Source organism: Streptomyces sp. NPDC001480, from assembly GCF_042894725.1.
Lineage (GTDB): Bacteria > Actinomycetota > Actinomycetes > Streptomycetales > Streptomycetaceae > Streptomyces.
Genome location: NZ_JBIAVX010000028.1, coordinates 1 through 57,671, shown reverse-complemented (window position 1 = coordinate 57,671; position 57,671 = coordinate 1). Strand labels below are relative to the sequence as shown.

The following is a 57,671-nucleotide window of genomic DNA, read 5'->3' as shown; positions in this document are numbered from 1 at the left end:
TCCAGCAAGCAACTGGTCCCGGTCGCCAACAAACCGATCCTCTTCTACGGTCTCGAGGCCATCGCCGCGGCCGGCATCACCGACGTGGGCGTCATCGTCGGAGACACCGCCGACGAGATCAGGGCCGCCGTCGGCGACGGCTCGGCCTTCGGCCTGGACATCACCTACATCCCGCAGAGCGAACCCCTCGGGCTCGCCCACGCCGTCCTCATCGCCCGGTCCTTCCTCGGCGACGACGACTTCGTCATGTACCTCGGCGACAACTTCGTCCTCGACGGCATCACCGACGTCGTCGAGGAGTTCCGCAAGGACCGCTGCGACGCCCAGATCCTGCTCACCCGCGTCTCCGACCCCACCGCCTTCGGCGTCGCCGTCATCGACGACAGCGGCAACGTCGTCGACCTGGAGGAGAAACCCCGCCACCCGAGGAGCGACCTCGCCGTCGCCGGGGTCTACCTCTTCACCCCCAGCGTGCACGACGCCGTACGCGCCATCGAACCCTCCCCGCGCGGCGAACTGGAGATCACCGACGCCCTGAAGTGGCTGATCGACCAGCGGCTCGACGTGCGCTCCACCGTGATCACCGGGTACTGGAAGGACACCGGCAACGTCAACGACATGCTGGAGGTCAACCGCACCCTCCTGGAACGCCTGGAGACCCGCATCGACGGCTACGTCGACGAAGCCAGCGAGATCATCGGACGCGTCCGCATCGAGGCCGGCACCGAGGTGCGCAACTCGCGCATCGTCGGCCCCGCCGTCATCGGCGCCGGCAGCGTCATCACCGACTCCTACATCGGCCCCTCCACGTCCGTCGCCGAGAACTGCCGCATCACGGCCAGCGAGATCGAGTTCTCCATCATGCTGCGGGACTCCTCCTTCGACCGCATCCGCCGCGTCGAGGCCTCCCTCATCGGGCGCAACGTCCAGGTGACCCTCGCCCCGCGGCTGCCCGCCGCCCACCGGTTCGTGATCGGCGACCACGGCCGCGTGCAGATACCGTCATGACACCCGTACGGCTCCTCGTGGTGACCGCGGTCGCCGCGGAACGCGAGGCCGCGGCCCGAGGCCTGGAACCGGCCGCACCGCCCACCGAGCACACCCTGCCCGGGCGCGTCCTCAGACGGGTCGGCGACGGCACCGCACCCGGCCCGCTCCGCGCCGACCTGCTCGCGGCGGGCGTCGGCCCGGCCGCCGCCGCGGCCGCCACCGCCGCCGCCCTCACCGCCGCGGCGCTGCGCGACGAGCCGTACCACCTCGTCGTCAGCGCCGGCATCGGCGGCGGCTTCGCACCGCACGCACCCGTCGGCGCCGTCGTCGTCGCCGACCGTGTCGTCGCCGCCGACCTGGGCGCCGACTCACCCGAGGGCTTCCTGCCCGTCGACGCCCTCGGCTTCGGCAGGACCGTCCACCACTGCCCGCCCCGGCTCGCCACGGCCGTGGCCCGCGCCGCCGGCGCCACCCACGCGCCCGTCCTCACCGTCTCCACCGCCACCGGTACCGCCGAACGCGCCCGCGCCCTCGCGTCCGCACACCCCGGCGCCGGGGCGGAGGCCATGGAGGGCTTCGGCGTCGCCGAGGCCGCCGCCGCCCACCACACCCCCGTACTGGAGATCCGCACCGTCTCCAACGCCGTCGGTCCCCGCGACCGTTCGGCCTGGCGCATCGGTGAGGCGCTCGCCGCTCTCCAGGAGACCTTCACCGCCCTGCGCACCGTCCTGGAGAAGGGCGATCCGCCGCCGTACGACTGAGCGCCCGACCGACGAAGCGGCGGCGCCCGGCGACCCCTCTCGCCGGGCACCGTCGCTTCGCCATGTCCGGCCCCGGGCCTGCGGTGATGATTTCCAAGGGTTTCCCCAGACAACCCGGCCAGGGCCCCGGAAACGGCTGCCACCCGGGACATGCTGTCCAAGCCGCAGGAGGTGCGGCCGTTCCGTCACCACAACAGCATGGGGGCAGTCCATGTCGAATGAAGCGAAGCTTCGGGACTACCTCAAACGGCTCACCGTCGAACTGCACGAGACCCGGCGCAAGCTGGGCCGGCTGGAGTCGAAGGACAACGAGCCCGTCGCCGTCGTCGGCATGAGCTGCCGCCTCCCCGGCGGCGTCCGCTCACCCGAGGACTTCTGGGACCTGCTGGTCTCCGGCACCGACGCCGTGACCGAATGGCCCGCCGACCGCGGCTGGGACCTCGGCCCCGACCAGGCCACCGGCGGTGAGAGCCGCCGCGGCGGCTTCGTCCTCGACGCCGACCGCTTCGACCCCGCCTTCTTCGGCATCTCGCCCCGCGAGGCCCTCGCCATGGACCCGCAGCAGCGCCTGCTGCTGGAGGCGACCTGGGAGGCCTTCGAACGCGCCGGCATCGACCCCGCCACCCTGCGCGGCAGCCGTTCCGGAGTCTTCGTCGGCTGCAGCGACCAGGGCTACAGCAGCGGCCTCAGCGAGGTACCCGACGACGTCCGCGGCCATCTGCTGACCGGCACCTCCATGTCCGTCGTCTCCGGCCGCGTCGCCTACACGCTCGGCCTGGAGGGCCCTGCGGTCACCGTCGACACCGCCTGCTCCTCCTCCCTCGTCGCCCTCCACCTGGCCGCCCAGTCACTGCGCTCCGGCGAGTGCTCGCTCGCCGTCGTCGGCGGCGTGACCGTCATGTCGAGCCCCGGCGCCTTCATCGAGTTCGGGCAGCAGGGCGGCCTCGCCTCCGACGGCCGCTGCAAGGCGTTCGCCGAGGACGCGGACGGCACCGGCTGGGCCGAGGGCGTCGGCGTCATCGTCGTCGAACGGCTGTCGGACGCCCGGCGCAACGGCCACCAGATCCTCGCCGTCGTACGCGGCTCCGCCGTCAACCAGGACGGCGCATCCAACGGTCTCACCGCCCCCAACGGCCCCTCCCAGCAGCGCGTCATCCTCGCCGCCCTCGCAGGCGCGGGCGTGGCGGCCACCGACGTCGACGCCGTCGAGGCCCACGGCACGGGCACCGCGCTCGGCGACCCCATCGAGGCCCAGGCCCTCCTCGCCACCTACGGCCAGGGCCGCGAGATCGACCGGCCCCTGTGGCTCGGCTCCGTGAAGTCCAACATCGGCCACACCCAGGCCGCTGCGGGCGTCGTGGGCGTCATCAAGACCGTCCTGGCGCTCCGGCACGGCGTCCTGCCGCGCACCCTCCACGTCGAACAGCCGTCCTCGCACGTCGACTGGGCCGCGGGGAACGTCAAGCTCCTGACCGAGCCCACCGACTGGCCGGACACCGGGGACCGGCCGCGCCGTGCCGCCGTGTCCGCCTTCGGCGTCTCCGGCACCAACGCCCACGCCGTCATCGAACAGGCCCCCACGGCCGAACCGGACACCGAGCCCGCCCCCACCCGCGCCGGCCTCCCCCTGCTGCCCTGGGTGCTCTCCGGCCGCGACGAGGACGCCCTGCGCCAACAGGCCGCACACCTGGGCGCCCACCTCACCGACCACCCCGACACCGACCTCTACGACCTCGCCTGGTCCCTCGCCGCCACCCGCTCCGCCCTCCCACAACGCGCCGCCCTCCTCGGCACGGACCGCACCGACCTGCTGACCGGCCTCACCGCACTCGCCGAGGGCCGACCCGCCGACCGCGTCATCACCGGTTCCGCCGGCGCTGAGGGCAAGGTCGCGTTCCTGTTCTCGGGGCAGGGGGCTCAACGGCTGGGGATGGGACGGGAGTTGTATGACGCCTTCCCGGTGTTCGCGGAGGCCTTCGACGCGGTGTGCGCGCATCTGGAGGGTGACCTGCGTGGGGTGGTGTTCGGCGCGGATGCGGAGTTGCTGAACCGGACGGGGTGGACGCAGCCGGCGTTGTTCGCCGTTGAGGTGGCGTTGTTCCGGCTGGTGGAGTCCTGGGGCCTGTCCCCGGACTTCGTAGTGGGCCACTCCATTGGTGAGGTGGCGGCTGCGCATGTGGCTGGTGTGCTGTCGTTGGAGGATGCGTGCCGTCTGGTGGTGGCGCGGGGTCGGCTGATGCAGGAACTGCCTCCGGGTGGGGCGATGTTCGCGGTGGAGGCTTCCGAGGAGGAGGTCGTCCCGCTGCTGACGGGTGAGGTGTCGGTCGCGGCGGTGAACGGGCCGCGGTCCGTGGTGATCTCGGGTGCCGAGGCGGAGGTCTCGGCGGTCGCGGAAGAAGTCGCGGCCTTGGGCCGTCGCACGTCCCGCCTCCGCGTCTCCCATGCTTTCCACTCGCCGCTGATGGAGCCGATGCTGGCCGACTTCCGTGCGGTCGCCGACAGCGTCACCTACGCGGCACCGCGCATCCCGGTCGTGTCGAACGTGACCGGACAGGTCGCGGACGCCGGTGAGTTGGAGTCGGCGGAGTACTGGGTGCGGCACGTCCGGGAGGCGGTCCGGTTCGCCGACGGTGTGCACGCGCTCGAAGAGCAGGGTGTCACGCGGTTCGTGGAGATCGGCCCGGACGGGACGCTCACCGCGCTGGCCCAGTCCTGCGTCGCCGCCGGTGACGAGGCGCTCTTCGTGTCCACCCTCCGCAAGGACCGCCCCGAGGCCGAGGCTCTGACGACCGCCGTAAGCCGCCTGCACGTCCACGGCCGTACGTCCGACTGGTCGGCCCTCCTCCCCGGCGCACGACGCGTCGACCTGCCCACGTACGCCTTCCGGCGCGACCGCTACTGGCTCGAACGCTCCTACCGGGCCGACGGCCCGGCCGCCGCCACCGCCGAGGGCGACCACCGCTACCTGGTGACCTGGCGCCCCGTGGCCGGCCTGCCCGGCGAGGCCTGGCTGACCGGCCGCCGGCTGCTCGTCACCCCGGCCGCCCTCGACGACGACGGCTGGAACGGCGCCCTGACCGAGGCCCTGACCGCACGAGGCGCCGACGTGGTCACCGTGCCCTGCCCCGCCGACGCCGACCGCACGGCACTCGCCGAGCTGCTGGCCGCCGCCGCGGGGGACACCCCCGTCGCCGGAGTGGTGTCGGCCCTGGCCCTCTCCCCGGGCGAGCGCGCCGGAACACCGGAAGGTGTCCTGGCCGCCGCCCTCCTCGTGCAGGCACTCGGGGACACGGGCATCACCGCCCCACTGTGGACCCTCACCCGGGAAGCGGTCACGACCGGCGATGGCGACGCTCCGCCCCGCCTCGACCAGGCCGCCGTCTGGGGCCTGGGCCGGGTGGCGGCGCTCGAACACCCCGACCGCTGGGGCGGTCTCATCGACCTCCCGGGCGACCTCGACCGCCGCACCGCGTCCCGGCTGGCCGCCCTGCTGTCCGGCACCGGTGTCGAAGAGGACCAGGTGGCCGTCCGCGCCGGGAGCGTACTCGCGCGCCGCCTGGCTCGCGTCACGGAGGAACCCGGCACGCCCTGGACGCCCGGCGGTACGGTCCTGATCACCGGCGGCACGGGCGCGCTCGGCGCCCGTGTGGCCCGCTGGGCCGCCGCACAGGGAGCCGATCACCTCGTCCTCACCAGCAGGCGCGGCCCCGAGGCACCGGGCGCCACCGAACTGGAAGCCGAACTGTCGGCCACTGGCGTCCAAGTGACCCTTGTGCCCTGTGACATGACGGACCGTGAGGCGGTACGACAGCTGCTGGCGGACCACCCCGTGGACGCCGTCGTCCACACCGCCGGAGTACTCGCCGACGGAGTCCTCGACGGGCTCACCCCCGAGCAGTTCGACACGGTCATCCGCTCCAAGGTCGACGCCGCCCTCCATCTGGACGAGCTGACCCGCGACCGTGACCTCTCGGCGTTCGTCCTCTTCTCCTCCTTCGCCGGCACCGTCGGTTCCGCGGGCCAGGCCAACTACGCCGCCGCCAACGCGATGCTGGACGCGCTCGCCGAGCGCCGCCGTGCCGAGGGGCTGCCCGCCACCTCCGTGGCCTGGGGCCCCTGGGCCGGTGGCGGCATGGCCGCCGACGCCTCGGCCGAGGACCGGCAGCGCCGCGGAGGCGTCAACCTCCTCGACCCGGTGACCGGCCTCGACGCCCTCGCCGTCTGCGCGGCCTCGCCGTCCCCCGTGGCCTTCGTCGCCGACATCGACTGGACCCGGTTCGGGCCCGCCTTCACCGCGGTACGCACCAGCCCGCTCCTCGGCGAGCTGTACGCCGCCCCCAAGACCCCGTCCGAGCGGAGCACCCCCGCGACCGCCCTGCGGGAACGGCTCACCGGCCTCACCGCACAGGCACAGCGCGCCGAACTCCTCGACACCGTCCGGGCGCGGGCGGCGGCTGTGCTGGGTCATGGGGGTCCGGAGGCGGTTCCGGCGGATCGGGCGTTCCGTGATCTGGGTGTGGATTCGCTGATCGCGGTGGAGTTGCGGAACGTGCTGGGGGCGGAGTGCGGGGTGAGGCTGCCGGCGACGGTGGTGTTCGACTATCCGACTCCGGTGGCTCTGGCGGAGTTCTTGTACGGCGAGTTGGGCGGCGTGGTCGCGGAGGCGTCCGGGGTGTCGTCCTCGGGTTCCGTGGTGGGGGTGTCGGACGATCCGGTGGTGATCGTGGGGATGGCGTGCCGTTTCCCGGGCGGGGTGGATTCCCCGGAGGCGTTGTGGGAGCTGCTGTCGCAGGGGCGTGACGGGATCGTCGACTTCCCCACCGACCGAGGCTGGGACCTGGACGCCCTCCACACACCGAACGGGCCCTACACGAGCCACACCCGCAGGGGTGGATTCCTGCGTGATGTGGGTGCGTTCGATGCGGGGTTCTTCGGTGTTTCGCCGCGTGAGGCGTTGGCGATGGATCCGCAGCAGCGGGTGCTGCTGGAGACCTCGTGGGAGGCGGTGGAGCGGGCCGGGATCGATCCCCGGTCGTTGCGGGGTTCGCGGACGGGGGTGTTCGCGGGGACCAACGGCCAGGACTATCCGGCGTTGCTTTCGGTGTCGGAGGGTGACTTCGGCGGTTACGTGGGCACGGGGAACGCGGCGAGTGTGTTCTCGGGGCGGGTGTCGTATGTGCTGGGCCTGGAGGGTCCGGCGGTCACTGTCGACACCGCGTGCTCGTCGTCATTGGTCGCTCTTCATCTGGCCGCGCAGTCGCTGCGTTCTGGCGAGTGTGATCTTGCCTTGGCCGGTGGTGTGACGGTGATGTCGACGCCGGGGGCGTTTGTGGAGTTCAGCCGTCAGGGCGGGCTGGCGGGGGACGGCCGGTGCAAGGCGTTCGCGGAGGGTGCGGACGGGACGGGGTGGGGTGAGGGTGTCGGGGTGCTGCTGGTGGAGCGGCTCTCGGACGCCCGGGCCAACGGTCACCCGGTGCTGGCGGTGGTGCGGGGTTCGGCGGTCAATCAGGACGGTGCCTCCAACGGTCTGACGGCTCCGAACGGTCCTTCGCAGCAGCGGGTGATCCGGGCGGCGCTGGCCAGTGCCGGCCTGTCGCCCCAGGACGTGGACGCGGTGGAGGCGCACGGCACGGGCACCGCGCTGGGTGATCCGATCGAGGCGCAGGCGCTGATCGCCACGTATGGGCAGGACCGGCCCGCCGGCCGCCCGCTGTGGCTCGGCTCGGTGAAGTCGAATCTGGGTCACACGCAGGCCGCCGCGGGTGTCGCGGGTGTGATCAAGATGGTGGAGGCGCTGCGGCACGGCGTACTGCCCGCCACCCTGCATGTGGATGAGCCGTCGTCGCACGTGGAGTGGTCGGCGGGTGAGGTACGTCTCCTGGCGGAGCCGGCGGAGTGGCCGGAGGTGTCGCGTCCTCGCCGGGCGGGTGTGTCCTCGTTCGGGTTGAGCGGCACGAACGCGCACGTGGTGCTGGAGCAGGCGCCCGAGCCGGTGGAGGAGGAAGCCACCGAGGTCTCCCGGCCGCTGCCGGTGATCCCCTGGGTCGTTTCCGGGCAGGGCAGCGACGCACTCCGCGCTCAGGCGGAACGGTTGTGGGCCCATGTGCAGGCCCACCCGGAGCTGGACCCCGCCGACGTGGCGTTGTCACTCGCCAGGACACGGTCGGCCTTCGAGAACCGTGCGGTGGTCCGTGGTACCTCCCGGGAAGAATTGCTCGCGGGGCTGTTGGCCGTCCCGGTGCAGGGTGCTGTGACCGAGGGCAAGGTCGCGTTCCTGTTCTCCGGTCAGGGGGCTCAACGGCTCGGCATGGGGCGGGAGTTGTACGACTCCTTCCCGGTGTTCGCCGACGCCTTCGACGCGGTGTGCGCGCATCTGGAGGGTGACCTGCGTGGGGTGGTGTTCGGCGCGGATGCGGAGTTGCTGAACCGGACGGGGTGGACGCAGCCGGCGTTGTTCGCGGTGGAGGTGGCGTTGTTCCGGCTGGTGGAGTCCTGGGGCCTGTCCCCGGACTACGTCGTCGGGCATTCCATAGGTGAGTTGGCGGCTGCGCATGTGGCCGGGGTGCTGTCGCTGGAGGATGCGTGCCGTCTGGTGGTGGCGCGGGGCCGGCTGATGCAGGAACTGCCTGCGGGTGGTGCGATGTTCGCGGTGGAGGCCTCCGAGGAGGAGGTCGTGCCGCTGCTGACGCCGGACGTGTCGGTCGCGGCGGTGAACGGGCCGCAGTCCGTGGTGATCTCGGGTGCCGAGGCGGAGGTCTCGGCGGTCGCGGAAGAAGTCGCGGCCTTGGGCCGTCGCACGTCCCGCCTCCGCGTCTCCCACGCCTTCCACTCCCCGCTGATGGAGCCGATGCTGGCCGACTTCCGTGCGGTGGCGGACAGCGTCACCTACGCGGCACCGCGCATCCCGGTCGTGTCGAACGTGACCGGACAGGTCGCGGACGCCCGTGAGTTGGAGTCGGCCGAGTACTGGGTGCGCCATGTCCGCGAAGCGGTCCGGTTCGCCGACGGCGTGCACACGCTCCGGGAACGCGGAGTGCGCCGCTTCCTGGAGATCGGCCCGGACGGCACCCTCACCGCGCTCGCCCAGTCCTGCGTCACGGGCCACAGCGCCGAGACACTCTTCGTACCCACCCTCCGCAAGGACCGCCCCGAGCCGGACACCGCGATGGCCGCGCTGTCGAAGGCGTTCGTGCACGGGGTGAGTGTCGACTGGCCGGCCCTGCTGGCGGGTTCGGGTGCGCGGCCGGTCGAGCTGCCGACGTACGCCTTCCAGCGCGAGCGGTTCTGGCCCGAGCCCGCGCAGTCGGCCACTGTCGCCGCCTCGGCCGATCCGCTGGACGCGGACTTCTGGCAGGCGGTGGAGCGCGGTGACGCGCAGGGCCTCGCCGAGGTCCTGGGCGTCGGCGAGCAGGAACTCGACGCCGTCGTGCCGGCGTTGTCCGCCTGGCGTCGGGGCGCGGCAGAGCGCTCTCGTGTCGACGGTTGGCGCTACCGCATCGACTGGCAGCCCGCCACCGTACCGCCCCCCGTGACGGACACCGGCCGCTGGCTGCTCCTCCAGCCCTCCGATGCCCGCCCGCTCGACGGCATCGGTGAGTTCCTGCCCGGCATCGAGCAGCTGACCTACGATCCCCAGGCCGGCCGCGCCGAGCTGGCACAGCTCCTCACCGCCGCCGCAGCGGAAGGGGAGCCCGTCACCGGTGTCCTGGCCCGCCCGCAGGGCACGGCGGACGCCCTGACCCTCGTACAGGCACTGGGCGACGCCGACCTGACCGCACCCCTGTGGCTGCTCACCACCGCAGCCGTCACCGCGGGCGCCTCCTCCGAAGGTGTCGTCGATCCGGCGCAGGCGGCCCTGTGGGGCTTCGGCCGGGTCGCGGCCCTGGAACACCCCGACCGCTGGGGCGGTCTCGTCGACCTGCCCAGCCGTCCGGACCGTCGTGTCCTGGCCGCACTGGCCGCAGTCGTGGTCGACGGCGCCGAGGACCAGGTGGCCGTACGGGGAGCGGACGTGTTCGCCCGCCGCCTCTCCCACGCCCCCGTGCCCGGCGGCGCGCCGGCGCTGTCGGCCGATGCCTGGCACGCGTCGGGCCGGGTGCTGGTGACGGGCGGTACCGGGGCGCTCGGTGCGCACCTGGCGCGCTGGCTGGTCGGGCGGGGCGCTCGGGAACTGGTCCTCACCAGCCGCCGTGGCCCGGACGCCCCCGGCGTGGGCGAGCTGATCCGCGAACTCGAGGAACTCGGCGCCCAGGTCACGGTGGAGGCCTGTGACATGGCCGACGGCGACGCGGTCGCCGAGCTGCTGCGGCGGCACCCGGTCGACGCGGTCTTCCACGCGGCGGGTGTCCTGGACGACGACGTGATCGACGCGACGACCCCCGAGCGCACGGCCGCCGTGCTGCGCGCCAAGGCCGTGGCGGCCGATCACCTCGACACGCTGACCCGGGACGGCGACCTGTCGGCGTTCGTGGTGTTCTCCTCGATCGCGGGGGTGTGGGGCAGCGGCGGCCAGGCGGCCTACGCGGCGGCCAACGCCCACCTCGACGCCCTCGTCGAACGCCGCCGCGCCCAGGGGCTCACCGGAACCGCCGTCGCCTGGGGCCCCTGGGGCGAGAGCGGCATGGCGGCCGGTGCCGAGGCGCAGGAACTGCTGCGCCGCCGGGGACTGTGCCCGCTCGAGCCCGAGTCGGCGCTGCGCGCTCTCTCCCGGGCGCTCGAACTCGGCGACACCGCCGTGGTCGTGGCCGACGTGGACTGGGACCGCTTCGCTCCCGCGTTCACGACCGGCCGCCCCAGCCCGCTGCTGTCCACCCTGCCGGAGGCCGCCGACGCACTGCGCGGCGCGGACCGGACGACGGCCGGCACGGACACCGCGGCCGCCCTGCGCGCACGGCTCGCCGGGCTTCCGGCCGAGGACCGCGACGCGGAACTCCTCGCGCTGGTCCGCGAACACGCCGCCGTCGTGCTCGCCCACACCGACACCGCCGCCGTCGCCCCCGGGCGGACCTTCCGTGAACTGGGCTTCGACTCGCTGACCGCCGTCGAACTGCGCAACGCGCTCACCGGCGCCACCGGTGTGCCGCTGCCGTCCACGCTCGTCTTCGACCACCCCACACCGCTGGCCGTCACCACCCGACTGAGCCAGGAACTCTTCGGCACCGACACCGGCATCCGAACCGGCGCCGAAACCGGTGCCGGACCCGACAGCGGGCCCGACACCGACCCCGTCGTCATCGTCGGCATGGGCTGCCGGCTGCCGGGCGGTGTGACAGGTCCCGAGGACCTGTGGCGGGTCGTCTCCGGAGGCCTCGAGACGGTCTCCGCCTTCCCCGAGGACCGCGGCTGGGACCTGGAGACCCTGCTCGCGGCCAGCGACACCCGCTCGGGCGGCTTCCTGACGGAGGCGGCCGGCTTCGACGCGGCGTTCTTCGGCATCAGCCCCCGCGAGGCGCTCGCGATCGACCCGCAGCAGCGGCTGATCCTGGAAACGTCCTGGGAGGCGCTGGAGCGCGGCGGTATCGACCCGGCCGGCCTCAAGGGCAGCCGCACCGGCGTCTTCGTCGGCGCCGGGAGCTCCGGCTACGGCACGGGCCTGACCGAGGTACCCGAGGGCCTCGGCGGACACCTGCTGACGGGCGGTGCCGGAAGCGTCGTCTCCGGCCGGGTCGCGTACGCGCTCGGCCTGGAGGGCCCCGCGGTCACCGTCGACACGGCCTGCTCCTCCTCGCTCGTCGCCCTGCACCTCGCCGCGCAGTCCCTGCGGTCGGGTGAGTGCGACCTCGCCCTGGCCGGGGGCGTCACCGTCATGGCGAACCCCGGCGCGTTCGTCGAGTTCAGCCTCCAGGGGGGCCTCGCCCCCGACGGCCGCTGCAAGGCGTTCGCCGACGGCGCCGACGGCACGGGCTGGTCGGAGGGCGTCGGCGTACTCGTCGTGGAGCGGCTGTCGGACGCCCGGCGCCACGGCCACCGCGTCCTCGCCGTCGTCCGTGGCACCGCGGTCAACCAGGACGGCGCCTCCAACGGACTGACCGCGCCGAACGGACCCGCGCAGCAGCGCGTCATCCGCCAGGCGCTCTCCTCCGCGGGTCTCGCCCCGGCCGACGTGGACGCCGTCGAGGCACACGGCACCGGCACCGTGCTCGGCGATCCCATCGAGGCGCAGGCGCTGCTGGCCACCTACGGGCAGGGCCGGGCCGAGGACCGGCCGCTGTGGCTCGGCTCGGTGAAGTCGAACATCGGTCACACGCAGGCCGCCGCCGGTGCCGCCGGCATCATCAAGATGGTCCTCGCCCTCGACAAGGGCGTCCTCCCGCGCACCCTGCACGCCGACGCGCCCACGTCGCGCGTCGACTGGAACGCGGGCGGCGTCCGGCTGCTGACCGACCAGCGGGACTGGCCGGACACCGGCCGTCCGCGCCGCGCCGGCGTCTCCGCCTTCGGCGTGTCCGGCACCAACGCCCACGTCGTGATCGAACAGGCCCCGCCCGCGCCGGCCGCCCCCGAGGCGACCGCCCACCGGGCCGCCCCCGAAGCGGCGACGCCGTGGATCGTGTCCGCCCGCAGCGCCGCCGTCCTGCGCGAGCAGGCCGCACGGCTCCTCACCCACGTCGAGGAGCACCCGGGGCTCGACACCGCCGACATCGCCCACGCCCTGGTGGCGACCCGGCCCGGCTTCGAACACCGGGCCGTGGTGCACGGCACCGGGCGGGCGGACCTGCTGCGCGGCCTCGCGGCCGTCGCCGCGGGCGAACCGTCCCCGGACGCCGTCACCGGCGACACCCTCACCGAGGGCTCCACCGCGTTCCTCTTCGCCGGCCAGGGCACCCAGCGCCCCGGCATGGGCCGTGGCCTCTACACCGCCTTCCCCGTCTACGCCGACGCCTTCGACGCCGTGTGCGCCCATTTCGACGGCCAGTTGGAGCGGCCGCTGCGCGAGGTCGTGCTCGGCGACGACACCGCCCTCCTCGACCGCACGGAATACGCGCAGCCCGCGCTGTTCGCCGTCGAGGTCGCGCTGTACCGGCTGGTCGAGTCCTGGGGCGTACGGCCCGGCCACCTGCTCGGTCACTCCGTCGGCGAACTGGTCGCCGCCCACGTCGCCGGCGTCCTCTCCCTGCCCGACGCGTGCCGGCTGGTCGCCGCCCGGGGCCGGCTCATGCAGGCCCTGCCCGAGGGCGGTGCCATGGTCGCGGTCCAGGCCGCCGAGGAGGAGGTGCTGCCCCTGCTGGCCGGCCGGGAGGACGAGATCGGCCTGGCCGCCGTCAACGGCCCCCGGTCCGTGGTGATCGCGGGCGACGAGGAGGCCGTACTCGCCGTCGCCGCGCACTTCGCGGGCGAGGGACGCAAGACCACCCGGCTGCGCGTCAGCCACGCCTTCCACTCGCCCCGCATGGAACCCATGCTGGCCGGCTTCCGGGCCGTCGCCGAAGGCATCCGCTACGGCGAGCCGCGCATCCCGGTCGTCTCCGACACCACCGGCAGGCCCGCCGCGGCCGGCGAACTCTCCTCGCCCGAGTACTGGGTCAGGCACGTCCGCGAGGCGGTCCGCTTCGCCGACGGGATCGCCTGGCTGGAGCACGCCGGCGTGGCGCACTACCTCGAACTCGGGCCCGACACCACGCTGACCGCCCTCGCGAAGGGCGCCTGGGAGACACCCGGCCACCTCGCCGTGCCCGCGCTGCGCGACGACCGCCCCGAACCCGACGCCCTCGTCGCCGCCGTGGGCGCCCTGTACACGCGTGGCGTGCCCGTCGACTGGCGGTCCTGCCTGGACGCGGTCGCTCCCGGCGGCCGGCCCGCGCCGCTGCCCACCTACGCCTTCCAGCACCGGTCGTACTGGCTCGACGTACCGGTGGCGTCCGGCGACCCGTCGGCGGCGGGACTCCTCGACGCCGGCCACCCCCTGCTCGCCGCGGTCGTGCCGCCGGCCGAGGGGCAGACCGTCGTCCTCACCGGACGCCTCTCGGCGCACGCGCAGCCCTGGCTCGCCGCGCACCGGGTCGCCGGCTCCCTCGTGGTGCCCAGCACCGCGTTCCTCGAACTCGCCCTGCGCGCCGGTGCCCACACCGGCTGCGGGCACGTCCGCGAGCTCGTCCTCGAAACCCCGCTCGTCCTCCCCGAGCACGGCGGCGTCCACCTCCAGGTCCGCGTGGCGGAGCCCGACGCACGGGGTGCCCGTGCCTTCGGCGTGTACGGCCGGGCCGACGACCCCGCCGCCGACGGCCCCTGGACCCGGCACGCCGGCGGACTCCTGACCAGCAGTGAACCCGACCGTGCGGCCGAGGCGTACGACTTCGCCGCCTGGCCGCCCGCCGGTGCCGAACCGCTCGCCCTCGACGGCGGCTACGAACGGCTCGCCGCGGCGGGACTCGACTACGGGCCCGTCTTCCGGGGCCTCAAGGCCGCCTGGCACGACGGTGACGCCGTGTATGCCGAGGTCGCCCTCCCCGAGGGCACCGAGACCGAGGCCGGACGCTTCGATCTGCACCCGGCGCTGCTGGACGCGGCCCTCCACCCGCTCGGCCTCGGCGCGTTCGACGGATTCGGCGACGGCCGCGTCCTGTTCTCCCTCGGCGACGCCTCCCTCCAGGCGACCGGCGCCACGGTCCTGCGCGTCCGCCTCTCCCGCACCGGCCCCGACACCCTCACCCTGGAAACCGCCGACGCGATCGGCGACCCCGTCCTCAGCATCGCGTCGTTGCTGATGCGCCGGGTGCCCCCGGCCTCACCCACCCCGGGTGCCGCCGGTGCGGCAAGTGCGCCGGCCGCCACCGGCGCCGAGTCGGCCGCGGCGGATGCCGCTACCGGCGGGGCAGGCGCGTCGGGCGCGACAGCCGGTGCCGCCGCCGACGGGACAAGCGCCCCCGCCCCCACCTCGCCCGGACAGCAGTCCCCGGCGGTGGCCCGGCGGGTCGCCAGGCGCGCCGCGGCGCGGGAGGCGAAGTCCGGGGCGGGCCTGATCGAGCAGCTGGCCGGGCGCTCCGCGGGCGAGCGGGTGCGTACGCTGCTCACCACCGTGCGGACCGAGGTCGCGGCCGTGCTCGGCCATGACGGTCCCGCTGACGTCGAGGCCGCCCGGTCCTTCTCGGACCTCGGGTTCACCTCGCTCACCTCCGTCGAACTGCGCGACCGGCTCGGCACCGCGCTCGGCGTGGCACTGCCGGCCACCCTGGTCTTCGACCACCCCACCCCCAACGCCCTCGCCCAGTACCTGGACGCCGACCTGTTCGGCACCGCCGGGGACGACGACACCGTCCGCTCCGCGGCGCCCGTGGACGACGATCCGATCGTCGTCGTCGGCATGGCCTGCCGCTACCCCGGCGGGGTCCGCAGCCCCGAGGACCTGTGGGCCCTCGTCCTGGCCGGCGCCGACGGGATATCGCCGCTGCCCACCGACCGCGACTGGCACCCCGAGACCCTCTACCACCCGGACCCCGACCACCCGGGCACCGTCTACACCCGCGAGGGCGGATTCCTCCACGACGCCAGCCGGTTCGACCCGTCGTTCTTCGGCATCAGCCCCCGCGAGGCCCTCGCCATGGACCCGCAGCAGCGCCTGCTGCTGGAAACGTCCTGGGAGGCCCTGGAACGCGCCGGCATCGACCCGACCACCGCGCGCGGCAGCCGCACCGGCGTGTTCGCCGGCGTGACCTACCAGGACTACGTCACGATCCTGGCCGCCGCCGAGGACAACGTCGAGGGCTACGTCGGCACCGGCAACTCGCCCAGCGTGCTGTCCGGCCGCATCGCCTACGCCCTCGGCCTGGAGGGCCCGGCGGTCTCCGTCGACACCGCCTGCTCCTCCAGCCTCGTCGCCCTCCACCTCGCCGCCCAGGCGCTGCGCCAGGGCGAGTGCTCCCTCGCGCTCGCCGGCGGGGTGACCGTGATGTCCACTCCCGGCTCCCTCATCGAGTTCAGCCGGCAGCGCGCGCTCGCCCCGGACGGCCGCTGCAAGCCGTTCTCCGCGGACGCCGACGGCGCCAGCTGGGCCGAGGGCGTCGGCATGATCGTCCTGGAACGGCTCTCCGACGCCCGCCGCAACGGCCACCCGGTGCTGTCCGTGCTGCGCGGCAGCGCCCTGAACCAGGACGGCGCCTCCAACGGACTGACCGCGCCCAGCGGACCCTCGCAGCAGAGGGTGATCCGCCAGGCGCTCGCCGCCGCCGGCCTGGCCCCGGGGGAGGTCGACGCGGTCGAGGCGCACGGCACCGGAACCACCCTCGGCGACCCGATCGAGGCCCAGGCGCTCATCGCGGTATACGGCCAGGACCGGCCCGACGGCCACCCCCTGTGGCTGGGCTCCCTGAAGTCCAACATCGGCCACAGCCAGGCCGCCGCCGGTGTCGGCGGCGTCATCAAGATGGTCATGGCCCTCCGCGAGGGCGTCCTGCCGCGCACCCTGTACGCCGACACCCCCACCCCGCACGTCGACTGGACCGCGGGCGAGGTCCGGCTGCTGACCGAGCAGCTCGACTGGCCCGAGACCGGGCGTCCCCGCCGCGCCGGCGTCTCCTCGTTCGGCATGAGCGGCACCAACGCCCACGTCATCGTCGAACAGGCGCCCGACGCCGAGGTGTCCGGCACCGAAGTGCCCGGCACCGGAGCGGCCACCGCCGCCCCGGACGCCGGCCTCCCCGCCGGAGCCCTGCCCGTCGTACCGACCGTGCTGTCCGGCCGTACCGAGGCCGCGCTGAGGGACCAGGCCGCGCGACTGCGCGCCCATCTGCTCGCCCACCCCGGCACCCGCCTCGCCGACCTCGCGTACTCCCGGGCCACCACCCGCCCGGCCTTCGAACACCGGGCGGCCGTCCTCGCCACCGACCGCGACGCGCTCGACGAGGCCCTCGGCACCCTCGCCGCCGGCGCCCCCGTCACCGGGCCCGGCGTCGTCACCGCCACCGCCGGCGCCGGCAGCGCGGAACCCGTCCTGGTCTTCCCCGGACAGGGCGCCCAGTGGACCGGCATGGCCCGCGAACTCCTCGCCGCCTCACCGGTGTTCGCCGCGCTCGTCGCCGACTGCGAACGCGCTCTCGCGCCCTACGTCGACTGGTCCCTGACCGCGGTCCTGCGCGGCGACGAGGACGCGGCCGACCTCGGCCGGGTCGACGTCGTCCAGCCCGCCCTGTGGGCCGTCATGGTCAGCCTCGCCGGGCTGTGGCGCTCCCTCGGCGTCACCCCGGCGGCCGTCGTCGGCCACTCGCAGGGCGAGATCGCCGCCGCCTGCGTCGCCGGGGCCCTCTCCCTCGACGACGGCGCCCGGACCGTCGCCCTGCGCAGCCGGGCCATCGTCGGCATCGCCGGCACCGGCGGCATGATGTCCGTACCGCTGGCCGCCGACGAGACCCGCGCCCGCATGAGTCCGTGGGACGGCCGCCTCGCGGTCGCCGCCGTCAACGGACCGGCCTCCGTGGTGGTGTCCGGCGAGGCCACCGCGCTCGACGAACTGTTCACCGCCCTCACCGAGGACGGTGTCCGCGCCCGCAAGGTCGCCGTCGACTACGGCTCCCACTCGCCGCAGGTCGAACCCATCCACGCCACCGTGCTCGACGCCCTCGCCGGCATCGAACCACGGTCGGCCGAGATCCCGTTCCGCTCCTCCCTCACCGGCCGGTGGCAGGACACCACCGAGCTCGGCCCCGAGTACTGGTACACCAACCTGCGCGAGACCGTACGGTTCGAGGAGGCCGTGCGCGGCCTGATCGCCGAGGGCCACCGCACCTTCATCGAGGTCGGCCCGCACCCCGTGCTCGCCGTCGGCCTGCGCGAGACCCTGGAGGACGCCGGCGTCGAGGGTGCCGTGCTCGGCTCCCTGCGCCGCGACAAGGGCGGACTCGACCAGTTCCTCACCTCGGTCGCCGAGGCCCACGTCCACGGCGTCGACATCGACTGGACGGCCGTCTTCGCCGGCACCGGCGCCCACCGCGTCGACGTGCCCACCTACCCCTTCCAGCAGCAGCGGTACTGGCCGAACGTACGGCAGCCCGACACCGCCGCCGACCTCGGCTCCCAGCCGGCCGACCCGGCCGAGGCCCGCTTCTGGGAGACCGTCGACCAGGCGGACCCGGAAGCGCTCGCCGACGCCCTCGACCTGCCCGTCGACGCGCCGCTGAGCGCCCTGCTGCCGGCCCTGGCGGACTGGCGCCGCACCAGCCGTGAACGCTCCACCACGGAGTCCTGGCGCTACGGCGTCGCATGGTCCCCGTTGACCGAGCACGCCATCGGCACCCTGTCCGGCACCTGGCTCGTCGTCGCCCCCGCCGACCCGGGCGGCCACAAAGAACTCGTCGACGCCGCCCGCCGGGCCCTGACCGGCGGCGGCGCCCGCGACACCCGCCTCGTCACCGTTCCCGACGGCGGCACCGACCGCGCCGCACTCGCCGCCCTCCTCACCGCCGCCCTGGGCACCGAGGACGACGCGACGGACGGCACGCCGGACGCCCCCGCCGTGGCGGGCGTGCTCTCCCTGCTCGCGCTCGACGAACGCCCGCACCCCGACCACCCGGCGGTCCCGCTCGGTCTCGCCGGCACCCTCGCGCTCGTCCAGGCCCTCGGCGACACGCACACCGACGCCCCGCTGTGGTGCGCCACCCGCGGCGCCGTCGCCGTCGGGGCCTCCGAAACCGTCACCGGCCCCACCCAGGCCCTCGTCTGGGGCCTCGGCAGGGTCGCCGCGCTGGAGCACTCCGAACGCTGGGGCGGCCTCGTCGACCTGCCCGCCGAACTCGACGGCCGGGCCGCCACCCGCCTGTGCGCCGTGCTCGCCGCTCCCGGCGAGGAGGACCAGATCGCCGTCCGGGCCTCCGGCGCCTTCGGCCGCCGCCTGGTCCACGCCGCCGCCCCCCTGACCACCACCCGCACCTGGCGCCCGCGCGGCACCGTCCTCGTCACCGGCGGCACCGGCGCCCTCGGCGGCCACCTCGCCCGCTGGCTCGTCGGACGCGGCGCCACCCACCTGGTCCTGGCCGGCCGCCGCGGCGCAGACGCCCCCGGCGCCGACGAACTCCGTACCGAACTGACCGCCCTCGGCGCCGACGTCACCCTCGCCGCCTGCGACGTCGCCGACCGGGACGCCCTGAGCGCCCTGCTGGCCTCGATCCCTGCCGACCGCCCCCTGGACGCCGTGTTCCACGCCGCCGGCTCCCTCGACGACGGTGTCGTCGACTCCCTGACCGCCGACCGCATGGACCCCGTCCTGCGCGGCAAGGCCACCGCCGCACTCCACCTCCACGAACTCACCCGGGAGACGGACCTGTCGGCGTTCGTCCTGTTCTCCTCCACCGCGGGCGTCCTCGGCGGCGCCGGTCTCGGCAACTACGCCCCCGGCAACGCCTTCCTCGACGCCCTCGCCCACCACCGGCGCGCCCAGGGCCTGCCCGCCACCGCCGTCGCCTGGGGCCTGTGGGCCGACGGCGGCATGGTCGGCGACGCCGCGGGCGACCGCATGCGCCGCTACGGCGTCCACCCCATGGACACCGGGCCCGCCTGCGACGCGCTGGGCCGGGCCCTCGACGGCGACGACACCGTCGTCACCGTCACCGACCTGCGCTGGGACACGTACGCGCTCGCCTTCACCGGACCCCGCCCCAGCCGCCTCCTCGACGAACTGCCCCAGGCCCGCCGCGCCCTGGACACGGCCCGCGCGCAGCAGCCGGACGCCCCCGCGGACGACTCCTCCCTGCGCGCCCACCTCGACCGGCTGCCCGACTACGAACGCGCCGACGCCGTCCTCGACGTCGTCCGCTCCTACGTCGCGAAGGTCCTCGGCTACCCGTCCGCCGAGGCGGTCGAACCCGGCCGCCCCTTCACCGACCTGGGCATCGACTCGCTCAGCGCCGTCGAACTGCGCAACGGCATGAACCGCGTCACCGGACTGCGCCTGCCCGCCACCCTCGTCTTCGACCACCCGACCTGCGACGCGCTCGCCGCCCACCTCCTGACCGAACTGACCGAATGGGCTGGACAGGAACAGCCGGTCACGGCGACCGCCGAGCCGGTCGCGCGGGCAGCGGACGACGAGCCGATCGCGATCGTCGCCATGGGCTGCCGCTTCCCGGGCGACGTGCACACGCCCGAACAGCTGTGGCGCATGCTGCTCGACGGCGGGGAAGGACTCGTGCCCTTCCCCGAGGACCGGGGCTGGGACCTCGACGCGCTGTACGACCCCGAGCCCGGAAAACCCGGCCGCGTCTCCACCCGCACCGGCGGCTTCCTGAGCGACGCCAGCGCCTTCGACCCGGCGTTCTTCAACATCTCGCCGCGCGAGGCCGTCGCGATGGACCCGCAGCAGCGGTTGCTGCTGGAGATGTCCTGGGAGACGTTCGAGCGGGCCGGCATCGACCCGAAGACCCTGCGCGGCAGCCGGACCGGCGTCTTCGCCGGCACCAACGGCCAGGACTACACCGGCATGCTGGCCGCTTCCGGGGAGGACTTCGAGGGCTACATGCTGACGGGCAACGCCGCCAGCGTCGTCTCCGGCCGCCTCTCCTACACCTTCGGCCTGGAGGGCCCGGCGGTCACCGTGGACACCGCGTGCTCGGCGTCCCTGGTGGCCCTGCACCTGGCCGTGCGGTCGCTGCGTTCGGGCGAGTGTGACCTCGCGCTGGCCGGCGGTGTCACCGTGATGGCCTCGCCCGGGTTGTTCGTGGACTTCAGCCGGCAGCGCGGACTGGCGGCGGACGGCCGCTGCAAGGCGTTCGCCGACGCCGCCGACGGCACCGGCTTCTCCGAGGGCGGCGGCATGCTGCTGGTGGAGCGGCTGTCCGACGCCCGCCGCAACGGCCACCCCGTCCTCGCCGTCGTACGCGGCTCCGCCGTCAACCAGGACGGCGCCTCCAACGGCCTGAGCGCTCCCAACGGCCCCTCCCAGCAACGGGTGATCCGTGCCGCGCTGGCCGACGCGGGCGTGGCGGCCGGCGAGGTCGACGTGGTCGAGGCGCACGGTACGGGGACCACACTGGGCGACCCGATCGAGGCCCAGGCCGTCATCGCCACCTACGGACAGGACCGCGAGCCCGACCGGCCCCTGTGGCTCGGCTCCGTGAAGTCGAACATCGGCCACACCCAGGCCGGGGCCGGTGTCGCCGGCGTCATCAAGATGGTGCTGGCGCTGCGCAACGGCGTACTGCCCGCCACCCTGCACGTGGACCAGCCGTCGTCGCACGTGGACTGGGCGGCGGGCGACGTCCGCCTGCTCACCGAGGCCGTCGACTGGCCCGAGACGGACCGCCCCCGCCGCGCGGGCGTGTCCTCCTTCGGCATCAGCGGCACCAACGCCCACCTGATCCTCGAGTCCGCCACCGTCGAGGAGGAGCCCGCCCCGGCCGACCCCGCCCCGGCCATCTCCCCGGACGGCCCGCTGCCCTGGGTCGTGACCGCCCGCAGCCGCACGGCCCTGCGGGCGCAGGCCGCCCAGCTCCTCGCCCATCTCCTGGACCGGCCGGAGGCGGCCTCCACCGATGTGGGCCTGTCCCTGGCGGCCCACCGCTCCGTCTTCGAACACCGCGCGGTCGTCCTCGGCACGGACCGCGACACCCTCGTACGAGGTCTGCAGGCGCTGTCCGACGACGAGCCGGACCCGTCCACGGTCACCGGTTCCGCCCGCGGCGAAGGCAAGGTCGCGTTCCTGTTCTCCGGTCAGGGAGCTCAACGGCTGGGGATGGGGCGAGAGTTGTATGACTCCTTCCCGGTGTTCGCGGAGGCCTTCGATGCGGTGTGCGCGCATCTGGACGGCGGGCTGCGGGAGGTGGTCTTCGGCACGGATCCGGAGCTGCTGAACCAGACGGCGTGGACGCAGCCGGCGCTGTTCGCGGTCGAGGTTGCCTTGTTCCGGCTGGTGGAGTCGTGGGGCGTGCGCCCGGACTTCCTGGTGGGGCACTCGGTCGGTGAGCTGGCGGCCGCACATGTGGCCGGGGTGCTGTCCCTCGAAGACGCCTGCCGTCTGGTGGCGGCGCGGGGCCGGTTGATGCAGCAACTGCCCGCAGGCGGCGCGATGTTCGCCGTCGAGGCCGCCGAAGAAGAGGTCGTCCCGCTGCTGACGGGTGAGGTGTCCGTCGCGGCGGTGAACGGGCCGCGGTCGGTGGTGGTCTCGGGTGCCGAGGCGGCGGCCTCGGCGGTCGCCGAGGAAATCGCGGCGCTGGGCCGTCGCACCTCCCGCCTGCGTGTCTCCCACGCCTTCCACTCGCCGCTGATGGAGCCGATGCTGGCCGAGTTCCGGGCGGTCGCCGGCAGTGTCACCTATAGCGCGCCCCGCATGGCGGTCGTGTCGAACCTGACCGGACAGGTCGCTGCCACGGGCGAGTTGGAGTCGGCGGAGTACTGGGTGCGGCACGTCCGGGAAGCGGTCCGGTTCGCCGACGGTGTCCGCGTGCTCGAAGAGCGCGGGGTCCGCCGCTTCCTGGAGATCGGCCCGGACGGCACGCTCACCGCGCTCGCCCAGTCCTGCGTCACGGGCGACAGCGGCGGCGAGCTGCTCTTCGTACCCACCCTCCGCAAGGACCGCCCCGAACGGGAGGCACTGCTCTCCGGGCTGGCCCGGGCGTTCGTCAAGGGCGTCGAGGCCGACTGGACCCGCGTCTTCGACGGCACCGGCGCACGGCCGGTCGAGCTGCCGACGTACGCCTTCCAGCGGCAGCGGTTCTGGCCCGGCCCGCCCGTCCTGCTGGGCGACGTGGGTTCGGCGGGCCTCGGCTCCACGGCCCACCCGCTGCTCGGCGCGGCCGTCGAACTGGCCGGCGGCGAGGCCCGGCTGTTCACCGGGCGGCTGTCGCTGCGCGGCCAGGCCTGGCTCGCGGACCACGCGCTCACCAGTACGGCGCTCTTCCCGGCCACCGGCTTCCTCGACCTGGCCCTGCACGCCGCCGAACACGTCGGCTGCGACCGGGTGGAGGAGCTGACGATCCTCACCCCGCTCACCCTTCCCGAGCGCGGCGCCGTACAGGTGCAACTGCACGTCGAGGAACCCGACGCGGCAGGCGCCCGCGCCCTCACCGTGCACTCCCGGGCGGAGGACGCCGGCCCCGAGCAGCCGTGGACGCTGCACGCCTCCGGTCTCCTCACGGCCGGCGCGACCGTGCCGGAAGCACCGCCGTACGACTTCGCCGTCTGGCCGCCCAGGGACGCCGAGGAGATACCGCTCGACGGCTTCTACGAGCGGTTCGCCGAGCGGGGCCACCTGTACGGGCCGCTCTTCCAGGGCCTGAAGTCGGTGTGGCTGCGCGGCGAGGAGGTCTTCGCGGAGGTCGCGCTGCCCGACGCCGCGGACCCGGCCGCCGACGCGTTCGACCTGCACCCGGCGCTCCTCGACGCCGCGCTGCACGCCGTGATGTTCGTGCCCATGAAGGACGCGGGCCGGCTGCCGTTCTCCTGGAACGGCGTCCACCTGGAAGCCGCCGGCGCCGGCGCGCTGCGGGTGCGGATGGTGCAGGAGGGCCCGGAGTCGGTCAGCCTGGCCCTCGCCGACACGGCCGGCCGGACGGTCGCCACGATCGGCTCGCTCACCCTGCGCGAACTCACCGGTGACCTCGGCGGCGCCACCATCGGCGCGGCCCGCCAGGAGGGCCTGTACGAACTCGACTGGGCGCCCGTGCCCGCGGGCCGGGCGGCGGCCCCGGGCGCGGACCTCACCCTGGTCGGCGGCGCCGAAGCGCGCACGCTGGCCGCGGAGCTGGAGCGAGCGGGCTCGCCGGTCCGGGTCTTCGCCGACCTGACCGCACTCGCCGCCTCGGACACCGAGGTCCCGGAGACGGTGCTGCTGACACTGCCCGCCGACCTGGCTGCCGCCGGCTTGCCCTCCGCGGGTCTGCCTGCCGCCGGTCTGGCTGTTGCCGCTGCTGGTTCCACTGCCGCCGGCCTGCCGGCCGCCGAGCCCGCGGGTCTGCCGGATGCCGGCCGTGGCGCTCTGCCCGGCGGCGCCGACCTGGCCGCCGCCGCCCGTGCCACCGCACACCACACCCTCGGCCTCGTCCAGCAGTGGCTCGACGAACCCCGGTTCGCGCACGCCCGGCTCGCCGTCGTCACCCGTGACGCCGTGCGGGTCGGCTCCCGGCCCGCCGACCCGGCCCGGGCCACCGCCTGGGGCCTGGTGCGCTCGGCCCGCTCCGAGAACCCCGGCCGGTTCGTCCTCGCCGACCTCGACACCGACCCCGCCTCCGCGGCCGCGCTGCCCACCGCCCTCGCCTCCGGCAGCCTCGAACTGGCCGTCCGGGAGGGCGCGGTGACCACACCGCGGATCATCCCGCTCGACCCGCGGCGCGCCCTCGCCGAGCCCGCGGGCGCCGACGCCTGGCGGCTCGGGGTCGAGGAGCGGGGCACCCTGGAGAGCCTGCGGCTCACCGCATGCCCCGAGGTGACCGGTCCCCTCGCGCCCCGCGAGGTCCGTATCTCGATGCGCGCCGCGGGCGTCAACTTCCGTGACGTCCTCACCGCCCTCGGCATGTACCCGGGCGACGCGACGGCGATCGGCCTGGAAGGCGCCGGCGTGGTGACCGAGGCCGGTGCCGACGTCACCTCCGTCGCCGTCGGCGACCGGGTCATGGGCATGTTCGCCGGAGCGTTCGGCCCCGTCGCCGTCGCCGACGAACGGATGGTCGTACGCGTCCCGCGCGGCTGGACCTTCGCGCAGGCCGCCACCGTGCCCATCGTCTACCTGACCGCGTACTACGGCCTCGTCGACCTCGGCGGCCTGCGTCCCGGCCAGTCCGTGCTGGTGCACGCCGCCGCCGGCGGGGTCGGCACGGCCGCCGTCCGCCTCGCCCGCCACCTGGGCGCCGAGGTGTTCGGCACCGCGAGCCCCGGCAAGTGGGACGCGCTGCGCGCCGCGGGTCTCGACGACGCCCACCTCGCCTCGTCCCGCGACCTCGGCTTCGAGAAGCTGTTCCTGGACACCACCGACGGCCGGGGCGTGGACGTCGTACTGGACTCGCTGGCCCGGGAGTTCGTGGACGCCTCGCTGCGGCTGCTGCCGCGCGGCGGGCGGTTCCTGGAGATGGGCAAGACCGACGTCCGCGATCCACGCCAGGTCGCCGTGGACCACCCGGGTGTCGCCTACCAGGCCTTCGACCTGGTCGAGGCCGGGCCCGACCGCATCGGCGAGATGCTGCGCGAACTGCTGGCCCTGTTCGAGGCCGGGGCGCTGCCGCCGCTGCCGATGACCACGTTCGACGTACGCCGGGCCCCCGACGCGTTCCGGTACCTCAGCCAGGCCCGGCACATCGGCAAGGTCGTCCTGACCCTGCCCACCGCCCCCGACCCGGACGGCACGGTTCTGATCACCGGCGGCACCGGCGGACTTGGCCGGATCACGGCCCGTCACCTGGTCGCCGACCACGGCCTGCGCCACCTCGTCCTGGCCGGCCGGCAGGGCCCCGACGCCCCGGGCGCCGACGAGCTCCGTACGGAACTGGCCGCCCTCGGCGCCGACGTCTCCATCGTCGCCTGCGACACCGCCGACCGCACCGCCCTGGCCGCGCTCCTCGCCTCCCTGCCCGAGGCGCACCCGCTGACCGCGGTGATCCACACCGCGGGCGTCCTGGCGGACGGGGTCATCTCCTCGATGACCCCGGAGCGCGTCGACCGGTCGATGCGGCCGAAGGCCGACGCCGTGGTCAACCTGCACGAGCTGACCCGTGACCTGGACCTCGCCCGCTTCGTGGTGTTCTCCTCCGTGGCCGGCACGTTCGGCGGCGCGGGACAGGCCAACTACTCGGCCGCCAACGCCTTCCTGGACGCGCTGGCGCACCACCGGCGCGACCTGGGGCTGCCGGCGACCTCCCTCGCCTGGGGCACCTGGCTGCCCACCGCCGGCATGACCGGCGAGCTCGGCCAGGCCGACCGCGACCGGCACGCCAGGACCGGCATGGTCCCGCTCGGCGCGGACCTGGGCATGCGGCTGCTCGACGCGGGCCCGGCCACCGACCGGGCGGTGCTGCTGCCGATGGACCTCGACCACGGCGCCCTGCGCGAACACGCCGACGTGCTGCCGCCGCTGCTGCGCGGCATGGTGAAGGCGCCCGCCCGCCGCCGCGCCGAGACGGCGGCCCCGGCCGGCGGGAGCACCGAGACCCTCGCGGAGCGGCTGGCCCCGCTGTCCGCCGCCGACCGCGAGCAGCTGCTGCTCGACGTGGTCGCCGAGCAGGCGGCGGCCGTCCTCGGCCACTCCTCGGCCGCCGGGATCGAGCCGGAGCAGACCTTCAAGGAACTCGGCTTCGACTCGCTCACCGCGGTGGAACTGCGCAACCGCCTGGGCGCCGTCACCGGTCTGCGGCTGCCGGCGACCCTCGTCTTCGACTATCCGACGCCCGCCGTCCAGGTCCGCCATCTGCTGACCGAGCTGGACCTGCCCGACGCCCCCGGCGGGGCGCAGAGCCTGCTCGGAGAGCTGGACCGGCTGGCCGCCGCGCTGGGCGGCACCGACGTCGACGACCCGGCCGACCGCGCCCGGGTGACCGACCGGCTGCGGGACCTGCTGGCCCGCTGGTCGGGCGCGGCGGTGGCGGTCTCCGGGACGGCGGCGCCGGACGAGTCCGAGGACGGCGAACTGGAATCGGTCGAGACCGCCGACGAGCTGTTCGACCTCATCGACAGGGAGCTGGGCACGCCCGGCCCGGGTCAAGGAAGTGACACACGTGGCTGACGACGGCAAGTACGTCGAATACCTCAAGCGGGTGACGGCAGAGCTGCGGCAGACCCGCCGTCAGCTTCAGGAGGTACAGGACAAGCAGCGCGAGCCCATCGCCATCGTCGCGATGAGCTGCCGCTTCCCCGGCGCGGTCGCCACCCCGGAGGAGTTGTGGCGGCTCGTCGACGAGGGCGGCGACGCCATCGGCCCGCTGCCCGCCGACCGCGGCTGGGACATCGAGGACCGCTTCGACCCCGACCCCGACAAACCGGGCACCTTCTCCACCCGCGAGGGCGGCTTCCTCGGGGACGCCGCCGCGTTCGACGCCGGCTTCTTCGGGATGAGCCCCCGTGAGGCGCTGGCCACCGACCCCCAGCAGCGGCTGCTCCTGGAGGCGTCCTGGGAACTGCTCGAACGGGCCGGAATTCCGCCCGCGACCCTGCGCGGCAGCGCCACCGGCGTCTTCGTCGGCGCCGCCACCTCCGGTTACGGCCAGGGCCCGGTGGAGGTGCCCGAGGACGTGCACGGGCTGATGCTCGCGGGCAACGCCACCTCCGTCGCCTCCGGCCGCATCTCCTACGTCCTGGGCCTGGAGGGGCCGACCGTCACCGTCGACACCGCCTGCTCCTCCTCCCTGGTCGCGCTGCACTGGGCCGTGCAGGCGCTGCGGTCGGGGGAGTGCGACCTCGCGCTGGCCGGCGGTGTGGCCGTCATGGCGACCCCCGGACTGCTCTTCGAGTTCAGCCGGCAGCGGGGTCTCGCCCCCGACGGCCGCTGCAAGGCGTTCTCCGACGACGCCGACGGCACCGGCTGGTCCGAGGGCGTCGGCATGCTCCTGGTGGAGCGCCTGTCCGACGCCCGCCGCAACGGCCACCCCGTCCTCGCCGTCGTCCGGGGCAGCGCCGTCAACTCCGACGGCGCGTCCAACGGACTGACCGCGCCCAACGGCCCCGCCCAGCAGCGCGTCATCGAGCAGGCGCTCGCCAACGCCGAGCTGGGCGCCGCCGACATCGACGCCGTGGACGCCCACGGCACCGGAACCTCACTGGGCGACCCGATCGAGGCGCAGGCCCTGCTCGCCACGTACGGCCGCGCCAAGGACGAGGCCCACCCGCTGCTGCTCGGCTCCCTGAAGTCCAACCTCGGCCACACCCAGGCCGCCGCCGGCGTCGCCAGCGTCATCAAGATGGTCATGGCGCTGCGCCACGGCCGCCTCCCGCGCACCCTGCACATCACCGAGCCCTCGACCCACGTCGACTGGTCGGCGGGCAACGTCCGCCTGCTGACCGAGCCCACCGCCTGGCCGGACACCGGGGACCGGCCGCGCCGCGCCGCCGTGTCCTCCTTCGGCATCAGCGGCACCAACGCCCACACCATCCTGGAGTCGGCCCCGGCGGAGGGCCCGGTGGAGGCCCCGGCGGAGGGTCCGGCGGAGGGTCCGGCGGAGGGTCCGGCGGAGGGCCCGGCGGACGTCCTGACCGATGTCCCGGCCGGTTCTCAGACCGGTTCCCCGGCGGACACCGCGGCCGGTACCCAGGCGGGTTCCCCGGCGGGCACTGCGGCGGGTTCCCCGCCCGGTACTCCGGCGGGTCCCCCGGCCGCCCTCGCCGCCCCGCCGGTCGCATCGCCGATTGCCCCGCCGGTCGCCACGCCGGTCGTCCCGTGGATCGTCTCCGCCCGCAGCGCCGCCGCCCTGCGCGGCCAGGCCGCCCGGCTGCACGCCCACGTCGAGGAGCACCCCGGGCTCGACGCCGCCGACGTCGCCCGCGCCCTGCGCACCACCCGCCAGCTGTTCGAACACCGGGCGGTCGTGCTCGCCGAGGACCGCGCCGCCGCCCTGAGCGGCCTCGCCCGGCTCGCCGACGAGGACCCCGACGCGCCCCCCGCGCCGTCCGTCGTCACCGGCCGCGTGCTGCGCGGCGCCACCGCCTTCCTCTTCTCCGGACAGGGCTCCCAGCGCATCGGCATGGGCCGGGAGCTGTACGCGGAGTTCCCCGCCTTCGCCACCGCCTTCGACGAGGTCTGCCGCCACCTCGACGCCGCCCTCGGCCTGCCCCTGAAGGCCGTCGTGTTCGACGGCGCCGAGGGCCCCGACGCCCTGGACCGCACCGACCTCACGCAGCCCGCCCTGTTCGCCGTGGAAGTCGCCCTGTACCGGCTGCTGGAGTCCTGGGGCGTCAGGCCCAAGTACCTCCTCGGGCACTCCCTGGGCGAACTGTCCGCCGCGCACGTCGCGGGCGTCTGGACGTTGCCCGACGCCTGCCGCCTGGTCGCGGCCCGCGGCCGCATCATGCGGGCGCTGCCGCCCGGCGGCGCCATGATCTCCGTCGAGGCGACCGAGGACGAGGTCGCGCCGCTCATCGCCGCACACGGCGACGCCGTGAGCGTCGCCGCCGTCAACGGCCCCCGTTCCCTGGTGCTGTCCGGCGACGAGGAGGCCGTGGAGGAGGTCGCCGAGCGGCTGCGCGCCCGGCAGCGCCGCACCAGGCGGCTGCGCGTCGACCACGCCTTCCACAGCGCCCGGATGGACGCCGCCCTCGACGAGTTCCGTGCCGTGGCCGAGAGCGTCACGTACCACGAACCGCGGATCACCGTCGTCTCCGACCTGACCGGCGAGCCCGCCACCGCCGCCGAACTCCGCTCGCCCGACTACTGGGTGCGCCACCTGCGCCGGCCCGTGCGGTTCGCCGACGGCGTCGCCTGGCTCGCCGCGCACGGCGTCAGCCGGTTCCTGGAGCTCGGGCCCGACACCACGCTGACCGCGCTCGCCCGGACCTGCCTGCCCGACGACACCACCGAGCGGATCTGCCTCCCGTCCCTCCGCAAGGACCGGCCCGAGGCCCCCACGCTGCTGGCGGCGGCGGCCGGACTCTTCGCGCACGGCGCCACCGTGGACTGGGCGCACTTCCTGGGCGCCCCCGGCACGGCCCGCGTCGACCTGCCCACGTACGCCTTCCAGCGCGAGAACTACTGGCTGCGCATGAGCGCCGGCGGGGCCGGTGACCTCACGGGCGCGGGACTCGGCACCGCGGGGCACCCGCTGCTGAGCGCCGTCGTACGCGTCGCCGACGACGACCGGATCCTGCTCACCGGGCTGCTCTCGGTACGCTCCCAGCCCTGGCTCGCCGACCACACCGTCTCCGGCGCGGTCCTGCTGCCCGGCACGGCCTTCACCGAACTAGCCCTGCGCGCGGGCGACGAGGCCGGCTGCGACCTGCTGGAGGAACTGACCCTCGAGGCCCCCCTCGTCCTGCCGGCGAAGGGAGCGGTGCAGCTCCAGCTCGTCATCGCCGCCCCCGACGACTCCGGCCGCCGCACGCTGACCGTGCACGCCCGCCCCGAGGCCGGCGACGACACCGACGCGCCGTGGACCCGGCACGCCTCCGCGACCCTGGCCGCCCGGCCGGCCGAGCCCGCCTTCGACCTGGCCGCCTGGCCGCCGCCCGGCGCCCGGGCCGTCCCCCTCGACGGCTTCTACGCCGCCCTCGCGGACACCGGCTACCAGTACGGCCCCGTGTTCCAGGGGCTCAAGGCCGTCTGGCGGACCGGCGGTGCCTGGTACGCCGAGGTGGCGCTGCCCGAGGACCAGCACAAGGAGGCGGCCCGCTACGGACTGCACCCCGCGCTGCTGGACGCCGCCCTGCACGCCCAACTCGCCGGTCCCGCCGGCACGGACGGTCCCGGCGGGGTCGGTCTGCCGTTCTCCTGGAGCGGTGTCCGGCTGCACGCGGTCGGCGCCACCAGCCTGCGGGTACGGATCGAACCGGCGGGCGCCGGCGGTGTCGCCCTGCGCATCGCCGACGCCGAGGGCCGCCCCGTCGCCACCGTCGACACCCTGGTCTCCCGGTCCGTGTCCGCGGACAGCCTGCGCGGTGCCGCCGCCCCGGCCGCCGGCGCCCTCCACCGGGTCCGGTGGAGCCCCGTCGAACCCCCCTCGCCGGCCCCGGCCGGCCGCTGGTACGTGGCGGAGGGCGACGACACCGGCCTCGACGCCGCCTGGCCCCGCGTGACCGGACCCGGCGACCTCGCCGACGGCGCCGACGCCGTACTGCTGCCGTGCCCGGCGGCCGGGCCCGACGACCTCGGCACCGTCGCCGCGCACGTCCTGCGGGCCGTGCGGACCTGGCTCGCCGACGAACGCACCGCCGACGCCCGCCTCGTGGTCCTCACCCGGAGTGCCGTCGCCGCCCGCGACGGCGAGGACGTGCCGGGACTGGCCGCCGCCGCGGCCTGGGGCCTGGTCCGCTCCGCCCAGACGGAGAACCCGGGCCGCCTCGTCCTCCTCGACCTCGGCACCGATGCCCTGTCGCCGGCCACCCTGGCCGCCGCCCTCGCCACGGGTGAACCCCAACTCGCCCTCCGGCAAGGCGACCTGCTGTCACCACGACTCACCCCCGTGTCCCCGGCGCGCCCTGGGGCGGGCGGGGCCGAGGGGGGTGCGGATCCTGCGGCGGGCACAGCCGACGGCACCCGCCCCGAGCCGACCGCGGGTGAGGGGGCGGATCTGGCGACGCACGCGGCCGACACCCGTCCCGCGCAAGGCGCGGCCGACACCTCCCGTGCCGCCGGCGACCCGGCCCACAGCGCCCCGCGCACCATGGACACCGCCGGCGGCACTCCCGCCGACCCGCCGGACCGTCCCGCCGCCCCCTGGGACCCCCGGGGCACCGTCCTGATCACGGGCGGCACCGGATACCTGGGCGGTCTCGTCGCCCGGCACCTCGTGACCCGGCACGGTGTGCGCGGCCTCGTCCTCGCCTCACGGCGAGGGCCCGACGCCCCCGGCGCCGACGAACTCCGTACCGAACTGGCGGCACGGGGCGCGCAGGTGACCGTCGAGGCATGCGACACCGCCGACCCCGACGCGCTCGCCGCCCTCCTCGCCCGGATCCCCGCCGAGCGCCCCCTGCGGGGTGTCGTGCACACCGCCGGCCTGCTCGACGACGGCATCCTCACCTCGCTCACGCCCGAGCGGCTGGACGCCGTCCTGCGGGCGAAGGCCGGCTCCGCGCTGGCCCTGCACCACGCGACCCGGGACGCCGACCTGACCGCGTTCGTGCTGTTCTCCTCCGCCGCCGGCCTGCTCGGCGGTGCGGGACAGGCCAACTACGCGGCCGCGAACACCGTGCTCGACGCCCTCGCCCAGCACCGCCGGGCCCAGGGCCTGCCCGCGACCTCGCTCGCCTGGACCCTGTGGGCCGGCGCCGACGGCATGACCGGCGGGCTGAGCGAGGACGACGTCAAGCGCATCGCCGCCTCCGGTCTCCCCGCGATCACCGCCGAGCAGGGCCTGGACCTCCTCGACGACGCCCTGACGACCGACGAGCCGCTGCTCGCCCCGCTCAGGCTGGACCCGGCCGCCCTGCGCACCGCCGCGGCCGCCGGCCGGCTGCCCGTGCTGCTGCGCGGCCTCGTGCGGACCCCGGCCAGGCGTACCGTCCAGGCGAACGCCGGCGACGCGCCCCGGCTGGCCGCCCGGCTGGCCGGCCTGGAACCGGCCGAACAGGAACGGCTCCTGCTCGACCTGGTCCGCCGGCACGCGGCCACCGCCCTCGGCCACGGCACGGCCGGCGCGGTCGGCGCCGACCAGTCCTTCCGCGACCTCGGCTTCGACTCCCTCACCTCGGTCGAACTGCGCAACCGGCTGGGTGCCGAGACCGGACTGCGGCTGCCCGCCACGCTCGTCTTCGACCACCCCCGGCCCACCGCCCTCGCCCGCCACCTGCGTGAGCAACTCGGCGGGGACACCGCGCGCACGGACACCGCCGCCCCGTCCGCCGTGGACGACGACCCCGTCGTCATCGTCGGCATGGCCTGCCAGTACCCCGGCGGCGTCACCTCACCCGAGGACCTGTGGCGGTTCGTCGCCGAGGGCGGCGACGCCATCTCCGCGTTCCCCACCGACCGCGGCTGGGACCTGGAGCGCCTGCCCGGCCTCCAGGCCGGATTCCTGTACGGCGCCACCCACTTCGACGCCGCCCTGTTCGGTATCTCACCCCGTGAGGCCCTGGCGATGGACCCGCAGCAGCGGCTGCTGCTGGAGTCCTCCTGGGAGGTCTTCGAACGGGCCGGGATCGATCCGCTGTCCCTGCGCGGCAGCCGCACCGGCGTGTTCGTCGGCGCCATGGGCTCCGGATACGCCTCCGGGCTCGCCGACATCCCCGAGGGCATGGAGGGTTACATCGGCCTCGGCGTCTCCGGCAGCGTCATCTCCGGCCGCGTCGCCTACACCTTCGGCCTCGAAGGCCCCACCATGACCGTCGACACCGCCTGTTCCTCGGCACTCGTCGCCGTCCACCTGGCCGCCCACGCCCTGCGCTCCGGCGAATGCGGCATGGCACTGGCCGGCGGCGTCACCGTCATGGCCACCCCCGGCACCTACACCGAGTTCACCGCGCAGAACGGTCTCGCCGCGGACGGCCGCTGCAAGGCCTTCGCCGCCTCCGCCGACGGCACCAGCTTCTCCGAGGGCGTCGGCGTCCTGCTCCTCGAACGTCTCTCGGACGCCGAACGCAACGGCCACCCCGTGCTGGCCGTCGTACGCGGCTCGGCCACCAACCAGGACGGCGCCTCCAACGGCCTCACCGCACCCAACGGCCCCTCCCAGGAACGGGTCATCCGCCAGGCCCTCGCCGCCGCCGGCCTGTCCCCGGCGGACGTGGACGCCGTCGAGGCGCACGGCACCGGCACCACCCTCGGCGACCCCATCGAGGCCCGCGCCCTGTTCGCCACGTACGGGCAGGACCGGCCCGCGGACCGGCCGCTGCTGCTCGGCTCAGCCAAGTCCAACTTCGGACACACCCAGGCCGCGGCGGGCGCCGCCGGAGTCATCAAGATGGTCATGGCGATGCGCCACGGCGAACTGCCCCGCACCCTCCACGTCGACGAACCCTCCGGGCACATCGACTGGTCCAGCGGAGCCGTCGAACTGCTCACCGAGCCCCGCACCTGGCCGGCCGACACCGCTCGGCCCCGCCGGGCCGGCGTGTCCTCCTTCGGCATCAGCGGCAGCAACGCGCACGTCGTCCTGGAGGAGCCGCCCGCGCCCCGGCGCGCCCCCGAGCGGCCCGAACCCGCCGCGCAGCCGCGAGCGTTCACCGTCTCCGGGCACACCCCGGACGCCCTGCGCGCCCAGGCGGCCCGGCTGCGCGCCCATCTGCTCGCCCACCCCGACACCGATCCGCGCGACCTCGCGCACTCCCTGGCCGCCGGCCGGCACGCCCTCGACCACCGCGCCGTGGTGGTCGCCGGCGACCGCCCGGAACTGCTCGCCGCGCTCACCGCCGTCGCACAGGGCACCGACGCCACGGGCGTCGCCACGGGCGTCGCCGGCACCGGCGGCAGGACCGCGTTCCTGTTCAGCGGCCAGGGCGCCCAGCGCCCCGGCATGGGCCGTGGCCTGTACGAGGCCCACCCCGCGTACGCCGAGACGTTCGACGCGGTCTGCGCCGAACTCGACCGGCACCTCGACGGACCGCCGCTGCGCGAGGTGGTCTTCAGCGCGGAGGGCTCGCCCGAGGCCGATCTTCTCGGCCGGACCGCCTACACCCAGGCCGCGCTGTTCGCCGTCGGCACCGCCGCCCACGCCCTCGTCCGGTCCTGGGGAGCCCGCCCCGACGCCCTCATGGGCCACTCCATCGGCGAACTGACGGCCGCGCACGTCGGGGGTGTCCTCTCGCTGCCGGACGCCTGCGCCCTCGTGGCCGCCCGTGGTCGGCTGATGCAGGCCCTGCCCGAGGGCGGCGCGATGACCGCCGTGGAGGCCACCGAGGAGGAGGTACGCCCGTTCCTCGACGGCCGCACGGACCGCGTCTCCATCGCCGCCCTCAACGGCCCCACGTCCCTCGTGCTCTCCGGAGACGCCGACGAAGTGGAGCGGATCGCCGCCGACTTCGCCGACCGCGGCCGCAAGACCAGGCGCCTGCGGGTCAGCCACGCCTTCCACTCCCCCCGCATGGACGCGATGCTCACCGAGTTCGAACAGATCGCGGCCCAGGTCACCTACGCCCCGCCGGCCGTGCCGGTCGTCTCCAACGTCACCGGGCGCCTCGCCGAGGGCGACGAACTGCGCTCGGCGGCCTACTGGACACGGCACGTGCGGGAAGCGGTCCGCTTCGGCGACGGCGTACGCGCCCTGGAGGAACTCGGCGTCACCACGTACCTCGAACTGGGCCCCGACGCCACGCTGACCGCGCTGGTCCTCGACGCCACCACCGCCCCGGAGGCCGCCGCCGTACCGCTGATGCGACGCGAGGCGGACGAGCGCCGCTCCGCCCTGCTCGCCGCGGCCCGGCTGCACGCCCGCGGCGCCGAGACCGACCTGACCCGGCTGCACAGCCCCGAAGCACGCCGCACCACGCTGCCCACGTACGCCTTCCAGCGCGAGCGCTACTGGCTCGAGTCGTCCGCGCCGGCCGCCGCACCCGCGGAGGACACCGGGTTCTGGGACCTCGTCGAGCAGGCCGGCCCGCAGGAGCTGGCGGACCGCCTCGGCCTCGACGAGGGCGCCCCGCTCAGCGACGTGCTGCCGGCCCTCTCGGCCTGGCGCCGGGAACGCCGGCAGACCTCCGAGGCGGAGGGCTGGGAGCACCGCGTGGTCTGGAAGCCCGCCGCCGAAGAGGCCGCCGCCCTCACCGGAACGTGGCTGCTGCCCGTCCCCGCCGCCCTGGCGGACGGCCCCTGGGCCGCCTCGGTCGCCGCCGCCCTCGGCGCGCACGGCGCCCGCGCGGTGACCGTACCGGTCGACTGCGCGTCGGCCGACCGCACCGTCCTGGCCGGGCAGCTCGCCGCGGCCCGCGACACGGCGGACGCGTCCGGGACACTCGGCGGCGTCCTCTCGCTGCTGGCGGCCGACACCCGGCCGCTGCCCGGCCACCCCTCCACCCCGAGCGGTCTCGCCGCCACCGCCGCACTGGTGCAGGCGCTCTCCGAGGACGCGGCGGGCGCCGACGCCGGCGCGGCCCCGGCACCCCTGTGGTGCCTGACCGCCGGCGCCGTCGGCGTCCACGCCCAGGAGGCGCCCGAGTCGCCCGAACAGGCCGCCGTCTGGGGCTTCGGCCGCACCGCGGCCCTGGAGTACCCGCGGAGCTGGGGCGGACTGGTCGACGTCCCCGCCGGCACCGGCACGCCTCTGGCCGAGGACGTCGCCCGCCGCCTGTGCGCGGTCCTCGCCGGCCGGGACGGCGAGGACCAGGTCGCGGTACGCGGCTCCGGCACCTTCCTGCGGCGCCTGGAGCGGGTACCGGGGACCGCGGCCGTGCCGGCCGGGCCGGACTGGCACGGCACCGTCCTGCTCACCGGCGCCACCGGTGCCCTCGGGGTACGCACCGCCGCCTGGCTCGCCGAACAGGGCGCCGACCGGGTGCTGGCGGTCAGCCGCTCCGGCGCGGGTGCCGGGGGCGCGGCCCGACTGAAGGCCGCCCTGGACGGCTCCGGCACCGAGCTCGTCGTCGCCGCCTGCGACGTCGCCGACCGCGACGCGCTGGCCGCCCTGCTGGCCGAGCACCCGGTGGACGCCGTGGTGCACACCGCGGGGGTGCTCGACGACCGGCTCATCGACACGCTGACGCCCGAGAGCCTGGAGACCGTGCTGCGCCCCAAGCTGGCCGCCGCCCGCAACCTCCACGAACTCACCCGCGACCGCGACCTGTCCGCCTTCGTCCTGTTCGCCTCGGTGTCCGGCACCCTCGGCACGATCGGCCAGGCCAACTACGCCGCCGCCAACGCCTTCCTGGACACCCTGGCCGAGCGGCGCCGGGCCGACGGACTGCCCGCCACCTCCGTGGCCTGGGGCCCGTGGGCCGGCGGCGGCATGGCCGCGCAGAACACCGCGACCGAACAGCGCATGCGGCGCGGCGGCATGAACCCGCTGGACCCGGACCGGGCCCCGCAGGCCATCGGCCGGGCCGTCGCCCGCCCGGACGCGACGGTGGCCGTCGCCGACGTCGACTGGGCACGCTTCGCGGCAGGGTTCACCTCGGCCCGGCGCAGCCCGCTCCTGTCCGGCCTGCCGGAGGTCCGCGACCTGGCGGCCGCCCGCCCGGCGGACGCGGGCGAGGAGGACACCGCCGGGGCACTGCGCTCCCGGCTGGCCGGGCAGACCGCCGCCGAGCAGGAGCGCACGCTCCTCACCCTGGTGCGCACCCAGGTCGCCGGGGTCCTCGGGCACGCCTCCACCGACAAGGTCGGCGCCACCCAGGCCTTCAACGCCCTCGGTTTCGACTCCCTGACAGCCGTCGAACTACGCAACCGGCTCGGCACCGTCACCGGCCTCGCGCTGCCCGCCACGCTGCTGTTCGACCAGCCCAACGCGGCGGCCCTCGCCGGCTACCTGCGCGGCAGGCTCACCGACGGCGTGGCCGGCGCCGGCCGGACGCTGGCCGAACTCGACCGGCTGGAAGCGGCGTTGACGGACCTGCCGGACGACGACTCCCAGCGCGAACGGATCGGCGCACGGCTGCGCTCCCTGCTCGCCCGCTTCGGCGGCGCGGACCGGGCCGCGGTGACCACGGCCACGGCGGCGGACGACGTCACCGACCGGATCAACTCCGCCGCGGCGGACGAGATCTTCGACTTCATCGAGAACGATCTTGGAATCTCCTGAACGCGCCGCCACGGCGACGGGCGCACGGAAACGGGACCGGGGAACGGGTGAATGACGCATGAGCGATGAGGAGAAGATCCTCGGCTACCTGAGGAAGGTCACCGCCGATCTGCACCAGACGCGGCAACGACTGAACGAGGCCGAGGCGCGCAACCGGGAGCCCGTCGCGATCGTCGCCATGGGCTGCCGTTTCCCGGGCGGAGTGACCGATCCCGAGGGCCTGTGGGAGCTGCTCGGCTCGGGCGGCGACGCCATGACCGAATGGCCCGCCGACCGTGGCTGGGACACCGACGCGCTGTACGCCCCCGAGCCCGGGACGCCGGGCCGCAGCTACACGCGGACCGGCGGATTCATCGACCGCGTCGGGGACTTCGACGCCGGGTTCTTCGGCATCTCGCCCCGCGAGGCCGTCGGCACCGACCCGCAGCAGCGGCTGCTGCTGGAGATCTGCTGGGAGGCCCTGGAACGGGCCGGCATCGATCCGACGGCGCTGCGCGGCAGCCGTACCGGAGTGTTCGCCGGCACCAACCTGCAGGACTACACCACTCTGCTGAGCCTGTCGGACAACGCCGGGGACGACGGCGTCGGCAACTCCGCGAGCGTCCTGTCCGGCCGGGTCTCCTACACCCTCGGCCTGGAGGGGCCGGCGGTGTCCGTCGACACCGCGTGCTCGTCCTCGCTGGTGACCCTGCACCTGGCCGTGCAGGCGCTGCGCTCGGGCGAGTGCGACCTCGCGCTGGCCGGCGGTGTCACCGTGATGGCGACGCCCACCGTCTTCCTGGAGTTCAGCCGGCAGCGCGGGCTGGCGGCGGACGGCCGCTGCAAGGCCTTCGCCGACGCGGCCGACGGCACCGCCTGGGGCGAGGGCGCGGGCGTCCTCGTCGTCGAACGGCTGGCCGACGCCCGCCGCAACGGCCACCCCGTCCTCGCCGTCGTACGCGGCTCCGCCGTCAACCAGGACGGCGCCTCCAACGGCCTCACCGCCCCCAACGGCCCCTCCCAGGAACGCGTCATCTGGCAGGCGCTGACCTCCGCGGGCCTCGCCCCGGCGGACGTCGACGCCGTCGAGGCGCACGGCACCGGCACCCGGCTCGGCGACCCGATCGAGGCACAGGCCCTGCTCGGCACGTACGGCCAGGACCGCCCCGCCGGCCGGCCGCTGCTGCTCGGCTCGGTGAAGTCCAACATCGGCCACACCCAGGCCGCCGCCGGCGTCGCCGGTGTCATCAAGATGGTCCTCGCGCTGCGCGAACGGCACCTGCCGGCCACCCTGCACGTGGACGCCCCCTCCAGCCACGTCGACTGGTCCGCCGGCCAGGTCGAGCTCCTCACCGAGGCCCGTCCCTGGCCCACCGCCGACCGCCCCCTGCGCTGCGGCATCTCGTCCTTCGGCGTCAGCGGCACCAACGCCCACGTCATCCTCGAACAGGCCCCGCCCGCCGAGCCCCCCGCCCCCCGCCCCCTCCCCTCCGGCCCCCTCCCCTCCGGCCCCCTCGCCTTCCCCGTCTCCGGACGCACGGACGCCGCGCTGCGGGCACAGGCCGACCGGTTGCGGCAGCACCTGGGCGCGGACGGCGGTTCGGGCGCACACCCCCGTGACCTCGCCTGGTCGCTGGCCGTCACCCGGCCCGCCCTGGAGCACCGGGCCGTCGTCGTCGCCCGGGACCACGACGAACTGCTGGCCGGTCTGGACGCCGTCGCGGCGGGCAGCCCCGCGGCCTGTGTGGTCCGGGGCGTCGCCGACACCGAGGGCGGGGCGGTGTTCCTCTTCCCCGGACACGGGGCGCAGTGGCAGGGGATGGCCACCGAACTGCTCGACACCGACGGGCGCTTCCGGGCCCACTTCGACGAAGTCGCCGCCGCCGTCGAGGCGTTCACCGACTGGAAGGTGCTCGACGTGCTGCGCGGCGCCGAGGGTGCCCCGCCGCTGGACCGCCTCGACATCGTCCAGCCCACCCTGTTCGTGGTGTGCGTGGCGCTCGCCCGGCTGTGGCAGACCTGCGGCGTCCGGCCCGTCGCCGTGGCCGGGCAGAGCCAGGGCGAGATCGCCGCCGCGTACGTCGCCGGCGCCCTCACCCTCGAGGACGCCGCCCGTGTCGTCGTCACCCGCGCCCGCGCGCTGCGCCCGCTGGCCGGCCGGGGCGGCATGCTCTCCGTGCCGCTGCCGCTCGCCGACGTGGAACGCCGGCTGGCCCGCTGGGAGGGCCGGCTCGGCGTCGGCTCGCTCAGCGGGCCCCGCGCGGTCGTCGTCTCCGGCGAGGAGGAGGCGCTCACCGCGCTCCACACCGAACTCACCGGCGAGGGCGTACGAGCCCGCCGCGTCGCCATCGAGTACGCCTCCCACTCCGCCCAGATCGAGGAGGTGCGCGACGCCCTGCTCGCCGGGTTCGCGCCCGTCACCCCGCGCCCGGCCGAGGTGCCGTTCTACTCCACCGTCACCGGCGGCCGGATCGAGGACACCACCTCCCTCGACGCGGACTACTGGTACGACAACGTCCGGCGCACCGTCCGCCTCGAGGACACCGTCAGAGCACTGGCCGCCGAGGGCCACCGCGTCTTCGTCGAGGCCGGCCCGCACCCGGTGGTGACCGGCACCGCCGGTGACGTCCTGGACGCCATCGGCGTCGCCGGCACCGCGGTCGTCGGCACCCTCCGCCGCGGCGACGGCGGCCCCGGCCGCTTCCTGCGCTCCCTCGCCGAACTCCAGGTACGCGGCTGCCCGGTCGACCTCCCCGCCGCCCACGGTGCCCCGGGACACCGGGTCGACCTGCCCACGTACGCCTTCCAGCGCCGCCGCTACTGGCCCGGGTTCACCCGCGCCCGCGCCGCCGGCACCGCGCCCGCCACCGTCGACGCGCCGTTCTGGGAGGCCGTCGAGCAGGGCGACCTGCCGACCCTCACCGCCGCCCTCGGCCTCGACACCGACACCGTCTCCCCCCTCGTGACGGCCCTGGCCGGCTACCGGAGGCGCAGCGCCGAGGGGGCCGTGGCCGACTCGTGGCGCTACCGCATCGCCTGGCACGCCCTCGAGGAGGGGCCGGCGCCCGCCCTCACCGGCACCTGGCCCGTGGTCGTCCCCCAAGGCCGTGCGGACGGACCCGAGGCCACCGCCCTGCGCGCCGCCCTGGAGCGGGCCGGCGCCACCCCCGTGACCGTCGCGGTGGACTGCGCCGCCGACCGGGCCGCCTTCGCGGCCGCGCTCGCCGACGCCGTCGCCGACGCGGCCGGAGTCCTCTCGCTGCTCGCCCTCGACGAGAACCCCCTGCCCGCGTTCCCGGCCCTCGCCGGAGGCTTCGCCGGGACCGTCACCCTCGTCCAGGCGCTGGACGACCTCTCCGCACGGGTCCCGGTGTGGTTCGCCACCCGCGGCGCCGTCGCGACCGGCGCGCACACCGCGCCCGACGCCCCCGTCCAGTCGCTGGTCTGGGGCTTCGGCCGCGTCGTCGCCCTCGAACAGGCCGACAACTGGGGCGGCCTCGTGGACCTGCCCGCCGCCGTCGACGACCGGGCCGCCGACCGGCTCGCCGCCGTCCTCGCCGGCGGCGACCACGAGGACCAGGTCGCGATCCGCGCCACCGGCGTCCTCGGCCGCCGCCTGATGCACGCCGCCACCGGGGGACTGCCCGGCGGCCGCCGCTGGACCCCGGAGGGAACCGTCCTCGTCACCGGCGGCACCGGCGCCCTCGGCCGGCACGTCGCCCGCTGGCTCGCCCGCTCCGGCGCCCGTGACCTGCTGCTGGTGAGCCGCTCCGGACCCGACGCGCCCGACGCCCGTACCTTCGCCGCCGAACTCGCCGCGCTCGGTACCCGGGCGGAGATCGCCCGCTGCGACATCGCCGACCCCGACGACGTCGCGCGGCTGCTCGCCGGCATCCCGGCCGAGCGGCCCCTGACCGCCGTGTTCCACACGGCCGCCGTCCTCGACGACGGCGTCATCGGCTCCCTCACCCCCGAACGCCTCGCCGAGGTCCTGCGGGTGAAGGTGGGCGGCGCCCTCAACCTCGACGCCGCCACCGCGGGCCTGGACCTGTCGGCCTTCGTGCTGTTCTCCTCGTCCTCCGGCGTCTTCGGCAGCCCCGGCCACGGCAACTACGCCCCCGGCAACGCCTTCCTCGACGCCCTGGCCGAGGACCGCCGCGCCCGCGGCCTGCCGGCCACCGCCGTCGCCTGGAGCGGCTGGGCCTCCGGCGGCATGGCCTCCGGCGCCGTCGGCGAACGCCTGGAGCGGCACGGCGTACGCCTCATGGACCCCGGCACCGCCGTCACCGCGCTCCAGCACGCCCTCGACCACGACGACACCACGCTCGTCGTCACCGACACCGACTGGGAGGTGTTCGGCGCGGAACTCGCCAAGGGCCGCCCGCGCCGCATCTACGCCGCCCTGCCCGAACTGCGCCACCTCACCGCCGACACGCGCGGGGCCGCCGCCGAACGGGAGCACACCGAGACGACCGGCCTGGCCGAGCGGCTCGCCCCGCTCGGCGACGGCGACCGCCGGCAGGCACTGCTCGAACTCGTCCGTGCCCACATCGCCCACGTGCTCGATCACCCCAGCCCCGAGGACGTCGAACCGAGCCGCGCCTTCCGTGAACTCGGCTTCGACTCCCTCACCGCCGTCGAACTGCGCAACGCCCTCAACGCGGCCACCGGGCTGCGGCTGCCGACCACCCTCGTCTACGACTACCCGACGCCCGCCGCCCTCGCGGACCACCTCAGCGCTGAGTTCGCCCCCGCGGGCACCCCGTCCGCCACCGCGCCCGCGGCCGGGCCGGCGCGGGCCGCCGGTGCCGAGGACGACCCGGTCGTCATCGTCGGCACGGCCTGCCGTTTCCCCGGGGACGTCGGCACACCCGAGGAGTTCTGGCAGCTGCTCGCCGCCGGCACCGACGCGATCACCCCCTTCCCCGACGACCGCGACTGGGACCTCGACGCGCTGTACGACCCCGAGCCCGGGCAGGCCGGCCGCGTCTCCACCCGCTTCGGCGGCTTCCTCACCGGGTTCGCCGACTTCGACCCGGCGTTCTTCAACATCTCGCCGCGCGAGGCCGCCGCGATGGACCCGCAGCAGCGGCACCTGCTGGAGATGTCCTGGGAGACGTTCGAACGGGCCGGCATCGACCCGAAGACCCTGCGCGGCAGCCGGACCGGCGTCTTCACCGGCACCAACTACCAGGACTACTCCTCCCGGCCGCTCGCCCTCGACGAGGACGCCGGTGCCCACCTCGGCACCGGAAACTCCGCGAGCGTCCTCTCCGGCCGCCTCTCCTACACCTTCGGCCTGGAGGGCCCCGCGGTCACCGTGGACACCGCGTGCTCGTCCTCGCTCGTCGCCCTGCACCTGGCCGTACGGTCGCTGCGCTCGGGCGAGTGCGACCTCGCGCTGGCCGGCGGCGTCACCGTCATGTCGACGCCCGGGCTGTTCGTGGACTTCAGCCGGCAGCGCGGACTGGCGGCGGACGGCCGCTGCAAGTCCTTCGCCGACGCCGCCGACGGCACCGGCTTCTCCGAGGGCGGCGGCATGCTGCTGGTGGAACGGCTCTCCGACGCCCGCCGCAACGGCCACCCCGTCCTCGCCGTCGTACGCGGCTCCGCCGTCAACCAGGACGGCGCCTCCAACGGCCTCACCGCCCCCAACGGCCCCTCCCAGCAGCGCGTCATCCGCGCCGCCCTCACCGACGCCGGCCTCACCGCAAGGGACGTCGACGCCGTCGAGGCCCACGGCACCGGCACCACCCTCGGTGACCCCATCGAGGCCCAGGCCCTCCTCGCCACCTACGGCCAGGACCGGCCCGCGGGGCGCCCGCTGCTGCTCGGCTCGGTCAAGTCCAACATCGGCCACACCCAGGCCGGGGCCGGTGTCGCCGGCGTCATCAAGATGGTGGAGGCCATGCGGCACGGCGTACTGCCGGCCACCCTGCACGTCGACGCGCCCTCCACCCACGTGGACTGGACGGCGGGCGACGTCAGCCTGCTCACCGAGGCCGCCGACTGGCCCGGGACGGGCCACCCGCGCCGGGCCGGCGTCTCCTCCTTCGGCATCAGCGGCACCAACGCCCACGTGATCCTGGAAGCCGCCGAGGAGGAAACCCTCCCCGCCGCCCCGGGCCACCGCGGCCCCGTCACCCCGTGGGTGCTCACCGCCCGCAGCGCCGCCGCCCTGCGGGACCAGGCGGACCGCCTGCTCGCCCACCTCGCCGCCCGGCCGGGGACGGACCCGCACGACGTGGGCCTGTCCCTCGCCACCCGTACCGCCTTCGAGCACCGGGCCGTCGTCCTCGGCGCCGACCACGCCGAACTCACCGAGGGCCTCACCGCCCTGGCCGGGGCGCGGCCCGGCCCGCAGACACCGGCCGGCGTCGCGCGCGGCGGCGGGAGGACCGCGTACCTGTTCACCGGCCAGGGCGCCCAGCGCCCCGGCATGGGACGCGAACTCCACCAGACCTTCCCCGTGTTCGCCGAGGCCTTCGACGCGGTCTGCGCCCATGTCCCCGGCCTGCGCGACGTCGTCCTCGGAGACGACGCCGACGCCCTGAACCGCACCGAGCACGCCCAGCCCGCCCTGTTCGCCCACGAGGTCGCCCTGTACCGCCTGCTGGAGTCATGGGGCCTCGTGCCCGACCAGGTCACCGGGCACTCCGTCGGCGAACTCGCGGCGGCACACGTCGCCGGAGTGCTGACCCTGGAGGACGCCTGCACCCTCGTGGCCGCCCGCGGCCGGCTCATGCAGGCCCTGCCCGCCGGCGGGGCGATGGCCTCCCTGCAGGCCTCCGAGGCCGAGGTGCTGCCCCTGATCGCCGGACGGGAGGCCGAGATCGGCATCGCCGCCCTCAACGGCCCCACCGCCACGGTCGTCTCCGGCACCGAGGACGCCGTCACCGCCGTGGTCGAACAGGTGGCGGCGACGGGCCGCAAGACCGCCCGGCTGCGCGTCAGCCACGCCTTCCACTCGCCGCTCATGGACCCGGTCCTCGACGACTTCCGGGCCGTCGCCACCCGGCTGACCTACGCCTCGCCGCGCCTGACCTACGTCTCCGGCACGACCGGCGCACCGGCCGACGCACGGCAGCTGACCGACCCCGAGTACTGGGTGCGCCACGTCCGCGAGCCCGTCCGCTTCCACGACGCCCTGCGCCGCCTGCGCGACGACCTGGGCGCCACCCGCTTCCTCGAGGTCGGCCCCGACGCCACGCTCACGGCCCTGGCCCAGGCGGCCCTGGACGACCCCGACCGCGCCGAGGTCCTGCTCGTACCGGCCGCCCGCAAGGACGTCCCCGAGGTCCGCGGCGCCCTCACCGCACTGGCCAGGCTGTTCACCGCCGGCGTCGAACCCGACTGGCCCGCCCTGTTCACCGGCGCCCGGCGCGTCCCCCTGCCCACCTACGCCTTCCAGCGGGAGCGGCACTGGCTGCCCAGCGCGCCGTGGACCGGCGACCTGGAGGGCGCCGGCCTGGAGACGGCTGCCCACCCCTTCCTGGGCGCCGTCGTCAGCCCCGCCGGCTCCGACACCGTCCTGTTCACCGGACGCCTGTCGCTGCGCACCCACCCCTGGCTCGCCGACCACGAGGTGCTCGGCCGGGTCATCCTGCCCGCGACCGGCTATCTGGACCTCGCCGTCCACGCGGGCGACCGCACCGGCTGCGGTCACCTCGCCGAACTCACCCTGTACAGCCCGCTGGTGATCCCCCGCGAGGGCGCCGTCCGGCTCCAGGTCGCGGTCGAGGCACCCGACGAGCGGGGCAGGCGCGCCTTCACCGTCTCCGCCCGCCTCGCGGACGCGGACCCGGACACCGGCACACCGTGGCAGCGGCACGCCCAGGGCGTCCTCGCCCCCGCCGCGCCCGACACCCCCGCCGGGCCCGCCGCTGACCTCACCGTCTGGCCCCCGCAGGGCGCCCGGCCGGTGGCGGAGGGCGGCCACTACGAGCGGTTCGCCGCCGCCGGGTTCGCCTACGGGCCCAGCTTCCAGGGCCTGGGCACCGTATGGCGGCGCGGCGAGGAGGTGTTCGCCGAGGTCGCGCTGCCCGAGGAGTACCGCGCCGACGCCGCGCGGTTCGGCCTGCACCCCGCCCTGCTGGACGCGGCCGTACAGGCGCTCCTGGTGGAACTCCCGGGCGCGGCGGGTGAGCCGGGCACCGGGGAACCGATGCTGCCGTTCGTGTGGAGCGGCCTGACCCTGCACGCCGAGGGAGCCACCGCCCTGCGGGTGCGGCTGGCCCCGGCCGGGCACGACCACGGGTTCTCCGTGCTCGTCGCCGACACCGACGGCCGTCCGGTCGCCTCCGCCGACTCCATCACCCTGCGCGCCGTCCCCGCCGACCGGCTCCGCGAAGGCGGCGACCGGGCGCCCGGACTGCTGCGCCTGGACTGGAGCCCCGCCCGGCCCGCCCCGGCCGCGCCCCGCCCCGAGTCGGTCCGCTGGATCATCCTCGGCGAGGGCGACGACCGGGTGGCCCGGGCCGTCGACGCCGCGGGCGTCCACCTGGAGACCTACGCCGACCTCGAAGCACTCGGCAAGGCCGTGGACACCGGTATGACCATGCCGGACGTGGTCCTGGTCGCCCCCGACCGGCCCGTCGGCCAGGACGTCCCCGGCGCCGTCCGCTCGGTGCTCGCACCGGCCCACGAGCGCCTTCGCGGCTGGCTCGACGACGAGCGCTACGCCGCCTCCCGCCTGGTGTTCGTCACCCGGTCCTGCGTGGCCACGGGCGACGACGGCGCGGTCCAGGACGTGGCCGGCGCCGCCCTGTGGGGCATGGTCCGCTCCGCGCAGACCGAACACCCCGGCCGCTTCCAGCTCGTGGACCTGCCCGACGGCCAGGACACCCCCGACGAGACGGACGACCGCGCCTTCCTCGCCGCCGTCGCCGCCGCCCACCCGCAGAGCGCGGTACGCGGCGGAGAGGTCCTCCTGCCGGACCTCGGGCCTGCTGCGGAGACCGGCCCCGCCCCCGCCCTGGCCTCCGGCACCGTCCTGGTCACCGGCGCCACCGGCGCCCTCGGCGGCGCGGTCGCCCGGCACCTGGTCACCACCCACGGCGTGCGCAGCCTGCTGCTCACCGGCCGTCGCGGGCCCGACGCCCCCGGCGCGGCCGGACTGTACGAGGAACTCACCGCACTCGGCGCGGACGTCACCCTCGTCGCCTGCGACACCGCCGAACGCGCCGAGGTCGAACGGCTCCTCGCCGCCGTACCCGCCGACCGGCCACTGACCGCCGTGGTGCACGCCGCCGGCGTCGTCGACGACAAGCCGGTCACCGCCCTCGGCCCCGAGCACTTCGAGCGGGTGCTTGGCCCGAAGGCGGACGGCGGCTGGCTGCTGCACGAACTCACCGCGCACCACGACCTGTCCGCGTTCGTCCTGTTCTCCTCCGCCGCGGGCACCTTCGGCTCCCCGGGGCAGGCGAACTACGCCGCCGCCAACGCCGTCCTCGACGCACTCGCCGCCCACCGCCGCTCCCTCGGCCTGCCCGCCTCCTCGATCGCCTGGGGGGTGTGGGAGAGCGACAGCGCCATGACGGCCGGCCTCTCCGAGACGGACCGCCGGCGCATGGCCCGCGGCGGCATGCGACCGCTGTCGGCCAAGGACGGACTGCTCCTGCTCGACGCCGCACTCGGTACGGACCACCCCGCCCTGATCGCCATGGACACCACCACGGGAACCGGTGCCCTGCGGGCGCTGCTGCGGCCCCAAGGCCGGCCGGCCGGCCGCCGCGCCGCGGCGGGCGCACCGGCGGCCAAGACCGTGTCCGCGCGGCTGGCGGGGCTCGCCCCGGCCGAGCGCCGCACCGCGCTGCTCGACCTGGTCCGCCAACTGGCCGCCACCGTCCTCGGGCATGCGTCCGCCGATGCGGTGGAGGCCGACCGGCTCTTCACCGAGCAGGGCTTCGACTCGCTGACGGCGGTGGAACTGCGCAACCACCTCGCCACCGCGACCGCTCTCACCCTGGCGCCAACCCTGCTCTTCGACCACGCCACCCCGGAGTTGCTCGCCGCCCACCTCGACCAGCGGCTGCTGGACGCGCCGGCCACCGCCCCGGCCGGGGCGGGCACGCCACCGGCCGGCGGCCCCGCCCCGCACGCCGGGGACACGCTCAGCGGCCTGTTCAAGCGGGCCTGCGAGACCGGCCGGGTCGACGAGGGCTTCACCCTGCTACAGGCCGCCGCCGCCCTGCGGCCGACCTTCGCCTCACCGCGCGAACTGCCCGCTGCGCCCGAGCCGATCCGGCTCTCCAAGGGCGAGGCGGGGGTGCCGTTCGTCTGCTTCAGCTCGTACGTGGCGCTGGCGGGCGTGCACCAGTACGCCCGGTTCGCCTCGGCGTTCCGCGGCGAGCGCGACGTATGGGCCCTGCCCACGCAGGGCTTCGGCACCGGTGAGGCACTGCCCGCCTCCTTCGACGCCGTCGCCGCGCTGCAGGCCGAGGCGGTCGACCGGGTGGCCGGCGACGGCCCCGTCGTCCTGGTCGGCTCCTCCTCGGGCGGCATCCTCGCCCTGGCCGCCGCCAGGCACCTCCAGGAGCGGGGCAGGCCCCCCGCCGCCGTGGTGCTGCTCGACACCTACATGCCGCGCGCCGACTCGCCGTTCCTGAAGTTCTCCCAGCAGATGCTGGGCGGCATGTTCGACCGCGAGTCGATGTTCGCCCACATGGACACCGACCGGCTGACCGCGATGAGCTGGTACGTCAGCATGATCGGCGAATGGGAGCCCGGCCCGCTCGACAGCCCGGTCCTCCTGGTGCGCTCCAGCGAGCCCCCGGTGCCGGCCGGGGCGACGGGTCCGCTTCAGCCGCACGAGTGGCAGGCGGCGTGGGAGCGGGCGCACACCGTGATCGACGTCCCCGGTAACCACTTCACGATGATGGAGTCCCACGCCCGCAGCACGGCCGCCGCCACGGACGACTGGCTCCGCCACCTGAGCTGACCCCCGCATCCGCACTCCCACCCCGAGGAGAGACATGCGCACGACAGCAAGGGCCCTCATGGCGAGAACCGTCTGCGTACTGGCCGCCGCTGCCGCCACGGCGCTCCCGACGGTCATGCCCGCCACCGCCGCCGAGACCGCTTCCGCGACTTCCGCCGTCAGCCAGGTCCAGTGCCGTCCAGGCCTGGGCGGCGCCATCGAGGACTTCAACACCAGGTTCCTCGTCTACTACAACGCGGAAGAGGTCGACAGCCCCGGCACCGGCTCGGCGGCCTGCTTCGAGGGCACCGGCACGTTCACCCCCGACTGCCCCCGCACCCGCTGGGTCCACGCCAGCGCCCCCGTCCTCCCGGCAACCCTCACCTACGACCACGACGGCTCGGAGTACACGGCCCGCGTCACCTCACCGGGGACGTACTACTTCCTGGCCGCCGGCGGCGTCGTCGACGGCCCCGGCCTCGGTGACCAGGAACCGGCCCTGGTCACCCTGCGGTCCTTCACCATCGGCTGAGACCTCCACCGGCTCCACGCTGTGGTGCCGGCGTCAGGCGGGCTGCGGGGCGGGCGTTGCCGGAGCGGCCGCGACCTTGCGGGTCTCGCGCAGCATCAGCAGGCCGTTGACCACCATCAGGGTCGCGGTCAGGCAGTGGACGCCGAGCGCGGTGGCCACGGAGCCGTGGTGGGCCAGCACGGTGGCCATGTCGCCGTACGCGGCGAGGGACCCCACCAGCAGCGCCCAGCCCAGCGCCCGGCGGTGGCCCGTCACCAGCAGGACGCCCAGGACCAGGGCCAGGTCGACGTCGCGGATTCCCTTGACGACCAGGAAGCCGCCGCCGTCGCCGGACGGCCAGCTCGGCAGGCCGAAGCCCGGCGCCGTCGTCTCCGGGCTCAGGATGAACTCCGTCCCGAACCAGAGGATGAAGAGGATGAAGGCGGCGGCCAGGACGGTGTTGATCTTCTTCAGCGACATTGTCCTTCTCCCTGTGAGTGGGCGAACCGGTGCATGTCCGGGCGGCTTCGGTATCAGACGAGGGCGGTGACCAGCAGGGTGAAGGCGCCGACGATGACGGCGACGCGGACGTAGTGCCAGCGGTCCCAGCGGTTCAGCTGCTCCTTCCAGTCCTCGGGCCGGTTCTCGGGGGTCCACGCCTTGTTCCGGTTGTTGATCGGGACGAGAAGCAGGAGCGACATGATCACGCTGACGATCAGCAGCGCGGCGGCGGTGATGACGAGGCCGGTGCCGTGGTGGTGCCATCCGGCGACCGCCCAGAGCGCGGCGAGGACGAGGGAGCCGATGTACCAGAAGGGCATCACGGCGCCGAGCATCCGGCCGCCGTGGCTGTGGCCCATCTGGCTGGCGTCGTCGGGAAGGGCGCTGAGGATCGGGTTGATGACGAAGGCGACGGAGAACTCCACCCCCACCATCAGGCCGACGACCACGGTGGTGATGACCTCAAGTGCGCTGAGCATGACGGCCCCTCCTGGAATCTAGCGTTGCTAGGTGATGAGGCAACGCTAGTACTACTGCCGCTCGCTTGTCTAGCGATGCTAGGATCGAATCATGTCGGTACAGGAACGCAAGGAGCGTGAGCGGGCGGGCCGCGAGCGTCTCATCGTGGCGACGGCCCGCGAACTCGCCGAACAGCAGGGCTGGGACGCGGTCACCACGCGCCGGCTCGCCGAGCGCATCGAATACAGCCAGCCCGTCCTCTACAGCCATTTCCGCGGCAAGCGCGAGATCATCGGCGCCGTCGCCCTCCAGGGTGCCGCCGAGCTGGCCGCCGCGGCGCGGGCCGCGACCGCCGCCGCGGACGGCCCGCGGGCCCGGGTCGCCGCTCTCGCCCGCGCCTACCTCGACTTCGCCGAGCGCAACACCGCGGTCTACGACGCCCTGTTCCAGCTCAACAACGGCCTGCCGTACGCGCAGGAGGACACGCCGGAGCCGCTGAAGGACGCCTTCGCCGCGCTGCTGGAGTGCCTGGGTGAGGTCGCCGGGGACGGTGTCGAACCGGGACTGTTCACCGAGGTGTTCTGGGCGTCCCTGCACGGGATCGCGACCCTGACCCGGGCGGGACGGCTGCCGCCGGAGTACGCCGAGCAGAGGGTGGAGCTGCTGGTGGACCGGCTCGCCGTGCTCTGACGCACCATCCCGGCGGGCACGCGGCCGGTACCCCCGGGGCCCGCCGCCTGCCCGCTTGCAGGTCGTTGTGCTGGACGGCGGGATCAGTCCTCGGCGCCGGCTGCTGCGGCCCGGTGCGCCGGCGCCTCAGCCGGCCCTCCGGTCACCGTGCCTCGAACAGCCGACGGCGCCCCCCGGCAGACCGCGGGGGCCATACGCGTGCCGGCGCTCAGTCCGCCCAGTGCGGGATGTCCGCGACGGTGACCACGGCCGCGCTGCACAGCCAGCCCGGTCCCTGGGAGACCAGCAGGACGTGGTCGCCCGGCGCCACCTCGCGGGTGCGTACCAGGTGTTCCAGGGTGATGAACACATCGGCGCCGCCCACGTGCCCGACCGCCCTGCCGAACTCCCAGGTGCAGCGCGACATCGGCAGCCCCAGCGGCATCATGACCGAGTACTCGATCATCCTGCCGTCCATGTTGATGGGCACCACCTTGGCCAGGTCGGACGCGTTCAGACCGGCGTCCACCAGCGACCGGTGGATGATGTCGAGGTCGAAGACGGACAGCTTCTCCATCGTCTCCGACAGGGGCATCCGCTCGGCGAACTGCTCGGCCCGCTCCACCATCCCGGACGTCTCCCCGGCGTCCTCGCGCAGCAGCAGCGGACCGTCGCCGCGGTGCCACGACTCCAGCTCGTGCAGCACACCGGAGTTGAGGGAGCGCACCTCGGCGAAGCCACCCTCGTCGCTCACCAGCGCCGCGGCCGCGCCGTCGCCCAGGATGTACGCCTGCCCGAGGCCCTGCCAGCGGTCCATGTGCGGCGAGGAGAAGTTCTCACCCGTCGTCAGCAGCACCGAACCCGCCTCGGCGGCTCCCGTGAGCTTGCCGATCGCCACCTCCAGGGCACTGAGCATGCCGTCGCAGCCCTGCTGCACGTACAGCGCGGGAATCGTGCCCAGACCGAGCTCCCGCAGGATGTAGCCGGGCGGGTAGCAACCGTCGGGGCCCTGGTAGTGGACGGCGCTGTGGACGTGTGCCCCGATGTCCCCGGGGTCGATCTTCGAACGCTCCAGCGCGGTCCGCGCGGCCCGCACCGCCAGGTCCATGGCCGGCACGTCACCGGACAGGTGCGCGCCCGTCAGCCCGTTCGCCGCCTGGATCTCGGCGTCCAGCTTCCCCTCGGCCACGGCCTGTTCCGCGCTGGCCCACTCGCCCAGCACGACTCCCAGCGACTCGATGTGTACGTTCTCGACCCTCATCGTCCTTCTCCTTCGGTCAACGGGAGACCAGTTCCTTCTTCAGATGACGGGCGAGCCCGGCGGGGGTGGCGAAGTCGAACACGACCGCCGCCGGCAGGGGCAGTCCGGTCGCCGCGACCAGCGCGTGGCGCGCGGTCAGTGCCGTCAGCGAGTCGAAGCCGAGTTCGCGGGTCTCGCCGTCCGGCGGCACCTGCCCGGCGCCCGAGAGCCCGAGGGCCGCGGCGAAGTGGGCGCACACCAGCTCCATCACGGCCTCCTCCTGCTCCTGGTCCGACAGCCCGGCCAGACGGTGCCGCAGCCCGGACGGATCGGCGAACGAGTCCCGGGCGACCCTGCGGGCCGTGCCGCGCACCAGTCCGCGGCGCAGCGCGGCGGTGCCGGTGAGCGGGCCGGGGGAGGGGGCGCCGCCCAGCTCGGAGCGGGCGGCGACGACCACGGGCAGCCCCAGCGAGCACGCCACGTCGAACAGGTCCCGCGCCTGCCGCGACCGCAGGTCGGCCCCGCGCACCGACGCGGCGGGCACCCCTCGGGCGCGCAGGCGCACCGCGCACGCGTCGAGGAACGCGCCGACCGCCTCGGCGACCAGCCCGGGGGCGGTCGCGGCGGAGGCGGGGGAGCTGAGCACGAACGCGGACAGGTCCCCGGGGGCGAGCCCGTCGCCGAGGGCGAGGACGGTGTCGACGACGGGCCGCAGCACCGCGTCGACGTCGCCGTCCGGCCCCTCGGACGCGGTGTCCACGGCAGCCGTGAACAGCACCGCCGACGGCGCGGCCGCCCCGAGCGGCCCCATGGACGCCGCCGGGTCCGCCGCGTCCCACGCGGTCACGGAGACCGACGCGCCCAGCGCGCGCAGCTCCGCCGCGTCCCCGGCCGGGGCCGGACCCGCCAGCAGTACCTCCCGCACGCCGTGTCCGGTCACCAGGTGCCTGGCGGGCGCCGCCGCCCCCGTGCCCACGACGAGCAGGCGACCGCAGCCGTCCCACGCGGACGCCCCCGGGCCGGCACCCGGCTCGACACGCGCGATGCGCGGCACCCGTACCGAACGGCCGCGCAGCGCCATCCGGGGCTCACCCGAGGCCACGGCGTCCGGCAGGACGCGCCAGGCCCGCTTGGAGGCGTCGGTGTCCACGAGTACGAAACGCCCGGGCGCCCGGTCCTGCGCCGCACCGACCAGCCCCCACACGGCGGCGGCCGGCAGGTCCGGCACGGCGGACCCGTCCCGGGCGGGCACGGCGTCCCGGGTGAGCACGACCAGACGGGTGTCCGCGAACAGCGGATCGGCCCAGCGGGCCGCCCAGTCCAGCCCTTCGCGCACGGCACGGCGGACCGCGCCCGCGGTGTCGGCGGCGGAGGCCGGTGAGACGACCACCACGTCGGGGGGCGCGGCACCGTTCTCGACGGACTTCACCAGGGCATCGAGGTCGGGGTGTGTCTCCGAGTAGCGCCCGGCGGCCATCAGACCCGCCCGAGCCCGCAGCGGATCGTCCCCGACGACCGCCCACCGCTCCTCGCCACGGGACGGCGCCGGGAGGTCCGCGTCGTCCCACACCTGTGTGAAGAGACCGTCCTGCTGGGTGGCCGACGCGCGGACCAGGGCGGGCCGGGTCAGCCGGCCGGACGTCACGGACTCCACGGTGAGCACGGGGTCGCCGGCCGCGTCGGCGGCCTCGATGCCGAACCCGCCGTCGGGCCGCGGCCGTACCCGTACGCGCAGCACGGACGCCCCCGAGGCGTACAGCGTCACCCCGTGCCAGGAGCCCGGCCACCACAGTCCGTCGCCGTCCGGAGTGCCCGCCCGTGCCGCCGGGTCCACCGGGGCGTCGAGCAGTGCGGGCCGCAGCACCGCGTCCAGCAGGGCCGGATGCAGCCCGAACAGGGCGCCCTGCTCACGGCGGGCGTCGGGCAGCGCGACCTCGGCGAACAGTTCGCCGTCCCGCCGCCAGACGGCGCGCAGCTGTCCGGACAGACCGGCACCGGACTCCGCGGAAGCGTCGGTGGGCAGTTCCTCGAGCGGGACCCTCAGGGACCCCGCCGGAGGCCATACGGCCATCTCAGGGGCGGGCGGGGCGGCCGTGCCGGGCGCGAGCGTGCCGGACGCGAGGCGGGTCCACGGCCGCCAGGCCGGGCCCCCGCCGTCCCGGCGGGCGTGCACCGCGACGGGGCGCGCGCCCTCGTCGTCCGCCGCTCCCACGCTCACCCGCAGCTGGACGCCGTCGCTCTCGGGCAGGACGAGCGGCTCGCCGGTGGTCAGTTCCACCAGCCGCCCGCAGCCGACGTGGTCCCCCGCGTACAGGGCCAGTTCGGCCAGGGCCGCGGGCGCCAGGACGGGGGCGCCGGCCACGGTGCGGGACAGCAGCGGGTCGCGTTCCGGGCCCGGCAGACGGCCGGCGAACAGCATCCCGTCCGCGCCCGGCAGCTCGATCGTGGCCTGGAGCAGCGGATGTCCGCCGTCCAGCAGGCCGATGTCCAGGGCGCCCGCGTAGGAGCGTGCGGCTTCCGCCGGCTTCCGGGCCCTGCGCCACAGCAGTGTGCCGTGCAGGCTCGCCAGGCGCTTGCGGGCGATCTTCCCGGTGGCGTTACGCGGGACCCGGTCGATCTCGTGCAGTTCCTCGGGCATCTTGAAGGACGCCAGTTCCGCCCGGCACGCGGCCAGGACCGCGTCGGTGTCGATGCCCTCGGGCCCGGGCACCAGGTACGCCACCGGCACCTCGCCGAGCGCCTCGTGCGGCTTCGCGCCCACGGCCGCGTCCGCCACACCCGGCACCCGGGCCAGGACCCGCTCGATCTCGCCCGGGTGGACGTTCTCGCCGCCGCGGATGATGAGTTCCTTCAGCCGGCCGGTGATGGTGACGTACCCGGCGTCGTCCTGCCGGGCGATGTCCCCGGTGCGGTACCAGCCGTCGGACAGCACGGCCGCCGTCGCTTCGCTCTGCCGGTGGTAGCCGAGCATCAGCGCCGGGCTGGAGACCCACACCTCACCCTCCGCGCCACCGGGCACCTCCGCACCGGTCCGGGGGTCCGTCAGACGGAGCGTCAGCCCCGGCACGGGCAGTCCGCACGAACCCGGGACGTAGGGGCCCTCGGGGAGGTTCGTGGTCATCGCGCCACCGGTTTCGGTACTGCCGTAGCTGTCCAGCAGGGCGATGCCGAACGCGGCGCGGAACCCCTCGTGCAACGACACCGGGCAGGAGGAGCCGGCGACCATGCACACCCGCAGGTCCTCCGGGGCCTCGAAGCCGCCGGACCGGGCCTGCTCGACCATGTGGTGGTACATCGTCGGCACCCCGACCAGGAACGTGGAGCGCTCCTCGCGGGCCGTGCGCAGGATGTCGTCCGCCGCCAGCCCGTCGGTGATCCGGGCCGTCGCACCGACCGCCACCACCCCGAGTACGCCCACGTTGTGCGCGACGGCGTGGAACAGCGGCATCGGCCACAGCACCCGGTCCCGCGGCGACAGCCCCAGGACCGGGGCGGTGCACGCGCCGGTGGCCCACAGCGACGAGCGCTGTGTGGAGACCACCCCCTTGGGGCTGCCCGTGGTGCCGGACGTGTAGAGGATCCAGGCGGGCTCGTCCAGGCCGAGGTCGTCGCGCGGCGGATGGCGTATCGACCAGGTCGTCGCCAGCGTCTCGAACCGGGGCGGGCCGTCGTCCTCCCCCTCGGGGGCGGGGGAGTCCGAGACGACCACGACGGCGATCTGCGGGCGGTCCGCCAGCAGCCGGCGCACCTGGGGCAGCTGGGCGGCCCCGGCGATCACCATCCGGGCCCCGCAGTCGTCCAGCAGATAGGCCAGTTCGGCGTCGGTCGACTGCGGGTTGAGCGGGACGCCGACCGCACCCGCCCGGGTGATGGCCAGGTAACTCTCCACCGTCTCCACGCGGTTGGGCAGGTAGATCACGGCGCGCGCGCCGCGCTCCAGGCCCAGTTCCGCGAGGTGGCCGGCCAGCCGGGCGGTACGCCGGTCGAGTTCGGCGTACGTCACCGAGCGACGGGCGTCGCGGAAGGCGGTCTGCCCCGGCCGGTGCTCGGCGTGTCCGGCGAGCAGTTCGTGCAACGGGCGGACGAGATCGGCACGGAACATCTCACTCACGCTCCTCGGGCTTCCGGCGCTCAGGCGGCGGTCGCGCGGTAGCGGCGCACCGCCAGCGTGCGGCACACCAGGGCGATGACGACCGACCAGACCACGGACACGACCAGGGCGTGCCGGGCGGGCCAGGCGTCGGACACGTGCAGTCCGGGGTTGCCGAACAGTTCGCGGGTCACCTGCACCGTGGCACTGATCGGGTTCCACTCGGCGGCCCACCGCAGCGGGGTCGGGAGCGTGGACGGCGCGACGAACGCGTTGGACAGGAACGTCAGCGGGAACAGCCACAGGAAGTTCCCGGTCGCGGCGGCCTCCGGCGCGCGCACCGACAGACCGATGAGCACACCCACCCACGACAGGGCGTACCCCAGGAGCAGCAGCAGCGCGAACGCCGCGGCGGCGCGCGGCAGCCCGTGGTGGACGCGCCAGCCGACGACCAGCGCGCAGCCGACCATGACCGCGATCACGACGAGGTTCTGCACCATGTCGGCCAGGGTGCGGCCGGTCAGCAGCGCACCCCGGGACATCGGCAGTGAACGGAACCGGTCGACCATGCCGCTCTGCAGGTCGTTGGCCATGCTCACGCTGCTGTTGCCGGCGGTCGCGAAGGCGATGGTCTGGCAGAAGAAGCCCGGCATCATGTACTCCCGGTACGCGGCCGGGCCGCCCGCGCCGGGCAGGCTGAAGGAGCCCGCGAAGAGGTAGGCGAAGAGCAGCACGAACACGATCGGCTGCACCAGGCCGAGGACCAGCACCTCGGGGATGCGGATCATTCTGATCAGGTTGCGCCGCGTGACCACGACCAGGTCACGGACGGCCTTCGCCGCCGATGCGGGCCTCAGCAGGTCCGCGGGGCCGGACTGTACCGCCCATGCCACGGTCATCACTCCTTCTCGCCGGCCGCGCCGGCGGGGACCATCACGTGTTCGGTCCGGCTGCCGGTGGCAGGCTCCGTGAGCGCCAGGAACACCTCGTCGAGGGTCGGCCGGCGCAGGCTGATGTCGCTGACCTCGATCCCGGCGCCCTCCAGGGCGCGGACGACCTCGGTCAGCCGGTGGACGCCGCCCTCCACCGGCGCGGAGACGAGGAACCTGCCCCGGTCCACATCCGGTGTCCTGGTGCTGAAGCGGGCCAGCAGCTCCGCCGTGCCGTCGATCTGCTCGCCGCGCTCCACGACCACGTCGACCTGCTGCCGGCCGGCCCGTGTCTTGAGTTCGCGCGGTGTGCCGTGGGCGATGATCCGGCCGTGGTCGACGACGGCGATGTCGCGGGCGAGCCGGTCCGCCTCCTCCAGGTACTGCGTGGTCAGCAGCAGTGTGGTGCCCGACTCGACCAGCCGCTCGATGGTGTCCCACAGCATGAGGCGGCTGGTGGGGTCGAGGCCGACCGACGGCTCGTCGAGGAACATCACCGACGGCCGGACCACCAGCGCGCCGGCCAGGTCCAGCCGCCGGCGCATACCGCCGGAGTACGTGCTGGAGACGCGGTCGGCGGCCCCGGTCAGCTCGAACCGGGCGAGCAGCTCGTCCGCCCGCTGACGGGCCGTGCGGGACCGCATGCCGTACAACTCGCCGATCATCCGCAGGTTCTCACGGCCCGTCAGCCGGTCGTCGACAGCGGCGAACTGACCCGACAGCCCGATCGACCGGCGTACCAGGTCCGGTGCGCGGACCACGTCGTGGCCCGCGACCGTCGCGGTGCCCGCGTCGGGGCGGAGCAGGGTGGTGAGCAGGCGGACGGTGGTCGTCTTGCCCGCTCCGTTGGGGCCCAGGAGGCCCAGAACGCTGCCTTCCGGGACCGTGAGGTCGACTCCGTCGACGGCCCGGATCTCCCCGTAGCACTTGACGAGTCCCTCGGCGTGGATGGCGCCCGGCATGGCTTCTCCGTCCTGTCTCTCTGTGTCCGGTGGCCGGCCGCTCAGTTCGCCGCGATCAGCTTCAGCTCGGGGTGGGCGGTGCCGCCCGCGAGGGCGGTGGACGAGATGTGGGAGACGATCCGCTCGTCGACGGGGTCGTTCGCCGGGTCGTCGTTGACCACCAGGTGCTCGTACGTCGTCGACCGCTGCGCGGGCACCCGGCCGGCCCCGCGGATCAGCGTGATCAGCTCCATCAGGTTGGAGCGGTGCTTGGCGCCGGCCGAGGAGACCACGTTCTCCTCCAGCATCACGGAGCCGAGGTCGTCCGCGCCGTAGTGCAGGGTCAGCTGGCCGGCCTCCTTGCCGGTGGTGAGCCAGGAGCCCTGGATGTGCCGCACGTTGTCGAGGAAGAGGCGGGCGACGGCGATCATCCGCAGGTACTCGAAGAGGGTGGCCTGGGTGCGGCC

General features: G+C 75.1%; 13 protein-coding genes and 1 pseudogene (1 of these 14 running past the window's edge). 7 read left to right on the top strand and 7 right to left on the bottom strand.

What is annotated here, in order from left to right:
* The 6 genes from ACFY01_RS42265 to ACFY01_RS42240 form a co-directional block, all read left to right on the top strand.
* Nucleotides 1-1,008, top strand: partial view of a glucose-1-phosphate thymidylyltransferase gene (locus ACFY01_RS42265; RefSeq protein WP_390741081.1) — the 3' portion only. 60 nt of this gene lie to the left of the window's left edge; 1,008 of the gene's 1,068 nt are visible here — the last part of the coding sequence; its start codon lies beyond the left edge, outside the window; it ends in the stop codon at nt 1,006-1,008.
* Entirely contained in the window at nt 1,005-1,751 is a 747-nt protein-coding gene (locus ACFY01_RS42260) for a futalosine hydrolase (RefSeq protein ID WP_390741080.1), read from the top strand. Before ACFY01_RS42265 ends, ACFY01_RS42260 begins: the two co-directional genes overlap by 4 nt.
* Before the next feature lie 211 nt (nt 1,752-1,962).
* A complete protein-coding gene (locus ACFY01_RS42255; RefSeq protein WP_390741079.1) occupies nt 1,963-26,379 on the top strand; it encodes a type I polyketide synthase in 24,417 nt (8,138 codons plus the stop codon).
* Nucleotides 26,372-36,967, top strand: a complete 10,596-nt coding sequence (locus ACFY01_RS42250) for a type I polyketide synthase (protein WP_390741078.1) — start codon at nt 26,372-26,374, stop codon at nt 36,965-36,967. The genes ACFY01_RS42255 and ACFY01_RS42250 overlap by 8 nt, the downstream gene beginning before the upstream one ends.
* Before the next feature lie 58 nt (nt 36,968-37,025).
* On the top strand, nt 37,026-47,885 hold the full coding sequence (locus ACFY01_RS42245) for a type I polyketide synthase (protein WP_390741077.1): 10,860 nt from the start codon (nt 37,026-37,028) through the stop codon (nt 47,883-47,885).
* A gap of 34 nt (nt 47,886-47,919) precedes the next feature.
* Nucleotides 47,920-48,396, top strand: a complete 477-nt coding sequence (locus ACFY01_RS42240) for a hypothetical protein (protein WP_390741076.1) — start codon at nt 47,920-47,922, stop codon at nt 48,394-48,396.
* 33 nt (nt 48,397-48,429) lie between these two features.
* On the opposite strand, the gene ACFY01_RS42235 is transcribed toward ACFY01_RS42240, so the two are convergent.
* Both ACFY01_RS42235 and ACFY01_RS42230 read right to left on the bottom strand, forming a co-directional pair.
* Nucleotides 48,430-48,855 (bottom strand): DUF4267 domain-containing protein, encoded by a 426-nt coding sequence (locus ACFY01_RS42235; RefSeq protein ID WP_390741075.1) that lies wholly within the window; start codon nt 48,853-48,855, stop codon nt 48,430-48,432.
* Nucleotides 48,856-48,908: 53 nt separating this feature from the next.
* Nucleotides 48,909-49,355: an anthrone oxygenase family protein gene (locus ACFY01_RS42230; RefSeq protein WP_390741074.1), complete on the bottom strand. Its 447-nt coding sequence runs from the start codon at nt 49,353-49,355 to the stop codon at nt 48,909-48,911.
* Between the two features lie 91 nt (nt 49,356-49,446).
* Between ACFY01_RS42230 and ACFY01_RS42225 the strand changes: the two genes are divergently transcribed.
* Complete coding sequence (locus tag ACFY01_RS42225; protein ID WP_390741073.1) at nt 49,447-50,025, top strand: TetR/AcrR family transcriptional regulator; 579 nt, start codon at nt 49,447-49,449, stop codon at nt 50,023-50,025.
* 208 nt (nt 50,026-50,233) lie between these two features.
* Here the strand turns inward: ACFY01_RS42225 and ACFY01_RS42220 are convergent, their stop codons facing one another.
* From ACFY01_RS42220 to ACFY01_RS42200, 5 genes and pseudogenes are all read right to left on the bottom strand, one after another.
* Nucleotides 50,234-51,265, bottom strand: a complete 1,032-nt coding sequence (locus ACFY01_RS42220) for a ketoacyl-ACP synthase III family protein (RefSeq protein ID WP_390741072.1) — start codon at nt 51,263-51,265, stop codon at nt 50,234-50,236.
* A gap of 16 nt (nt 51,266-51,281) precedes the next feature.
* A complete protein-coding gene (locus tag ACFY01_RS42215) occupies nt 51,282-55,346 on the bottom strand; it encodes an AMP-binding protein (RefSeq protein ID WP_390741071.1) in 4,065 nt (1,354 codons plus the stop codon).
* Nucleotides 55,347-55,375: 29 nt separating this feature from the next.
* Nucleotides 55,376-56,233 carry an ABC transporter permease gene (locus ACFY01_RS42210; protein WP_390741070.1) on the bottom strand — a complete coding sequence of 286 codons (858 nt, stop codon included), beginning with the start codon at nt 56,231-56,233 and terminating at the stop codon, nt 55,376-55,378.
* Nucleotides 56,233-57,225: an ATP-binding cassette domain-containing protein gene (locus tag ACFY01_RS42205; RefSeq protein WP_390741069.1), complete on the bottom strand. Its 993-nt coding sequence runs from the start codon at nt 57,223-57,225 to the stop codon at nt 56,233-56,235. The genes ACFY01_RS42210 and ACFY01_RS42205 overlap by 1 nt, the downstream gene beginning before the upstream one ends.
* Before the next feature lie 41 nt (nt 57,226-57,266).
* Nucleotides 57,267-57,671 (bottom strand): annotated as a pseudogene (locus tag ACFY01_RS42200) (dehypoxanthine futalosine cyclase); the annotation flags it as partial.

What these genes read in the sequence shown, in the direction of transcription:
- ACFY01_RS42245 (WP_390741077.1), top strand. Translation starts at nt 37,026, where the DNA reads ATGAGCGATGAGGAGAAGATCCTCGGCTACCTGAGGAAGGTCACCGCC.
- ACFY01_RS42260 (WP_390741080.1), top strand. Translation starts at nt 1,005, where the DNA reads ATGACACCCGTACGGCTCCTCGTGGTGACCGCGGTCGCCGCGGAACGC.
- ACFY01_RS42235 (WP_390741075.1), bottom strand. Translation starts at nt 48,855, where the DNA reads ATGTCGCTGAAGAAGATCAACACCGTCCTGGCCGCCGCCTTCATCCTC.
- ACFY01_RS42205 (WP_390741069.1), bottom strand. Translation starts at nt 57,225, where the DNA reads ATGCCGGGCGCCATCCACGCCGAGGGACTCGTCAAGTGCTACGGGGAG.
- ACFY01_RS42240 (WP_390741076.1), top strand. Translation starts at nt 47,920, where the DNA reads ATGCGCACGACAGCAAGGGCCCTCATGGCGAGAACCGTCTGCGTACTG.
- ACFY01_RS42225 (WP_390741073.1), top strand. Translation starts at nt 49,447, where the DNA reads ATGTCGGTACAGGAACGCAAGGAGCGTGAGCGGGCGGGCCGCGAGCGT.
- ACFY01_RS42255 (WP_390741079.1), top strand. Translation starts at nt 1,963, where the DNA reads ATGTCGAATGAAGCGAAGCTTCGGGACTACCTCAAACGGCTCACCGTC.
- ACFY01_RS42230 (WP_390741074.1), bottom strand. Translation starts at nt 49,355, where the DNA reads ATGCTCAGCGCACTTGAGGTCATCACCACCGTGGTCGTCGGCCTGATG.
- ACFY01_RS42220 (WP_390741072.1), bottom strand. Translation starts at nt 51,265, where the DNA reads ATGAGGGTCGAGAACGTACACATCGAGTCGCTGGGAGTCGTGCTGGGC.
- ACFY01_RS42210 (WP_390741070.1), bottom strand. Translation starts at nt 56,233, where the DNA reads ATGACCGTGGCATGGGCGGTACAGTCCGGCCCCGCGGACCTGCTGAGG.
- ACFY01_RS42215 (WP_390741071.1), bottom strand. Translation starts at nt 55,346, where the DNA reads ATGTTCCGTGCCGATCTCGTCCGCCCGTTGCACGAACTGCTCGCCGGA.